Source organism: Nocardia sp. bgisy118 (assembly GCF_057708605.1).
The window spans coordinates 168,549-224,877 of the sequence record NZ_JBYISM010000010.1 but is presented as its reverse complement, the minus strand read 5'-3'; the positions used below and the strand labels follow the sequence as shown (position 1 = coordinate 224,877).

Here is a 56,329-nt window from a genome sequence, read left to right as displayed (position 1 = left end):
CGACGCCCCCGGCTTCGCTCCGGCGGAGAACCCGGACCCGCAGGCCGTCCTCGAGTTCCTCGAGGGCAAGGGCATCCCGTTCACCACCTGGGCGGGTTGGTACCGCCTCGACGCCCACGAGCGCGCACTGGGCGAGCCCGAGGGCCGCGAGCGCGTCAAGGTCGTCGAGCGCGAGGACATGCTCCGCGCCAGCGAGCCGCACAAGGTGTGAGCAGGTGTACCTGCTCATGGTGTGGTTCTCCACATGAGCACCTGCCAACGGATAAGACCAGGTTGCTTGTGTGCCCTCTACGCACATGGGCACCTGCGGCACATGGGCACCTGCGGCACATGGGCACCTGCGGCACATGAGCACCTGCGGCACATGAGCACCTGCGGCACATGAGCACCTGCGGCACATGGGCACCTGCCGGGCGGCACATGGGCACCTGCGGCACATGGGCACCTGCCGCACATGAGCACCTGCCGGGGCAGGTGCTCATGTGCGTAGACGGCGCACGAGCAGCCCCTGTCTTTCCGTTGCAGGTACTCATCCGGAGAACCTCCCTGTGGAAAGGTTCACCTGTCGAACCTCCCTGTGGAAAGGTTCACCTGTCGAACCTCCCTGTGGAAAGGTTCACCTGTCGAACCTCCCCGTGGAAAGGTTCACCTGTCCCTGGCATTCTGTACAAGTGTTCGATGCCCATGTCCACATCATCGATCCGCGGTATCCGCTGATCGAGAACGAGGGCTACCTGCCCGACCCGTACACTATCGCCGACTATCGAAAGCGCATGTCCCGCTTCGACATCGGCGGCGGGGCCGTGGTCAGCGCGTCGTTCCAGGGGACCGATCAGGCCTATCTGAAAGCGGCGCTGGCCGAGCTCGGCGAGGGATGGGTCGGGGTGACCAGACTCGACCTGGATGCCTCCGACGAGGAGATCCTCGAACTCGATCGCGTCGGCGTGCGGGCGCTGCGCTTCAACCTCAAGCGCGCCGCCGCCGACATCACCCAGATGACATTGCAGGCGCTGCGCGCCCACGAGCTCGCCGGCTGGCACGTCGAGCTGTACATGGACGGCCAGATGCTGGCGTCGCTGCAGCCGGTGATCTCCAAGCTGCCCGCCCTCTCGGTCGACCACCTCGGTATGTCCGACGAGGGCCTGCCGTACCTGCTCGACCTCGTCGACCGTGGCGCCCGCGTGAAGGCGACCGGTTTCGGGCGGGTCGAGATGAATGTCGCCAACACGCTGCGCCGCATCCACGCCGTGAACCCGCAGGCGCTGATGTTCGGCACCGACCTGCCCGGCACCAGGGCCGGACGGCCGTTCCGTGACGCGGACGTCGATCTGATCTGCGACGTGGTCGGCGTCGACATGTATGCGGTCCTGGAGGACAACGCCCGCGCCTTCTACCGCCTCCCGGCCAGGGAGCGTCCGACGTACGACCCAGCTCCGACGCTGCCACTGCACCGCACGGAGCAGCCGACCCTCCCGCTGCGCCGCGACGAACTGCCGAGAATCCAACCGGCGGATACGATTCCGTTTCCCGTGATCGAATGAGCTTGTGCTGCGGTTGATCGGCGCGGTTCGGAGTCCGAATCCGCTGCCGCGCAGGTGATGTCCGCCGACGCGGCCGCCACCGTCCGGACGGCGGCGGTTATGGTCGAAGTTGATGAGGCTCGGTAACGAACGTCGCTGCGAAGGCTCCGTAGACACGGAGGACCGTCACGACGCAGGCATCGATCAGTTGCATCGCCACGGCTCGAACAAGGCTGTGCACAGGCGTTTTCCCTCGTCGCGAGCGGCGCGAAGACCGGGCGCCGTGCGCGAATCGGCCTGTGTGAACAGACAGGTCGCGCCGTCCGCCCGGCTCGTCGCCTCGCCGACCAACGCGACGCTGCTCCTTCTGCTCGGCTGCGCGATCGTCGCGGTGACGTTGATCTTCACCACCGTCGATCCCTGGCTGGACAAGGCGGGCATCCTGGTCGGCGGGCTCGACGTGCACGTCTATCGGGACGGCGCCTGGCGCGTCCTGCACGATCAGCCCCTCTACACCGAGCCGACCCTCCGCGGGCTGCTCTACACCTACACCCCGTTCTCGGCGATCGTCTTCCTGCCGACCAATCTCATACCCTGGCAATTCCTCAGCCCGCTCTGGCTGACGCTCAACCTCGCCGTGCTGTTCAGTTGCATCATGCTGAGCTGGCGGCTGCTCGGCTACCGGTTCACCGGGCGGCTGGCGGCGGGCAGCGCCCTGCTCACGCTCACCTGCACCTTCATCGAACCGGTTCGCACCACGCTGTTCTATGGTCAGATCAACCTCGTCCTCATGCTGCTGGTGCTCTGGGATTTCTCGCGCGCGGATCGCAGCAGACTCCGCGGCATCGGCGTCGGCGTCGCGGCGGGCATCAAACTCGTGCCGCTCTATTTCGTCGTCCAATTGCTCGCGTCGCGGCAGTGGCGCGCGGCGGGCACAGCAGCGCTGACCTTCCTCGCCTCCGTCGTGCTGACCTGGTTCGTGCTGCCCGCCGATTCCAGCAGGTACTGGACGACGACCTTCTTCCAGTCCGAGCGCATCGCCCCGGACACTCACCCCGCCAACCAATCCCTGCGTGGCGTCCTCGCCCACCTGACGCACGGCCCCGCGCCGCTGTGGCTGTGGCTGCTCTTGGCGTTGCCCGTGCTGGCCGCGGGCATCGTCGCCGCCACGGCCCTGCATCGGCACGGGGAGCGGCTCCTTTCGGTCACCCTCGCCGGACTGACCGCTTGTGCGGTCTCGCCGTTCTCGTGGGGGCACCACTGGGTGTGGTTCGTACCGCTGCTCGTCTACCTGGTGCACCGGGCGCAGGTGAACCCGCGCTGGTGGATTGCCGCCGCTGTGCTGTACCTGTCGATCGGCGGCTGGACCTACCACTGGAGCGAAACCTGGGTGAGCGTCGGCGTTTTCCTGCTGCCGCCGTCCTGGCCCGTCGCGCCGCTGCTGATGAACGCGTACGTCATCGCGTATCTGGTGACGCTCGGCGCGGTCGCGTTCATGGTCCGCCGCCTGGCCCGGTCCGCGGCGCAGAGCGATCGAGATGAACCAACGAGACCGGGCGGCAAGAACTTCGACTGCTCGTCCGCCGACCGGTGAACGACAGCACCGATTCGCGCCGGGTCGCGCGTCGGCGTTCCGTTCCGCGCCGGTGGTCGCGATGATGGTCGGCATGCGGATCACAGATCGTTTGTGGGACTCGGTCGCCTCGCAGTTGGGGCGGCCGGACGGGGTAGCAGGACGCGTGGTCGGCCGAATTCTCAACCGCGGCAACTACGCCACCGTGGCCGCCGCCGTCGCGGCCACGGAAGCGGGTGCGGGCGCGACGGTGGCCGATATCGGCTTCGGCGGCGGCATCGGCCTCCACGAGTTGCTGGCCACGGTCGGCGAGACGGGCGCTGTGCACGGCGTGGAGATCGCACCGACCATGCTCGATGAGGCGAGCAAGCGGTACCGCGCCGAAATCGCCGCGGGCAGGCTCGTGCTCCACACCGCGGCCATGCACGAAATGCCCTTGGCCACGGCATCACTGGACGCGGCGATCAGCACCAACACCGTCTATTTCATCGACGACTTAGCCCCGGCGTTCGCCGAGCTCGCGCGGGTGCTGCGCCCCTCGGGCCGGGTGGTGCTCGGCATTGGCGATCCCGCCGACATGGCCCGAATGCCGTTCACCGAGAACCGCTTTCGGTTGCGCCCTATCGCCGAGATCGCCGAACGACTGGAAGCCGCTGGTTTGGCGGTCCAGGAAGACCGCCGTATCCGTAACGGCCGCATGGAATTCCACCTGCTGGTCTGCGAAAAACAGTAGATCTCGCCCGGATCGGCACGACGTCGCTGCTGGAGTTCGTCGCGGCGAATCCGCATCGCGAACTGGGCTCCGTCGCGCCTACGCCATGCCGGGAAGCCAGAGTCTTCACGCGCTTCGCAGAGGCCGCAGCCCCTGCGAAGCGTGTAGAAGTTCTGTGAGGCTCAGCCGAGCTTGCGAAGGCGGGGGGCCAGGTCGCGCTGGAAGAGGTCGAGGAAGCGGCGCTGGTCGTGGCCGGGGGCGTGGAAGACCAGGTGGTTGAGGCCCGCGTCGAGGTAGGGCTGGATCTGGGCGACCGCCTCGTCGGGGTCGCTGGCGACGATCCAGCGCTTGGCGATCTGCTCGATGGGCAAGGCGTCGGCGGCGGCTTCCATCTCGATCGGGTCGGTGATGCTGTGCTTCTGCTCGGCGGTCAGCGACAGCGGCGCCCAGAAGCGCGTGTTCTCCTGCGCCAGTTCGGGATCGGTGTCGTAGGAGATCTTGATCTCGATCATCCTGTCGATGTCGTCGACGCTACGGTCCGCCTTGGCGGCGCCCTCGGCGACGGCGGGCATCAGCTTCTCGGTGTAGAGGTCCATGCCCTTGCCGGAGGTGCAGATGAAGCCGTCACCCGCGCGGCCCGCGTAACGCGCGACCAGCGGGCCGCCCGCGGCGATGTAGATCGGGATGCCGCCCTCGGGCACGTCGTAGATGGACGCGCCGACCGTCCGGTAGTACTGGCCGTCGAAATCGACGCGATCGCCGGTCCACAGCGCGCGCATCAGGTCAACCGATTCGCGCAACCGGCCGAAACGTTCCTTGAATTCCGGCCATTCGCCGGTGTAGCCGGTGGCGATCTCGTTGAGCGCCTCGCCGGTGCCGACGCCGAGCATGACGCGGTTCGGGTACAGGCAGCCCATGGTGGCGAAGGCCTGCGCGATCACCGCGGGGTTGTACCGGAAGGTCGGCGTGAGGACCGAGGTGCCGAGCTGGATGCGCTTGGTGCGCTCGCCGACCGCGGCCATCCAGGCCAGCGAGAACGGTGCGTGCCCGCCCTTGTGCCGCCAGGGCTGGAAGTGGTCGCTCACCGTGGCGCTGTCCAGGCCGTGCTCCTCCGCGAGCACCGCGATCTCCACCAGTTCACGCGGTCCGAACTGTTCCGCCGACGCCTTGTATCCGAGCCTCAACTCACCCATGTGCGCCACTCCTGTCGCTTCGCTGTGCGGGTGCGGCCTTCCGCATCCCGTCGGTCGTTCGGACGAGCCGATCGGTGCCGCATCCCGTGGGCCGAGCGAGATCGCTCCGCCGCATCGGACGGACGGGCACGCGCGATCGGGTTCTCGCACGGCCTGCTTCGACCATAGTCAGGGCGGAGTCGGAGTGTGTGACCGGCCGCATCTGTGCCCGGTCCGATGCGCTCACGCGCCTCGATAACCGACAATTGTCTGGTGACCGCAGATGATGAGCCGATCCTGTCCTACCTGACCGATATGGACGGGGTGCTGGTGAGCGAGGAGCACCTGGTGCCGGGCGCCGACGAGTTCCTCGCCGAACTGCGCGCCAAGGAAACGCCGTTCCTCGTGCTCACCAACAACTCGATCCGTACACCGCGCGATCTGCAAGCGCGGCTGCGTCAGACGGGGCTCGACATCCCCGAGGAGGCCATCTGGACCTCCGCACTGGCCACCGCCACCTTCCTCAACGATCAGCGCCCCAACGGAACCGCTTACGTGGTGGGCGAATCCGGGCTCACCACCGCGTTGCACGAGATCGGGTACGTGCTCACCGACAGCGACCCCGACTATGTCGTGCTCGGCGAGACCCGCACCTACTCCTTCGAAGCCATCACCACCGCCATCCGGCTGGTGGAACGCGGCGCCCGTTTCATCGCCACCAATCCGGACGCCACCGGCCCGTCGCGCGAGGGCGTCCTGCCCGCCACCGGCTCGGTCGCCGCGTTGATCACTCGCGCGACCGGGCGCGAACCGTACTACGTCGGCAAGCCCAACCCGCTCATGATGCGTTCGGCGCTGCGGCGCATCGGCGCGCACTCGCAGTCCACCGTGATGATCGGCGACCGCATGGACACCGACGTGATCTCCGGACTGGAGGCGGGCATGCGCACCATTTTGGTGACCACCGGCATTTCGACCCGCGCGTCCGTCGAGCACTACCCGTACCGGCCGACGCGGGTCATCGACTCGGTCGCGGACCTGGTCGGGCGCACCGACAAGCCGTTCGATTGAGCCGATTTTCGCGTGCGCTCACCGCTGATCCGCGTTCGGTGAGCGCGGTGTCCGCCGCTGGCAGGCGCGCCAGTGATTCGGTGGTGCATGCGAGCTCCTGCGCGCCGAGTTCGGCGGCGGGCCGGTCGGTGATCGCGGCGAGAGTCCGGCGACCGCTAGTCTTCGCGCTCGGTGATCGCGTCGACCGCCGCGGACAGCCGGGTCAGCGCCTCGACGACGCGGGCGAAGTCGTCCGCGCCGAGTTCGGCGGCGAGCCGGTCGGCGATCACCGCGTGCCGGGGATCGATCCGCCGGACGGCCGCATGGCCTTCGTCGGTGACGGCCACCAGCTTCGCGCGGCGGTGCGCTGGATTCGAGCGGTATTCGGCGAGTCCTTTGTCCACCAGCAGGTCCGCGATGCGCTGCACGCTCTGCCGGGTGATGCCCATGGCGCGCGCGATGCCCGCCACCGGCAGCGGCTCGCGAAGCACCGCGCCGAGCACCTGCCACCACGCCGCGGTCAGCCCGGCGGGCTTGGCCAGTTCCTCGGCGATGGCGAGGAACTGGCCGTTGAGCCGGAACGAGGTGATCGCGGCGATGCTGAACAGCTCCTGCTCCGGTGTCTCGGTCATGCCTGCGACGCCGCCCTGTCATAGGCGTCGAGCACCGCGTACGCCGCAGGATCGCTGTGCGCGAAGAGCCGGTACCAGGCGTCGAGGATGTGCGGTTCGTAGACGCCCAGCAGTCCGAGTACCTCGCGAGCGAACTCGAACGGCGCGGTCGCCGAGGCCGTGACGACATTGCCGTCGGTCACCGCGGGCTGCTCGACGTAGCGGTCCGCGCCCGCGTAACCGCTGTAGGCCAAGAACTCGGCCACGTTGCTGGTGTGCGCCTTGTCGTCCAGCAGGCCCTCGTTCGCGAGTCCGAAGGTCGCGCCGCAGATGGCCGCGACCGGTACGCCCGCGTCGAGGAATTCGCGCGCCGTGCGAGCGAAAGGTGTGAGTTCGCCGGTCATCCAGGTGTCGGCGCCCGGCAGGATAAGCATCACGCTCTCGGCGGGGGACAGCTCGGCCAGCGTCAGATCGGGCGTGATCCGCATGCCGCCCTTGGTGGTGATCGGGTCGCGGGTGAGCCCGACGGTCTTGACCTCGAACGTGCCGGGCGCGACCTGCCAGGCCGGATTGTTGATGTGCGCGGTGGCGGCTCCCACCTCCCAGTCGGCGAGGGTGTCGTAGATCGCGGTGTGCACTGTCTTCGTCATCATGACAGCATCCTGTCATATTTGACAGCATGCTGTCAATAGATCGGGTATGCGATGGGAGTCGTGCGTGGTCCGTGAGCCGAGCTCAGTGCCCCCGCTCGATCTTCGTCAGGTGCGCGATATTGGCCCGGTCGGCCGCGTCCGTGCTGGGCTCGCCCGCGAACCAGGCGTCGAGAATCTCGGTGAGCTCGGCCGCCGAGGTCGAACGCAGGCTCAGCGCAAGCACATTCGCGTCGTTCCACTTGCGCGCACCCGCGGCGGTCGTCGCGTCACCACACAGCGCGGCACGGATGCCCGCCACCTTGTTGGCCGCGATGGACGCGCCGGTCCCGGTCCAGCAGCAGACGATCGCCTGGTCGGCGCGGCCCTCGGCGACATCGCGCGCCGCGGCCTCGCTGGCCCACGCCCAGTCGTCCCGCTCGCTCTCCGACAGCGCGCCGTGCGTGAGCACCCCGTCGAACCCGCGCCTCCCCAGCTCGTCGACCAGTTCCTTTGCCACGCCAACGCGCTCGTCCGCCGCCACCGAGATTCGCATGTCACCACGATAGGGCGCGACGTGGCTTCGGGGAGCGGGTAACGGATCGTCGTCCTCTTACTGGTGTCGAAGTGTTGGCGAGGACCGGCCAAGGCTGCCTCGATAGGTAACGAATTGATAACCTACGCGCTGAGGTGTGCACGCTGTTGTCGCCTGGACACCTGCTTTGAACTGGGTTTGGACGCCTGGCGCAACCGCGGAAGCTCTGTAACAGTTTCATAACGACGCACCTTCGGCTCCGGCTATCCGAAGGTCGATGGACCGCACCTGATCGCAGCAGGCAGCGGCCGGAATCGAAGATCACCGCCCACAGCCGACACCCTCAGGGCAGGTTCCCTTCTGGGAGTTGTACGCGGCGGTCATCCTGGCGGTCCCCGTCGGCTTTCTGGTCGACTGGCCGACTGCAGTTCAGGTGCTGCTGACCATCTTCGCCGGCCTCATGGCCACCCGGATTCCCCGGCAGTAACGGGCGAAGAAACGCTGACACCGCTGCCCCGGGACATCCGCCCGGGGCAGCATGGCGCGAGCCTCCCGGCTCTGCTCTGCGTTCGTGGCCGGTGGGCGGCGGCGCAGGCTCTCGAGGCGGCGCCGCGTACGCCGACGGCGAAACCACTACGCGCTGAAGCGATTCGCATCGATAATGAGCCGTGACTGCCGATGCTCGAGAGGCCGGAGGGTGAACCGGATGGACGATGTACTGCTGACCCCGCCAGACCTCGACGAGGTGCAGATCCTCGCGCGCGGTGTGGTCACGGCCGCGCAGGGGGAGGACGGTCTGACACCGTTGCAGCAGTTGCTGATTCCCGCGCTGTTCCTGTCCATGACCGGACACCCGGTCGAGTTGGCGACAGTGGAGCCCATCACCGCACCGGAATTCGCGGTCCGATTGGCTCGGCGCAACCGGATCTTCCGTGCACGGATCGTGCAGACCATGCTGCTGTCTGCGCTGGTGGTGCGGCCGCTGCCGCCGGTGGTCGCGACCCGGTTGCGGGAGTTCGCCGACGCATTGGACGTCGACGACGACATGATCGCGGTGGCGCACAAGTACGCCGAAGGCGCCATCGATCTCGCCGCGGTCGATTTCGCACGCAACGGATACCTCGGCGGCCTCGACCCGCGCAGGCTCACCGCGCTGCACACCGAGAGCCTGGACAGTTCCTGGGGTCAGGTCGGCGACGATCCGGCGCTGGCCGCACGCTGGGCGTCGCTGCGTGAGCTGCCGGTAGGGACCCTCGGCCGCGGCGTCGCGGACTTCTACCGCGATCGCGGCTTCGTCACCCCGGGTCTGCCCGGTTCGGCGCCGCCACTGCTGGCCCAGCACGATTGGGTGCATGTGCTCGCCGGATACGGCACCACCTTGGAAAACGAGATCGAGGTCTTCGCTTTCATGGCGCGCGCCAACGACGACCCGCGCGCTTTCAGCCTGCTCGCCATGGTGGTCTCCCTCTTCGAAACCGGCTACCTCCACGCCGGCGCCGGCCTGTTCGAGGCCAACGAGGGCCACCTGCGGACCGCGGGCATGGCCACCCGCCTCGCCGACGCCATGCGCCGCGGCGCCCTCACCAAGGGCAGCCACGATTTCCTCGACCTGGACTGGTTCACCCTCGCGGACCGCCCGATCACCGTGGTGCGCAACGAGATCGACCTGACGCCCAAGTCGTCTGCCGCGGTCGCCGCCGGATCGGTCGGCCCGTGGGACGGCGGCGGCATCACTCCGTTCCAGCTACATTCCGCCGAGCAAGCAGCGGAAGCCGACGGACGACCCTATGTCCCATGGCAACCCGACCCCTCGCGCGATTGATCGGTGGCCGATCGAAATCCCGGCACCGCAAACCCGAGGGCTTGCGCCGGTACTTCAAACCCTCACCGGTGGCCATGCGCGATCTCACCGCGTCGTCGGACCCGGTCCACGCCGGGCAGCTCGCACCGGATCGCCCGTGGGCGGTGGGCCGAGTGGGCGGTGTGCGCTCCGGTTCCGAGCCGACCGCCTGCCGGACCGAGCAGCTCACGGCCAATAGTGCGATGGGCTGATCCGGCGAGACAGGTCGACTCCGGCAGGGACGAGCGGGACCTCGCCGTCCGACCGACTCAGGCGCGAGTCAGCGCGAAGATGCGCAGATCGCGGGTGGTCCGGTCGCGGTAGGCGGCGTACGCGCCGGTCACTTCCACGAACCGCTGGAAGATCGGCTCCTTGGCCTCGCCCTCGACCGAGGTCGCGGTGACGCGGATGCGTTCGCCCGCGATGGCGACCGTCGCGTTCGGGTCGGCGAGCAGGTTGGTGGTCCAGGCCGGGTGGTGCGCTTGGCCGAAGTTGCTGCCGATGACGTACAGGGTGTCGCCGTCGTGCACGTACAGCAGCGGCTGGGTGCGCGGCTGACCCGATTTGCGACCCGTGGTGGTCAGCAGGATGACCGGCGCGCCGATCGGTCCCAGAATCGTGTACTTGGCGTCGGTGCGCTCCAGCACCCGGCGGTCCAGCGGGGTGATCTTGCGAATCACCCAGGACCCCGGTTCGGTCGCCGCGAAACGGTTCGCCACGCGGGACAGGATGCTGGTGCGCGAACCCCACTGCCGGTCCGGGAACTGCGTCGTCATACGCCGGAATATAGGCGAGGTCGCGGCCGAACGTGATTTCCCGAATATTTGCCATCGGTTGGCCGGGCCTCGGCGTGGCGGCTCACTAAGCTCGGGATCATGGTCGAATCCGCTCCGTCCACCGTCTACATCGCCTCGCCGGAGGGGGACACCGGCAAGTCGACGGTCGCGCTCGGCGTGCTGCAGATGCTGTGCGCCACCACCGCGAGGGTCGGGGTGTTCCGTCCGATCACCCGCTCGACCACCGAGCCCGACTACATCCTGGAGCTGCTGCTCGAGCACAGCACCGCCGACATCGACTACGCCCAGGCCGTCGGCGTCACCTACGAACAGGTGCACAGCGATCCGGACGCCGCCATCAGCGAGATCGTGATGCGTTTCCACGACGTGGCCAAGGTCTGCGACGCGGTGGTGGTGATCGGCAGCGACTACACCGACGTGGCCAGCCCGAGCGAGCTGCGTTTCAACGCGAGGATCGCGGTGAATCTCGGCGCGCCGGTGCTGCTCGTGGTGCGCGGTTCCGATCGCACTCCGGCCGAGGTCAGGCAGCTGGTCGAGCTGTGCGCGAGCGAGCTGCACCAGGAGCACGCGGCGCTGGTGGCGATCGTCGCGAACCGTTGTGATCCGGACGATCTGAACGAAATCTGTTCCGTCCTGTGTGATTTCGATGTTCCGTCCTGGTCGCTGCCGGAGGTGCCGTTGCTGATCGCGCCGACCATGGCCGAGCTGTGCGAGGCGGTCGACGGCGAAATGTACAGCGGCGACCATGAATTGCTGCAGCGCGAGGCGCTGAAGGTCATGGTCGGCGGCATGACCGCCGAGCACATCCTCGAACGCCTCGTCGACGGCGTCGTGGTGATCGCGCCGGGCGACCGCTCCGACGTGCTGCTGAGCGTCGTGAACGCCCATGAGGCCGAAGGCTTTCCGTCGCTGTCCGGCATCATCATGAACGGCGGCATGCTGCCGCATCCCGCGGTCGCGCGCCTGATGGCGGGCCTGAAACAGAAGCTGCCGATCCTCACCACGAGCTTGGGCACCTACGACACGGCCAGCGCCGCGTACCGCACCAGGGGCCGGATGTCGGCGGGCAACCCGCGCAAGGTGAACACCGCGCTCGCCCTGATGGAACAGCACGTGGACGCGCCGGAGTTGTTGCGGCGCGTCAGCGTTCCGCGCAGCTCCGTGGTCACCCCGCAGATGTTCGAGTACCAGCTGATCGAGCAGGCCAGGGCCGATCGCAAGCGGATCGTGCTGCCCGAGGGCGACGACGACCGCATCCTGCGCGCGGCGGGGCGCGTGTTGCAGCGCAAGATCGCCGATCTGGTCGTCCTGGGCGACGAGTCCGCCATCCGGGCCCGCGCCGCCGAACTCGGCGTCGACATCTCCGAGGCCGAGGTGCTCGACCCGCGCACCTCCGGCTACCTGGACGAGTTCGCCGCCGAGTACACCGAACTGCGCAAGCACAAGGGCATGACGCTGGAGCGGGCCCGCGAAACCGTCTCCGACATCTCCTATTTCGGCACCATGATGGTCCACAAGGGCATCGCCGACGGGATGGTCTCCGGTGCGGCGCACACCACGGCGCACACCATCCGGCCCTCCTTCGAGATCATCAAGACGGTGCCGGGCGTCTCCACCGTCTCCAGTGTGTTCCTCATGTGTCTGGCCGATCGGGTGCTCGCCTACGGCGACTGCGCTGTCGTCCCCGACCCGAGCTCCGAACAGCTGGCCGATATCGCGATCTCCTCCGCGCAGACGGCCGCGCGGTTCGGCATCGACCCGAAGATCGCCATGCTGTCCTACTCCACGGGCGAATCCGGCAGCGGAGCCGACGTCGACAAAGTGCGGGTGGCGACCAAGCTGGTCCGCGAGCGCGCCCCGGAACTGTTGGTGGAGGGCCCGATTCAGTACGACGCGGCGATCGAGCCGACGGTAGCCGATACGAAGCTGCCCGACTCCGAGGTGGCCGGGCGAGCCACGGTGTTCGTGTTCCCGGATCTCAACACTGGCAACAACACCTACAAGGCGGTGCAGCGCAGCGCGGGCGCCATCGCGATCGGCCCGGTGCTGCAGGGCCTGCGCAAGCCGGTCAACGATCTCTCGCGCGGCGCGCTGGTCGCCGACATCGTCAATACCGTGGCGATCACCGCCATCCAGGCGCAAGGGCAGTGAGGCTGCGTACTCGCGTGGAGACTGGGCACTCGCCCACCAGGAACAAACGCGCGGTGAGCAGGGTTGCCGCGGGTAGGGGCCGCGCGCCGGGACGGTGCGAGGTCGCAAGGAGACGCAGGAGGCATGATGAGCAACGCGGCCGATGACCTTGTGCTGGTGATCAATTCCGGCTCGTCGTCCATCAAGTACCAGCTGCTCGACCCGGAGACGGGCGCCGTGGCGGCCTCCGGTCTGGTGGAACGGATCGGGGAGCGGGAGGGCGCCGTCGAGCATCGCGCAGGGGGCCGCACTATCGAGCGCACCGAGGCGATCGCCGATCACAAGGCCGGGTTGCAGGTGGTGTTCGACCTGTTCGCGGAAACCGGTTACGACCTGAGCGGCGCGGGCGTGCGGGCCGTCGGGCACCGGGTGGTGCACGGCGGGGAAGTGTTCTACGAGCCGACGCTGATCACCGACGCGGTGGTCGAGGAGATCTCGAAGCTGTCCGCCCTCGCCCCGCTGCACAATCCGGCCAATGTCACCGGAATCGAGAGCACCAGGGAGCTGCTGCCCGGTGTGCCGCAGGTCGCGGTGTTCGATACCGCGTTCTTCCACGGTCTGCCCGAGGCGGCCAGGACATACGCGATCGATGCGAAAGTCGCCGCCGCGCACGGCATCCGCAGGTACGGCTTTCACGGCACCTCGCACGAATACGTGTCGGGCCAGGTCGCCCAGGTGCTCGATCGCGACCCGGAAACCTTGCGCCAGATCGTGTTCCACCTCGGCAACGGTGCGTCCGCGTCGGCGATCCGCGGCGGCAAGCCGATCGACACCAGCATGGGTCTGACGCCGCTGGAGGGGCTGGTGATGGGTACCCGGGGCGGCGACATCGACCCTGGCATCATCGGTCACCTGGTGCGCTCGGCGCACTTCGACATCGATCGGATCGAGGAACTTCTCAACCGCAACTCCGGCATCAAGGGCCTGTCCGGTGTCAACGACTTCCGTGAACTGCAACGGTTGATCGACGCGGGCGACGCCGCGGCCCGGCTGGCCTACGACGTCTACATCCACCGGCTGCGCCGCTACCTCGGCGGGTATCTGATCGAGTTGGGCGGCGTCGACGCCATCACGTTCACCGCGGGAGTCGGCGAGAACAGCCCCCAGGTCCGCGCCGACGCGCTGGCCGGTCTGTCCGGTTTCGGCATCGAGGTCGACCCGGCGCGCAACACCGCCGCCAACCGCTCCGCCCGGCTCATCTCCCCGCCGGACGCCCCGGTCGCGGTCCTGGTGGTCCCGACCAACGAGGAACTCGCCATAGCCCGCGCCGCCAGGCAGGTGGTTTCGGAGCGGTAGGACAACAGCTCTAGAAAACCTCACGGATTCCTCATGGTCGCCCCGCCAGCATGGACAGCGGATCGGGGTCCAGGTATCCGAGGAGCCCCGCGAGCCGTAGGGAGCGATGCCCTCGCCTCCCACAGCCGCTCCGGCTGCCCCCGGACCGGCGCGTCCCGCGGGACCTCCCGGCCGCCGACTGCTCCCGCGCCCGGATCCGGCCCGGCCGCTGTTCCGCCGCAGCGGCCGGGTTTCTCGGGTCAGAACCAGGTTTGGGCGCGGATGCTGTTGGCGAGATCCACCAGGGCATAGCGATGTTTGCGCCCGGGCGCGTGGCGAGCGAGGGCGCGCAGCCCCGATTCGGTGCCGTCGCGCAGATCCCGTTCGGTGAACGTCGCGCCGAACAGCTCGGCATCGGGGCGTTTCGGGGTGTTGCCCGCTTGCAGCCAGGTCAGTGCGGCGCCGAGGACCAGCACGCGCATCTGGAGCGCGCGGCTCTCACCGGCGGGCAGCGTCTGCACGCGCGAGGCCGCCACGTGCAGCGTCGACTCGTCGAGCTCGGCCACCGGGGACGCCGTGAGCTGCAAGAGCACTGCGGTCATCCGCGCCGCGGCGTAACACCGTGAGAAGCTGGGGACCTCGTCGAGCGCGTCCACCGCGGCCTCGACCCCTCCCGCCGCCGCGAGCTGCCTGGCCAGCCCGAATGCCGCGCTCACCACCGCCTGGTCGGTGCGCCAGACGGTGCCGTAGAACTTCTCCGCGTAGGCCCGCCACTGCTCCGGGTCCTCCGAATCCCAGTGCTGCAGAATCAGTTCCGCAGTCGCGGCGAGGGCGAGCTTGGGTGCGATCTCGCCGGGCAGCACGTGCAGCACCGCCTCGAAGGCCGCGAACGCCCGCTCGTAGTTCTGCTCTCGCAGCTCGGCGAGCCCGGTGTACCAGTCGATCCGCCAGTCGTGCGCCGGTATTCGGGACAGCAGGTACAGCACCGCGGCCGACTCGTGCATGTCGAGCCGCAGCCTCGCCTCGGCGAGGGAGAGTTCCAGATCCAAAGTCTCCGGGGCGTTCTCGGGGTCGGCGGCGGCGCGTTCGCGAGCCTCGTGCAGCGCCTCGAGCGCCTGCCGTGGCTCCGTGTGCACGGCGACGGCGAGCATGGGAGCGGACGGGTCGGCGGCGTCCATCAGCGGAATCGGCAGCGCCGCCGCGATGTCCGCGGAGCGCAGCAGTCTGCTGCGGCCGATGCCGTCGGCGTAGGCGTCGGTCTGGCTGATCAGTTCCTCGGTGCCGAAGCTGGAGCGCTGTGGACTGAACACTGTGGACAACTGTGGATGCTCGGCGCCGGTGTCCAGCGCGAGGATCTCCCGCAAGACGCCCGACAGCTGGGCGGCCATCGCGCGGGCCGAGCCGAACCGGCGCGCAGGGTCCGGATCGGTCGCGGTGAGCAGCAGGCGGTGGAAGAACTCGTAGCGTTCCAGCACGGGTTGTTGTGCCGGATCGGGAATGCCGTCCAGGTAGCGGCCGTGCTCCATCGGCAGGTTCAGGGTGAGCACGGCGAGCGTCCGCCCGACGGTGCAGATGTCGGAGGCCACCGTCGGACCGGTCCTGGCGATCTCCGGGGCCTGGAATCCCTTGGTGCCGTATAGGTTTCCGTATGCCTCGATGGTGGTGACCGCGCCGAGGTCGATCAGTTTGACCTGGTCCTCGGTGATCATGATGTTGTCGGGCTTGAGATCGTTGTAGGCCAAGCCGATCGAATGCAGGTAATCCAGCGCGGGCAGGATCTCCAGCACGTAGGCGATCGCCTCGGCGACCGGCATCCGCGCCGGCCGCTCGTAGCTGTCGAGCACCGCGCGCAGTGAACGCCCGCCGACGTACTCCATCACGATATAGCCGATCGGGGAGCCGTCCTGGCCCGGGTGCTCGACGAAGTTGTGGATCTTGACGATGCTGGGATGGGCGACCTCGGCGAGGAATTGACGCTCGGCCACCGCGACCGCCTGCGCTTCGGCGTCGCCCGCGTGCAGCAAGCCCTTCAGCACCACCCATCGGTCGCTGACGTTGCGGTCGATCGCGAGGTAGATCCAGCCGAGTCCGCCGTGCGCCAGGCAGCCCTGGACCTCGTACTGGCCGGAGACCATATCGCCGGGGTGCAGCGAAGGACGGAAATCGTAAGGCGCGTCGCAGGTCTCGCAGGCGCCTGCCGTCGTCGCCGGGCGCACCGCGGTCGCTCGGCCGACGGGATTGCCGCAGCGCCAGCAGAAGCGCCTGCCCTCGGAGACCACCGGATTCGTGAGCACCGCCGCCATCGGGTCCGTGGGCGGGACCGTCGGGATCGACACCAAGCCGCCGCCGAGCCTGCGCACCGAGGGCCGGGACCGCGCGGTGCGCACGCTGCGGCCCGAAGTGCGCGATGCCCCACCGGAATCCGGCTCGGAGCGGGGGGTCTCGTCGCTGACTTCGGCGGCCATCGTGCCCGGCGGTTCGGCGAACGCCATGGTGCCGGTCGGTTCGACGGTTCGGTCCTGAGGTCGCGCCGCGGCGGTCGCGGCTGCGCGTGCCGCGGTATCCCCGGACGCCGTCCGGTGGTCCCGTACCGGCCCGGTGGGCCCCTCGTCGTCGGTGTGCGAGGACGAGGGACTCAGCTGGGTGGCCGGTCCTTCGTCCTCGGAATGCGCTGTGCCGCTGGCTGTTCGGCCACCGCCCGGCGCGGGCGTGTCGGACGAGCGGATCGTCGGCGGCGCTTCGGCGTTCTCGGGTTCCGAGCCAGAAGGCCCGGAACCCATCGGCTGGTCGTCGTCCGGTCGCGGGAAGGGGAGGTATCGCGTGGTCATCGCTCCTCAGTCCTGATACGTGGGAGCGGGTGGAGTGGGCGTCGGGTCGAGTGTGGCGAGCCACCGCTCGTGGATCCGCACCCAAGTGCCGTCGGTGCGCAACCGCTCCAGGGTGCCGTTGACGAAACGCACCAGATCGTCGGCTTCCTTGGCGATGCCGATGCCGTACGGTTCGACGCTGAGGCTGCCGCCGACCACCTCGGTATACGGGTCCTGGGCGGCCAGGCCGACCAGGATCGCGTCGTCGGTGCTCACCGCGTCGACTTGCCGTTGTTGCAGCACCACGAGGCAGTCGGCCCAGGTCGGCACGGTCAGCAGGCTGGCGGCGGGCTGTTCGCGCCGGATGCGGTCCAGCGAGGTGGTGCCGAGCACCACGCACACTCGCTTGCCCGCCAGATCGGCGATGCCGGTGATGCCGGAGTTCTTCATGGCCAGCACCCGATGGTCGGCGCGCAGGTAGACGGTGGAGAACGCGACCTTCGTGCGCCGTTCGCAGGTGATGGTCATGGTCTTGGCGACCACGTCCACGGTGTGGTCCTGCAGGGCGCGCTCCCGGTCGGCCGAGCCGAGGATGCGGTATTCGATCAGATCCGGGTTGCCGAGTAGGTCGCGTGCGATCTCGCGGGCGATGTCGACGTCGAAGCCGACGAGGGTGCCGCTGACCGGATCGCGGAAGCTGAACAGGTTGCTTCCGGCGTCGAGGCCGACCAGCAACCGGCCGCGGGCCCGGATGGCGTCGATGGTCGGGCCGCTCGCGGCCGGGCCGGAACCCGTGGGCCGCAGGCTGGCGGTGGGGTCGCCGCACTGCGGCTCGGCGGTGTGCGGCAGCGGCGTATCGGTCTCTACTGGAATGGCTTTCGCGGGCAGCGGCGGCTCGGTGTAAGAGCCGGATTTGGTGGTGCCCACGGTGTCGGTGGACGACGCGCAGCCGCCGAGGAAGGCGGTGGCGGCGAGTGCGGCGGCCAGCAGGCCGCGCGCCGTACGCATCGGGGCCGTCGTGGTCGATGATGCGCTCATCGATACTCCCGTAGTCGAGGCCACAGGCCGATGCCGACATAGGCGGCGGCGACGATGCCGAGCACCATGGCGCCGGTGGCGAGGAGGTCGAGCACGCGAATCGCCCGGGAGATCTCCCAGCGCAAGGTGTTTCGCGTCTCGGTGATGCCGCTGTCGAGCGAGTTGTCGAGCGCGTCGACGTGCGCGGTGGACTGGGCGGCGCCAGGACCGGTGGCCACCGCCGCCGCGCCGTGGTAATCGCCGTGCGCGAGCGCGTCGTTCATCCGCTGATGCGAAGTACGCCAACGCTCCAGTGCGGCACGGGCATTCGCGACCTCGTCGGCGGCGGGCGCGGAACCCGGGTAGCCGGCGAGCAGCTCGTCGAGACGGGCGACGTCGGCGTCGAAGGTGCGGTCGTAGTCGCCGGTCACTTCCCGGCGCACCAGCTTCAGCGTCTCCGCGGCCCTGGCCTGCTGGACAAGGATGCGACCTTCGATCAGCCGGGAGGCGGGCACGGCCGCGTCGTCGCGGCCGCTGATCATCGCGGCGGCCGACAGCGATCCGGCGATCACGGTCCACGCCAAGAGGATCAGCATCGCACCGGAGGCCAGTAGCAGACCGACATTGAAGGTGCGGCGCCACCGCCTCGCCAGTTGCGTCTGTGCCCATACCAGCACGACCAGCGTGAGAATCAGCAATCCGATAGCCGTCCACGGCGGGCGGACATGGGCGCGCTGCGCGGCGTCCACCGCGTCCGAACGGTGCTCCTGGAGTTCCTCGGCCATCGGCAGCAGGCTGGTCTGCATCTGGTTCGACGCTTCGCTCAGATACGCCGCGCCGACGGGGTAACCGCTGCGGTTGTTGGTGCGAGCGGTTTCGACCAAGCCGGAGTAGATCGGCAGGCCGGTCGCGATGCCGGTCCGCAGGCGCACGTCGGCGCCGGTGTCGGCGTACCCCGCGGTATGCCCGGACTGGATGACCAGCTCGGCCGCCGCCTCGCCGACCGCCTGGGAATATCTGTCGCGCACCGCCTCCGGCTCCACACCGCCCGCGATGAAGGCGGTGCTCGCGGCGGCGTCGGCGATGGACAGCGACGTGTAGAGGCGGTGCGCGGAGTGCGCGTCCGGCTCGGTGTCGTCGAGCAGAATGTGCAGTGCCTCTTGGCGATCGCCCACCGTCGACGCGGTCACCGCGCCCGCGGTCAGGCACAGGCCGATGAGCAGCAATCCGAGGGCTATCAGCCGACCCGGCGACGAGTGCGCGAAGGATCGCAGATTGGCGGGATCGAGGTGCTCGCGGACGGCCGCGGCGGACACGCCGCCGAGGTGTTTGCGCGGGTGCTCGGCGGCGACCGACGGCGGCCGCGGGGCCGCAAGCTGCTCGGTCCGAGCCATTGTCCACCTCCGGGTCCGCGCCCCACCTGTGCGCCTGCGTCGCAGTTTATTGTGGTCCTACCGGTGCCGTGGCGTGTGAAACACCCCCTGATGGGGTGCTCGGGATGCGCACACGACCGCGGCTGGATGAGGATGGTTAGCGATGCGCGGTGACGGCGACGGGTGGTCGCGAGGTCCGGACGGACTGAAGCACTGGGGCAAGTTCGGTGCTGCCGGATTGTTGCTACGCGCGCCGCTCGCGGCGGGCGGCTCGGCGGTGCTGCTCCAGCATCGCGCCCCGTGGAGTCATCAGGGCGGGACCTGGGCGCTGCCCGGCGGTGCGCGCGACAGCCACGAGACGCCGGTGCACGCGGCGGTGCGCGAGGCTTGGGAGGAGGCGGGCATCCATCCCGCGGACGTCCACGTGCGCGCGGAACGCGTAACGGCGTCCGCGCTGAGCGGCTGGACCTACACCACGGTGATCGCCGACGCGGTGATGACCTTGCCGACCAGCGCCAATCGGGAGAGCACCGAGCTGGCCTGGGTGCCGGAGGAGGAGGTCGAGGCGCGGCCGCTGCACCCCGGTTTCGCTGTCGCCTGGCCCGCGCTGCGCGCCGTCCCGGCCCGGGCCTGTCTCACCGAACTCGACGATTCGCGGGCCGTCGCCGCGGCCCTTCCGCGCACCGTCGACCTCGCCGACCAGGGATTCATCTGGCTGCACTCGGATCCGGAAGGACCGGGCGGCGTCGCACGAATCGTCGACGCGCCCGTCGAGGAACCGGTTGCCGAGGAGCTGCCGCCCCCGGTCACGGCACTTTCGCTGACCAGGGGACAGGTGCTGTCCTGACTACGGCCTCGCGTTGGCCAGCAGCGCGGACTTGAGTTCGCGGGCGGCGGCCTCCGGGTCGCGGGCCTCGGTGATGGCGCGGACCACCACGATCCGCTCGGCGCCCGCCTCCAGTAGCTCGGGCAGTCGCCGCTGATCGATCCCGCCGATGGCGAACCAGGGCCGGGTCGGATGCGCGTCGGCGGTCGAGCGAATCAGATCGATGCCCGCGGCCTGGCGGCCCGGCTTGGTCGGGGTCGACCACACCGGGCCGGTGCAGAAGTAATCGATGTGCTCGTCGATGGCGGCGAGCCCGGCCTGGGCGCGGTTGTGCGTCGAGCGGCCGATCACCACGTCGGGCCCGAGGATGCGGCGCGCGTACCAGGGCGGCAGGTCGCCCTGGCCCAGGTGCAGCACGTCGGCGCCCGCGGCGAGCGCGATGTCGGCGCGGTCGTTCACCGCGAGCAGCGCGCCGTGCCTGCGGGCGGCGGCCTTGAGCTCGGCGAGCGCGCCGAGTTCGGCCTTGGCCTCCATCGGCCCGAATTCGGCCTCGCCCGGCGATCCTTTGTCTCTGAGCTGGATGATGTCGACCCCGCCCGCGAGCGCGGCTTCGGCGAACTTGGCCAGATCGCCCTTCTCGCGCCGGGCGTCGGTGCACAGATAGAGCCGCGCGGTAGCCAGGCGCTCCCGTGGCGGCAGCGTTCGGTTCGGGAGGGAGGGTTGCACGCCTTCGACGGTAGCCGCGCTACCGTGGGGATGCGAACAGAAGGCGGGACGAGCACGGCGGCCGCGGCGCGCTGAGACGGTGCGCGAGTACCCCCCGCACGGATGAGGTAGGTGGACAGCATGCGGACTCTCGCCGTCGTCGGTGGCGGCGCCATCGGGCTGTCGGTGGCGTGGCGGGCCGCCGAGGCGGGATGGCAGGTCACGCTGTTCGATCCCGCCGTCGGATCGGGCGCCTCGTGGGTGGCCGGCGGGATGCTGGCTCCGCTCTCGGAAGGCTGGCCCGGCGAGGATCGCGTACTCGAATTCGGCGCCGCCGCGCTGGCCCGCTGGCCGGAGTTCGCGGCCAGGCTGGAATCCGTCTCGGGCGCACAGGTCTTCGTCGCCGACGAGACCCTGACCGTCGCGCTGGACGGCGCGGACGCCGCCGACCTGCGCACCGTCGCGGACTGGGTGGGTGGACACGGTCACGAGCTGCGCGTGCTGGATCGCGCGGGCGTGCGCGCACTGGAACCGGCGCTCGCGCGCACCGTGCGCGCCGGTTTGCTGGCCTCCGCCGAACCCGCCATCGACAACCGGCGTCTGCTCGACGGCCTGCGGCACGCCGTGGCCGCGGCGGGCGTCGAGCTGCGCGCCGAGGAGATCACCGACCTCGACGCGCTCGCCCACGACCAGATCGTGCTCGCCGCGGGCGCGGCCTCGGCGCGGCTGTGGCCGGGACTGCCGGTGCGGCCCGTCAAGGGGGAGATCCTGCGGCTGCGGCACCGGCCGGGCGCCGCGCCCGCGCCGCGACGGGTGATCCGCGCCAGGGTGCACGGCAGACCGGTGTATCTGGTGCCACGCCGGGACGGAATCGTCGTCGGCGCAACGCAATACGAGGCCGGCTTCGACACGGCGGTGACCGTGGCCGGTGTCCGCGACCTGATCGCCGACGCCGAGGCCGTGCTGCCCGGCATCGGCGAATACGAACTGGCCGAGGCCGCGGCGGGTTCGCGGCCGGGCAGCCCCGACAACCTGCCGCTGATCGGCAGGCTCGCCGACCGGGTGATCGCCGCCACCGGGCACGGCCGCAACGGCATGCTCACCGTCCCGCTGACCGTCGACGCGGTGCTCGCCCTGCTCGACGGCACGGTGCTTGCCGAGGCGCAAGCCGCTGACCCGCAACGCTTTTCGACGACGCCGGGAGCGCCGTCCCTATCCACCGCAGGAGGAGTTCGATGACCGCGACATCCGTTCCCATCGGCGTCACAGTGAACGGGCAGGATCACGAATTCGCCGAACCGCTCACCGTCCGTGAGCTTTTGGCCCGCTTGGAGCTGCCCTGTCAGGGGGTGGCGCTGGCCGTCGACGGTGCGGTGTTCCCGAAGTCGCGCTGGGACGAGCAGGTCGGTCGCGGTTGGAACATCGAGGTGCTCACGGCGGTCCAAGGTGGTTGAGCCGGCGCCGTTCGACAGTGCTACGGAGGCAATGTGAGTACGCAGACCCCGCTACGGATCGCCGACCGCGAATTCGGGTCCCGGCTGATCATGGGCACCGGCGGCGCGGAGAGCCTCACCGTGCTGGAGGAGGCGCTGGTCGCCTCCGGCACCGAGCTCACCACGGTCGCCATGCGCAGGGTGGACGCCGCGGGCGGCACCGGCGTGCTCGACCTGCTGAAGCGTCTCGACATCATGCCGCTGCCCAATACCGCGGGTTGCCGCACCGCCGCCGAGGCCGTGCTCACCGCGCAGCTGGCCGCCGAGGCGCTCGACACCAACTGGGTGAAGCTCGAGGTGATCGCCGACGAACGCACCCTGCTGCCCGATCCGATCGAATTGCTCAGCGCCGCCGAACAATTGGTTGACGCAGGCTTCGTCGTGCTGCCCTACACCTCCGACGACCCGGTGCTCGCGCGGCGCCTGGAGGACGCGGGATGTGCCGCGGTCATGCCGCTCGGCGCCCCGATCGGCACCGGGCTCGGTATCGGCAACCCGCACAACATCGAGATGATCGTGGCCGCCGCCGGCGTCCCGGTGATCCTGGACGCGGGCATCGGCACCGCGAGCGACGCCGCCCTCGCCATGGAGCTCGGCTGCTCCGCGGTGCTGCTCGCGACCGCAGTCACTCGCGCCAAGCGCCCCGAACTGATGGCCGCGGCAATGGCCGACGCCGTCCGCGCGGGCCATCTCGCGAGGCAGGCGGGCCGCATCCCCAAGCGCTTCTGGGCCCAGGCGTCCTCCCCGGAGCTCTGAACCGGGGTACTCAGGGGCAACGAACCAGGGGCCTCAGGGGCAACTCATCCGCAAGGATGACTGAATCGACAACTTTGTAGTGACGCGCGACGCGCGGTTTTGCGGAATGCTGGACACCATGATCGAACTGAGGGGCCTGACCAAACATTACGGCCAGACCGCCGCGGTTCAGGATCTGTCCTTCACCGTGCGACCCGGCCAGGTGACGGGCTTCCTGGGACCGAACGGCGCCGGTAAGTCCACCACGATGCGGATGATCCTTGGCCTGGACACGCCGACCGCGGGTACCGCGCTAATCAAGGGCAAGCAGTACCACGAGCTGGGCCATCCGCTGCGCACCGTCGGCGCGCTGCTGGACGCCAAGTGGGTACATCCGAACCGTTCGGCGCGCTCGCACCTGCAATGGCTCGCCGCGTCCAACGGCATCGCCAAGTCGCGGGTGGACGAGGTGCTGCGGCTCGTGGGCCTCTCCGAGGTCGCGGGCAAGAACGCGGGCGGCTTCTCGCTCGGCATGTCGCAGCGGCTCGGCCTGGCGGGCGCCCTGCTCGGCGATCCCGAGGTGCTGCTGTTCGACGAGCCGGTGAACGGTCTCGACCCGGAGGGCATCCTGTGGATCCGCCGGTTCATGCAGCGATTGGCAGCCGAGGGCCGCACGGTGCTCGTGTCGAGTCACCTGCTCTCGGAGATGGCGCAGACCGCCGAGCACCTGGTGGTGATCGGTCGCGGTCAGCTGATCGCCGACACCACGACGCAAGAATTCATCGAGCGAGCCTCCGAGCAGTCGGTGCGGGTGCGCAGCCCGCAGCTGGACCAGCTGCGCAGCCTGCTCACCTCCAACGGCATGACCGTGCGCGAGGACGGTGCGGGCCAGGACGGACCTGCGCTGCTGGTCGCCGGCGTACCGAGCGACGCGGTCGGCAAGCTCGCGGGCGCGAACGACATCACGCTGTTCGAGCTCTCGCCGCAGCGGGCCTCGCTGGAGGAGGCGTTCATGCGGATGACGGGCGGTTCGGTGCAGTACCACGGTGAGGGTTTCGACCCGGCGGGAGCGACGGGCCCGGAGGCGGCAGCCGGCGTAACCACGAAGGGACCCGCGGACGCCGCGTCCTACACAGCGATGGGAGGTGCGCTCTGATGGGCGTGTTGGCAGCGGAACGGATCAAACTCACCTCGACCAGGTCGCCCTGGTGGTGCGCCGCTCTCACGGTGGTCTTCGCCCTCGGCATCACGGCCCTGTTCAGCCTGCTGCTGAACGTGTCGATGAACGCTTACCGGGAAGACCCGTCGATCACGCCGGATCCGCCGTACGCGGAGAACGTGATGGCGGGCCTCGGCATCACCGGCGTCTCGTTCATCCCCGGCTTCGGCTACATCCTGATCATGATCCTGGCCGCGTTGGCGGTGACCAGCGAATATCGCTTCGGCACCATCAAGGCCACCTTCCTCGCGGTGCCGCACCGTTCCGTGGTGCTGGCCACCAAGGCGAGCATGATCGCGGTCGGCGCCGCGGTGCTGTCGGGGATCCTGACCTTCCTCAGCTTCCTCATACTCGAGGGGCTGACCGACAGCGATGTCGGCAGCAAGCTCAGCCTGACCGACGGCGACCTGAAGGTCTTCTACGCGGTCCCGATCTTCGCCGCGCTGGTCGTCTTCCTCTCGGTGGGCGTCGGCGCCCTGATCCGCCAGTCGGCGGGCGCGCTGTCGCTGCTGATCGTGTGGCCGGTGCTGATCGAGCCGATCATCGGCGCCTTCGGCAAGTACGGCCGCAACATCCAGGTGTTCCTGCCCTTCCAGAACGCCAACCGCTTCCTCGGCCTCGAGGACACCGCGCTGCCGTGGCACTGGGGCGCCTGGCCCGCGTTGCTCTACTTCGCGGCCTTCGTCGCCCTGGTGTTCGGCGCGGCGCTGGTCGTGGTGAACAAGCGCGACGCCTGAGAAAATCGAAGAGCTGCCCGAGTTGCCCTCCCTCGCTACTCGGGCCCGGGGACGCGACCTTGTCGGGAGGTTCGCGACCCCGGTAGCACTGTCCGCCACTGCCCGGCGGGCTGTGCGGGTCACCGGCCCGGTGCGTGAAGCAATCCCCCTTCACCGCCGGGCCGGTGGTTGTTTTTCGGCGATCATTGGTAACCGGCCGACGCTCCTTCGGCTGAGATACGCTCGGGGCGTGAGCGATACACCGTCCGGCGGTCCCAGACCAGGGTCGCGACCGGAGGACGATGGCGGCGCCGAACCCGAGGTCGTGATTCCGTTGTCGCCCGCCGACGAGGCCAACGGCGCCCGTCGTTCGGGGCGGGCTCTTCGCAAGAAGCAGATCGCGGCGTTGATGAACGCGGCCAATCAGCGTCCGGATCTGATCGACGTGCTGCGCAAGGCGCGCGAACAACTTCCGGGTGATCCGTCCTTCGGCGATCCGCTGTCCGTGAGCGGGCCTGGCGGCGCCCGCGCGGTCGCCAGGGCCGCCGACAAACTCGTCGGCGACAATCCGAGCGCGGCCCGCGAGATCGGTTTCGGCGCGTTGCAGGTCTGGCAGGCCATGCTGGAGCGTGTCGGCCGTGGAAAGGGTGGCGAAGAGATCACCGTCATGTTCACCGACCTGGTGGCCTTCTCCAGCTGGTCGCTGACGGCGGGCGACGAGGCGACCCTCGAACTGCTGCGCGAGGTGGCCAAGGCCATCGAACCGCCCATCGCCGACCGTGGCGGCCGGGTGGTGAAGCGGATGGGCGATGGCGTCATGGCGGTGTTCCCCTCCGCCGATCGCGCCGTGCGCGCCGCCGTGCAGGCCAAGCGCAATCTGAGCCAGATCGACCTGCGCGGCTACCGCCCGCGCATGCGGATGGGCCTGCACACCGGCTCGCCGCGCGAGATCGGCGGCGACTGGCTCGGCGTCGACGTCACCATCGCCGCGCGCGTCATGGAGGCGGGCGGCAACGGCAACACCATGCTCTCCGAGGCCACCCTCCAATCACTGGAACCGGAAACCCTCGCCGAACTCGGCCTGACCGTCAAGCCCTACCGACGCAGCTTCTTCGCGGCCCCCCTCAGCGGCGTCCCGGAAGACCTCCGCATCTTCCGGTTGTCGAAGAACTAGCCCAGTCGCCGCGTGTGGCCCGTTCCGGCCGAATTCGCAGGCGGGACGGTCGGTGCGGGCGGGGGCCGCAGTTTCGCGACAACCGTCCGGACGTGAGGTGTCGCTCAGATGCGGATGAGGCGGCTGGCGGCCGAGACTAGAGGAAGCCCCAGGCGATCGCGCCTGCCGCGGCGAGTACCGCACAGACCGCCAGGGAGATGGAGAGGGGGCGGGAGGTCTTCCACGTGGAGTACGCGCCGCCGATCAGGAAGCCGGCGAGGGCGAGCAGCAGGATCACGGTGACGTCGGTGGACATGGGGCCATTCTGGTGGGTCCCCGCCCCGAACGCCCCTGGCGGGTATGCCGTCATGCCGTTGACCTGCTCGAGCAATTAACAAGCACGCACGCTTGATTTTTTCTTGATCGGATGTGATGCTGAACTCCGGAACGTGAACTCCACCGCAAGGGAGGCCTCCGGCTGATGAGTAGATTGGCCGCCGATCCGGATGTCATCCGCATCGGCAACTGTTCCGGGTTCTACGGCGATCGGCTCAGCGCCATGCGCGAGATGCTCGAGGGCGGGCAGCTCGACGTGCTCACCGGCGACTATCTTGCCGAGCTGACCATGTTGATCCTGGGCAGGGACCGGATGAAGGACCCGAGCCTCGGCTACGCCAAGACCTTCGTCAAGCAGATCGAGGACTGCCTCGGGCTCGCTCTGGAACGGAATGTGCAGATCGTCGCCAACGCGGGCGGCCTGAACCCGGCCGGGCTGGCCGAGAAGCTGCGCAAGGTGGCCGCCGATCTCGGGCTGGACGCCAAGGTCGCGCACGTCGAGGGCGACGATCTGCTCTCGCGCGCAAGCGAACTCGGCCTCGGCAGCCCGCTCACGGCCAACGCCTACCTCGGCGGGTGGGGCATCGTCGAATGCCTGAACGCGGGCGCCGACATCGTGGTCACCGGCCGGGTCACCGACGCCTCGGTGATCGTCGGCCCGGCCGCCGCGCACTTCGGCTGGGGCCGAACCGATTACGACGCGCTCGCGGGCGCGGTGGTCGCTGGCCACGTCATCGAGTGCAGCACCCAGGCCACCGGCGGCAACTACGCCTTCTTCACCGAACTCGCCGATCTCGGCAGGCCGGGCTTCCCGATCGCCGAGATCCGCCGCGACGGCAGCAGCGTGATCACCAAGCACGAGGGCACCGGCGGCGCGGTCACCGTCGACACGGTCGAGGCGCAGCTGATGTACGAGATCCAGGGCGCGCGCTACGCGGGCCCGGACGTCACGACGCGGCTCGACAGCATCCGGCTGAGCCAGGAGGGCCGGGACCGGGTGCTGATCAGCGGCGTCACGGGCGAGGCGCCGCCGCCGCAGCTCAAGGTGTCGCTGAACACCCTCGGCGGCTTCCGCAACGAGATGGAATTCGTGTTGACCGGCCTGGACATCGCGGCGAAAGCCGCGCTGGCGCAACGCCAGCTGGAATCCTGGCTGCCGGTGCGCCCGGCCGAGCTGGAGTGGACGCTGGCCCGGCTCGACCGGCCGGACGCCGACACCGAGGAGCAGGCCAGCGCGCTGCTGCGCTGCGTGGTCCGCGACCAGGACCCGAACAAGGTCGGCCGCGCCTTCTCCAACGTCGCGGTGGAACTGGCCCTGGCCAGCTACCCGGGATGCACCTTCACCACCCTGCCCGGCAACGGCTCGCCGTACGGCGTGTTCACGCCCGGCTTCGTCGACGCGGGCGAGGTTCCGCACGCCGCGGTGCTGCCGGACGGCAGCCGCGTCGAGGTCGCGGCCGCGACGGAAACAACTGCACTGGAGAGTGTTTCGGAACCCGAGCTGCCGGAGCCGTTGGCCGCGAGCGAGACTCGCCGCGCCCCGCTCGGCACGGTCGCGCTGGCGCGCAGCGGTGACAAGGGCGGTGACGCGAACATCGGCGTCTGGGTGCGAACCGACGAACAGTGGCGTTGGCTGGTGCACACGCTCACCGTGGACCGCATCAAGGAACTGCTGCCCGAGGCCGCGTCGCTGTCGGTCACCAGGCATGTGCTGCCGAACCTGCGCGCCGTGAACTTCATCATCTCCGGCCTGCTCGGCAAGGGCGTGGCCTACCAGGCCCGCTTCGATCCGCAGGCCAAGGGGCTCGGCGAATGGCTGCGGTCCCGTCACCTCGATATCCCCGTGGAGCTGCTCTCATGACCAGTGCCGTAGTCAGTCCGTGGAACACGCCGGAGCGGCGCGAATTGCGCTCCACCGTGCGCGGTTTCGTGGAGCGCGAGATCCTGCCGTACCTCGAGGACTGGGAGCGCGCGGGCGAGATACCCCGCGAGCTGCACAAGAAGGCGGGCGCGCTGGGTCTGCTCGGCGCGCAGTTCCCCGAGTCGGCGGGCGGTTCCGGCGGCGACGGCGTGGACGCCATGATCGTCTGCGAGGAGATGCACCAGGCGGGCGCCTCCGGCGGGCTGTTCGCCTCGCTGTTCACCTGCGGCATCTCGGTGCCGCACATCATCGCCTCCGGCAACGAGGACTTGATCGAGCGCTTCGCCCGTCCGACCCTGGCCGGCGAGAAGATCGGTTCGCTGGCCATCACCGAACCGGGCGGCGGCTCCGACGTCGGCCACCTCACCACCACCGCGCGCCGCGACGGCGACCACTACATCGTCAACGGCGCGAAGACCTACATCACCTCCGGCTGCCGCGCCGACTTCGTGGTCACCGCGGTGCGCACCGGGGGCCCCGGCTCGGGCGGCATCTCGCTGCTGGTCGTGGAGAAGGGCACGCCCGGTTTCACCGTCAGCCGCAAGCTGGACAAGATGGGCTGGCGCGCCTCCGACACCGCGGAACTGTCCTACGTCGACGTGCGCGTGCCGGTGGAAAACCTGGTGGGCCAGGAGAATTCCGGCTTCTATCAGATCGCGGGCGCGTTCGTCAGCGAGCGGGTCGGCCTCGCGGTGCAGGCGTATTCGCAGGCGCAGCGCTGCCTCGAGCTGACGCTCGAATGGGTGCGCAACCGTGAGACTTTCGGCCGTCCGCTGATCAGCAGGCAGGCCGTGCAGAACACGGTGACCGAGATGGCGCGGCGCATCGACGTCGCCCGCGTCTACACCCGAGATGTGGTGCAGCGCAGCGCCAATGGCGAGACGGACCTGATCGCCGAGGTGTGCTTCGCGAAGAACACCGCCGTCGAGGCGGGCGAGTGGGTGGCCAACCAGGCCGTCCAGCTCTTCGGCGGGCTCGGCTACATGAGCGAATCCGAGGTGGAGCGCCAGTACCGCGACATCCGCATCCTCGGCATCGGCGGTGGTACCACCGAGATCCTGACCGCACTCGCCGCCAAACGATTGGGGTACCAGTCATGACGATCTTGCGCAGCACGCTCGACAGCGGTTCGGCGGAGTACAGCGCCGCCGCCGAGGCGATGAACGCCAAGCTCACCGAGATCGGCGCCGAGTTCGCCAAGAATGTCGCGGGCGGTGGTCCGGACAAGATGGCGCGGCACCGCAAGCGCGGCAAGCTGACCGCGCGCGAACGCATCGAACTGCTCATCGACGAGGACTCGCCGTTTCTCGAGCTGTGCCCGCTTGCCGCGTGGGGTAGCGATTTCCATGTGGGCGGCAGCGTGATCGCGGGCATCGGCATCGTCGAAGGCGTCGAATGCATGATCGTCGCGCCGGATCCCACGGTGCGCGGCGGCACCTCGAACCCGTGGACGCTGCGCAAGAACCTGCGCATGAACGACATCGCCATGGAGAACCGGCTGCCGGTGATCGGCCTCGTCGAGTCGGGCGGCGCCGACTTGCCCACGCAGAAAGAGGTTTTCGTCCCCGGCGGCCGGATGTTCCGCGATCTGACGAAGCTCTCCGCGATGGGCGTCCCGACCATCGCGCTGGTGTTCGGCAACTCCACGGCGGGCGGCGCCTACATCCCTGGCATGTCCGACTACACGGTGATGATCAAGGAGCGCTCCAAGGTGTTCCTCGGCGGCCCGCCGCTGGTGAAGATGGCCACCGGTGAGGAGTCCGACGACGAATCCCTCGGCGGCGCCGAAATGCACGCCAGGACATCGGGTCTGGCCGACTACCTGGCCGCCGACGAGCAGGACGCGATTCGCATCGGCCGCTCCATCGTCAAACGCCTGAACTGGAAGAAGCAGGGTCCCGCGCCGCGCGCGGAAGTGATCGAGCCGCTGCTCGATCAGGAGGAGCTGCTCGGCATCGTTCCTTCCGATCTGAAGATCCCGTTCGATCCGCGCGAGGTGATCGCGCGCGTCGTGGACGGCTCCGATTTCGACGAGTTCAAGCCGCTGTACGGCAGCAGCCTGGTCACCGGTTGGGCCGAGCTGCACGGCTATCCGGTCGGTATCCTCGCCAACGCGCGCGGTGTGCTTTTCTCCGAGGAGGCGCAGAAGGCGGCACAGTTCATCCAGCTGGCCAACCAGTCGGATACGCCACTGTTGTTCCTGCACAACACCACCGGCTACATGGTCGGCAAGGAGTTCGAGCAGAAGGGCATCATCAAGCACGGCGCGATGATGATCAACGCGGTCTCCAACTCCAAGGTGCCGCATATCTCGCTGCTGATGGGCGCCTCCTACGGCGCCGGGCACTACGGGATGTGCGGTCGCGCGTACGATCCGCGCTTCGTCTTCGCTTGGCCCAGTGCGAAATCCGCGGTCATGGGCGGAGCGCAGCTGGCCGGTGTCATCTCGATCGTGGGCCGTGCTGCCGCCGAGGCGAAGGGCATGCCGTTCGACGAGGAGGCCGACGCGGGCATGCGCGCCATGATCGAGGCGCAGATCGAGGCCGAGTCGCTGCCGATGTTCATGTCGGGCAGGCTCTACGACGACGGCGTCATCGACCCCCGCGACACCCGCACGGTATTGGGTATGGCGCTCTCGGCCATCCACAATGCCCCGATCAAGGGCGCCGAGGGCTTCGGCGTCTTCCGGATGTGAGGCAGCCGTGAATTCAATTTCGACCGTTCTGGTCGCCAACCGCGGGGAGATCGCCCGTCGCGTCTTCGCCACCTGTCGGCGTATGGGCCTCGGGACCGTCGCCGTGTACTCCGACGCGGACGCCGCGGCCCCGCACGTCGGCGAGGCCGACGCCGCGGTCCGGCTCCCCGGCAATACGCCCGGCGAGACCTACCTGCGCGGCGAGCTGATCGTGGCGGCCGCGCTCTCCGCGGGCGCCGATGCCATCCACCCCGGCTACGGATTCCTTTCGGAGAACGCGGAATTCGCGCGTGCGGTGCAGGCGGCCGGTCTGGTGTGGATCGGACCGCCGATCGAGGCCATCGAGCAGATGGGCTCGAAGGTCGCGTCCAAGAAGATGATGGACGCCGCGGGCGTGCCGGTACTCGCCGAGCTGGATCCCACCGAGGTCACCGAGGCGCACCTGCCGGTGCTGATCAAGGCGTCCGCCGGTGGCGGTGGGCGCGGCATGCGGGTGGTGCGCGATCTCGCCGACCTGGAACCGCAGATCGCGGCGGCCCGGCGCGAGGCCGAGTCCGCGTTCGGCGATCCGACCGTGTTCTGCGAGCGGTACCTGGAGACCGGCAGGCACATCGAGGTCCAGGTGATGGCCGATACGCACGGCACGATCTGGTCGGTCGGCGAGCGCGAGTGCTCCATTCAGCGTCGCCACCAGAAGGTCGTCGAAGAGGCGCCTTCGCCGCTGGTGGAGCGCATCGACGCCATGCGCGCTTCAGGCCCGGAGGCGGTAGCGGAGCGTGGCCACGGAGGGTCCGCGGGCATGGCCAATGGGCAGAGCATGCGTGAGCGGCTGTTCGAGGCGGCCCGGCTGGCCGCTGGCGCGATCGACTACACCGGCGCGGGCACCGTCGAGTTCCTGGCCGACGAGCAGGGCGATTTCTTCTTCCTGGAGATGAACACCCGTCTCCAGGTGGAACATCCGGTCACCGAGTGCACCACGGGACTGGATCTCGTACGCCTGCAACTGGAGGTGGCCGCGGGCGGCAGGCTGCCCGCGGAACCACCCGCCATGCGCGGGCATTCGATCGAGGTCCGGCTCTACGCCGAGGACCCCGCGCACGACTGGCAGCCGCAGAGCGGCACCGTGCACCGGCTCGACATCCCCTCGGTCACGGCGGAATTCGATCTGCTCGACCGTGCGGGCGTGCGCCTGGACACCGGCGTCGTCGACGGTTCGGTCGTCGGCGTGCACTACGACCCGATGCTGTCGAAGGTCATCTCCTACGCGGAGACGAGGACCGAGGCGGCGCGACTGCTGGCCTCGGCCTTGCAGCGGGCCCGCATTCACGGTCTGGTGACCAACCGCGACCTGCTGGTGCGGGTGCTGCGGCACCCCGCCTTCCTGGCGGGCGACACCGACACGGCGTTCTTCGAGACGCACGGATTGTCTACGCTTGCAGCGCCTTTGGTGTCCGAGGCCGACGAGGCGCTGTCCATCGTCGCGGCCGCGCTCGCGGACGCCGCGGCCAACCGTGCGGCGGCGCGGACCAGCGGCGGGCTGCCGAGCGGCTGGCGCAACCTGCCCTCGCAGTCGCAGCGCAAGTCCTACGAGAGCCGCATCAGCGGCGTGCACGAGGTCGGCTACCGGTTCACCCGCTCCGGCGTGACGGTGGACGGCCATGAGGGTGTCGAGCTGGTGGAGCTGAACCCGGAGCGCGTGGTGCTGAGCGTGCCCGGCGAACACGGACCGGTGCGGCGGGTGTTCACCGTCGCGCGCTACGGCGATCTGGTCTGCGTCGACTCGCCGCTCGGACCGGTGAGCGCACGGAGGCTGCCGCGCTTCAGCGATCCGGCCGACCAGGTGGCCACCGGTTCGCTGCTAGCACCCATGCCGGGCAGCGTGATCCGGCTCGGCGCGGAGGCAGGCAGCCGGGTGGACGCCGGGCAGCCGATCCTGTGGCTGGAAGCGATGAAGATGGAACACACCATCGCCGCGCCCACCTCCGGTGTGCTGAGCGCACTCAATGTCACCGTCGGCCAGCAGGTCGACATCGGCGCAGTCCTTGCCGTCGTGGATCCCGACGACGCGGTCAACGAGAACCAGGAGCAGTAACCCCATGAGTTTCATCGAATCCGACGAGTGCAAGCAGCTGCGGGCCGCGGTGGCCGCGCTCGCCGCGAAGTACAGCTACCGCGACTACGTGTTGCCCAAGGCGCGCAAGAGCGAGCCGCTCACCGAATTGTGGGACGAGGCGGGCAAACTCGGCTTCCTCGGGGTGAACCTGCCCGAGGAGTACGGCGGCGGTGGCGCCGGCATGTACGAGCTGGCGCTGGTGATGGAGGAGCTGTCGGCGCAGGGCGCGGGCCTGCTGCTCATGGTGGTCTCGCCCGCCATCTGCGGCACCATCATCACCAAGTACGGCACCGACGAGCAGAAGCAGCACTGGCTGCCCAAGCTCGCCGACGGCTCGGGCAAGATGGTCTTCGGCATCACCGAGCCGGACGCCGGATCGAACTCGCACCAGATCACCACCACGGCCCGCCGCGACGGTGACGACTGGATCCTCAACGGCCGCAAGATCTTCATCTCCGGCGTGGACCAGGCCGAGGCGGTGCTGATCGTCTCGCGCACCGAGGACCACAAGACCGGCAAGCTCAAGCCCGCCCTGTTCATCGTCCCGACCGACGCTCCCGGCTTCACCAAGACGGCGCAGGAGATGGACATCATCGAGCCGGACCACCAGTTCAACCTGTTCCTCGACGACGTCCGCCTGCCGTCCAGCGCCCTGGTCGGCAAGGAGGACGCGGCGCTGATGCAGCTGTTCGCCGGTCTGAACCCGGAGCGCATCATGGGCGCCGCGATGGCCGTCGGCCTCGGCCGCTACGCCATCGATCGCGCGGTGGAATACGCCAAGGAGCGCACCGTCTGGAAGACGCCGATCGGTGCGCACCAGGGCATTTCGCATCCGCTGGCGCAGGTGAAGATCGAGCTGGAGATGGCCAAGCTGATGATGCAGAAGGCCGCCACGCTCTACGACGCCGGCGAGGAGATGGGCGCCGCCGAGGCCGCGAACATGGCCAAGTACGCGGCGGCCGAGGCCAGCATCAAGGCGCTGGACCAGGCGATCCAGACGCACGGCGGCGCGGGTCTCACCGCGGACTACGGACTCGCGGCCATGCTCGCGGCGTCCCGTATCGGCCGTATCGCCCCGGTCAGCCGTGAGATGGTGCTCAACTTCGTCGCCCAGTTCTCGCTGGGTCTGCCGAAGTCCTACTGACGCAGTCGATCCCGCTCCGTCCGGAACCTCGAGCGCGGTTTCGCGACGATCCGAAAGACGGAGCGGGATCCCCCGATCGACGAATCACAGGAGACCCGATGACCGACACTTCCACCGCGCCGCTCGTTCGCTACGAGATCCGCGACGGCTTCGCGGTCCTCACCTTCGACTCGCCGCACAACCGCAACGCGCTGTCCTCGCGCCTGGTCGCCGACCTGCTCCGCGGCCTGGACGACGCGGCCGCCGATCCCGCGGTGCGCGGCATCGTGCTCGCGCACACCGGCAACACCTTCTGCGCGGGCGCCGACCTCAGCGAGGCCAGCGACGCCGACCCCGCGGTGGCCGCCGACCAGCGCACCCGCGTGATGATCGACGTGTTGCGCAGGCTCGTGGAGATCCCGAAGCCGGTGATCGCGCAGATCGACGGCAACGTGCGCGCGGGCGGCATGGGCATCGTCGCGGCCTGCGATCTGGTGGTGGCCGGGCCCGGCAGCTCCTTCGCGCTCACCGAGGTGCGAATCGGCCTCGCGCCTTTCATGATCTCGCTCACCCTGCTGCCGCGGCTGACCCCGCGCGCGGCGAGCCGCTACTACCTGACCGGCGAGAAGTTCGGCGCCGAGGCGGCCACCGAGATCGGGCTGGTCACGATTACCGCAGACGACCCGGCGGCCGAGGTCGCACGGCTGATCGGTGAGCTGCGCAAGGGTTCCCCGCAGGGCCTGGCCGAGGCCAAGCGCCTGGTCAACGCGGACATCCTGGCCGGGTTCGACGCCTCCGCCGAAGAACTCGCGCGGCGTTCGGCGAGCTTCTTCGGCACCCCCGAGGTGCACGAGGGGATGCTGGCCTTCCTGCAGCGGCGCGCACCGAGCTGGGCAGAATAGCGCCATGGCGACACCCCACGAACCCAAGCAGGACCGCAGCCGAGCGACACGGCAGCGGCTGCTAGAGGCGACCATCGACTGCCTGGCCGAGATGGGCTGGGCCGCCGCCACGGTCGCGGTGGTCGCCGAACGGGCGGGGGTGTCGCGCGGTGCCGCCCAGCACCACTTCCCGACCAGGGAGGATCTGATCACCGGCGCGCTGGAGTACATGTTCGACACCCGCATGGACCAGGCCAAGACGGAGGCGCGGACGATCGCGGGGGTGGCCGAGGGCGTGGGCCGGACGGAGGCCGTCGTGGCCGGACTGGTCGAGTCCTACACCTCGCCGCTGTTCAAGGCGGCGTTGCAGGTGTGGACGCACGCCGCCGCCGATCCGGTGCTCCGCGAGCGCATCGTGCCCTTGGAGGCGAAGTTCGGTCGCGTCGCGCACCGCAGGGCCGTCGAGGCGCTCGGCGTCGACGACTCCGATCCCGTCGCGCACCACTTGGTGCAGGCGACCCTCGACCTGGCTCGCGGGCTCGGTCTCGCCGACGTCCTCACCGACGACTCGGCCCGTCGCAAGGAGATCGTCCAGCAGTGGTCGGCGACACTGCATTCTGCCCTCACCACGCCACGCTGAGGTCTGCACTGCGCGGCTGCTGAACCATGCTCCTGCGCTGTGCGGCTCTCGCATGGCGCGGCTTCCGCGTTGTGCGGCTCTCGGGTTGTGCGGTTCTTACGCAGTGCGGCTCCCGAATAGTGCTGCTCCGCGCTGAGTAGCTCCTGACCTGCATGTTCTGCGCGATGTCACACTCGTCGGCCCCGTGTCGTCCTCCCTGTGAACGCGGAACACCGCCGCAGCGGAACACAAGGAGCAGGACATGAACGCCAGCAAGAAGATCGCCGTCGCCGGAGCCACCGGACGTCTTGGCCGTCACGTCGTCGACGTGCTGAACGAGCAGGGACACGAGGTGGTGGCCTTCTCCCGCGCCAACGGCGTGGACATCGAGACCGGCGCGGGCCTCGTCGAGGCGCTGGCCGGGGTGGACGTGGTGATCGACGCCTCGAGTACGCCCTCCGCCGACAAGGACGTCGCCACCGCGTTCTTCACCGCCGCCGCGCGCAACCTGCACGAGGCGGGCAGCGAGGCGGGGGTCGAGCGGTTGGTCGTGGTGTCCATCATCGGCATCGACAGCACGGTCGCGGGCTACAACGCCGCGAAGCTGGCGCACGAGCAGGAGCTGGCGAAAGGCCCGCTGCCGGTGCAGATCTTGCGGGCCGCGCAGTTCCACGAGCTGGTCGAGGTGATGATGCAGTGGGGCACCCAGGGTGAGGTCGCCTACCTGCCGAACATGCGCACCCAGCTGGTGGCCGCCCGCGCCGTCGCCGAGAAACTCGTCGAGTTGGCCGTGAACCCGGCCCCGGAGACCACCGACGGACCGTTCCCTGAGATCGCCGGACCCCAGCCGGAGACCATGGCGGGCGCGGCCGCGCTGCTCGCCGCCCGGCGCGGTGACGCGGTCCGGGTGCAGGAGATGAGCGACCCGGCCAACCCCGACCGCGAGCGGTTCGAGGACGGCACACTGCTGGCCGGTCCGCACGCCACCCTGGCGGGTCCGACGTTCGCGGAGTGGGTCGAAGCGACGTACTCGGCCGCCAACTGAATGCTCGACGCCGCCGCGCTGAATGTTCGACACCGCTGTGCGGTGTGCGAGCTGCTGCGCAGTATTCGATGACGCCGCGTGCTGTTCGATGACGCCGCGCATTGCCCAACGCCGCTGCGCACCGGATCTCGAAAGAGCCGGTGCGCAGCGGTTTTTCAGCGTGCGGTCAGGTCGTAGACGGTGACGCCGTCCACCTCTTGGGCGGTGAAGTTGGCCCGCACCCACGCGGTGATCTTCGCGCCCTCCGACGACTCGCCGCCGTTCGGGCGGTTGTCCTCGCCGCCGAGGAAGTAGTGAATCTTGCCCTCGGCCACGTACTGCTGGAACTGGGCCAGCGTCGGCGACGGATCGGTGCCGTTGAAGCCGCCTATCGGCATCACGGGCAGCTCGGTGGCGAGCTGATAGCCCGCCGCCTGATTGGAGCTGACCGTCGCCGCCACCCAGGTGTAGGCGTCGCCGTCGTCTTCGAGCAACGCGACGAGTCGATCGCCGGGCATGCTTGCGCTCATGAACCCGCCGCCCGGGCCGCCGAAACCGGCTGGGCCGCCCATAGTTCCGTCACCCGACTGCGACGGCGCCGTGCCGTTCGGACCTGTGGCCGTACCGCCCGGAATCGCGGGGGCGCCGCCCCCCGGAGTCATGCCGGGCGCTCCTGGCGCGCCGCGCAGTGCCCCGTCGCTTCCGTTGCGCCCTGGCATCATCGGTCCACCACGCATACCGCCACCGTCGCCCGGTCCGCCGGGGCGACCGCCGAAGCCGAAGCCGACACTCGGACCCGCCGACGGGATCGGACCGGAATGCGGTGTGGCCAACGTGTGCGCGGTGTACGCGACCGGCCCGGCCAGGCCGACGAACGCGACGGTCAACGCGGCCGCGAGAGAACGCTTGCGCCCCAAGGGAAACAGCAGCGCCACCGTCGCGGCGACACCCACCGCCAGTACGGCCCACCGCAGCCACGGCACGAAGTCGACACTGCGCGAGAGCAATATCCAGGCGGTCGCGGTCGTCACGCCGGTAGCGAGGGCCAGCGCCACCCGAGCCAGGACCCGGTCCCGTTCGCGCCAGAGCAGGACCGCACCGGATCCGGTCAACGCCGCGATCGCGGGCGCCAGCGCGACGGTGTAGTACTGGTGGAAGATCCCCGCCATGAAGCTGAAGACCAGGCCGGTCACCAGCAGCCATCCGCCCCACAGCACCAGCGCGGCTCGTCTGCCGTCGATTCGAGGACCTCTGCCGCACAGAACGATCCCGGCGATCAGCGCTACCAGAGCCGCGGGGATCAGCCAGGCGATCTGCCCGCCCTGCGCGGGTTCGAACAGCCGGGTGATGCCGGTGTCTCCCCACATCATGCCGCGGCCGCCTTCCGCGCTGGGGCCGACGCTGCCGGTCTCGTTGCCGTTGAGGCGGCCGAGTCCGTTGTAGCCGAGCGTCAGCTCCAGGATCGAATTGTTCTGGGAGCCACCGATCCACGGCCGCGAGGACGCGGGCCAGAGCTCCACCGCCAGCAGCCACCAGCCCGCCGCCACCACCATCGCGGCGCCCGCCGCGCACAGCTGCGCGATCCGCTTGCCCAGCGCGGGCGGACCCGCGATCAGATAGGTCAGCGCCAGCGCGGGCACCACGAGCAGCACCTGCAACTGTTTGGCCAGGAATCCGAAACCGATGAAAGCGCCTGCGAGCACGAGCCAGCGCCAGCGTCCGTCCGCCACCGCGCGCAGCATGGCCCAGGCCGCGGCGACCATCAGGAACACCAGCAGCGCGTCGGGGTTGTTGAACCGGAACATCAGCGCGGCAACGGGAGTCACAGCGAGGACGAGCCCGGAGAGCAGGCCCGCGGCGGGCCCGAACGAACGCCGCACCGTCGCCCACAGCAATGCCACCGTGCCGACGCCGAGCAGCACCTGCGGCACCAGAATGCTCCAGCTGCTCAGGCCGAACAGGCGCACCGCGAGTTCCATCAGCCACAGCGAGGCGGGCGGTTTGTCGACGGTGATCGAGTTCCCCGCATCGGAGGAGCCGAAGAAGAAGGCGATCCACGACCGCGAACCCGCTTGTACGGCGGCCGAATAGAAGGCGTTCGCCCAGCCGTTCACGCCGAGGTTGTAGAGGTAGGCCACGCCGGTCCCGATGAGCAGCGCGGCGAGCGCCGGGTACTCCCAGCGATTGCGCTTCGTCAGGCTCGAGTTCTGCTGAAGCGAAATGGATTTCGGCGGGGTCAGCGTCGCGGTGCTCATCGGCGGCCCTCGTCCACCACGGTCGTCCGGTACTGCCGGCCGCCCGCGTGCCGGAAGACCCAGCGCAATCCGACGAACCGCGCCAGGGTCGCCACGAGATTGGCGACCACCAGCACCAGCAGTTCCCAGTGCACGGGCGCGTCCGGCGCCCAGCGATGCAGCGCGAACAGCGAACCGCTCGTGACCAGCAGGCCGAACCCGAAGAGCAGCAGTCCCTGGAATTGGTGTGCGACAACGCCGTTCGTGCCGCGCACACCGAAGGTGAAGGCGCGGTTGGCCGCGGTGTTGCCGACGGCCGTCATCAGTAGCGCGAGGAAATTCGCCGCCTGCGGCCCGGTCAGCGGTTGCCACAACAAGTAGAGCAGCAGGTACCCGACCGTCGAGGCGACGCCGATGAGCGCGAACCGTACCACCTGACCCACCATGCCCAGCGGCACGCCTGGTACCAGCGGTTCCCGCCCGATGGCCCGCCGCACGTCGTCCAGCGGCAGCGCGCCGGTGGCCATGGCCCGGCCGAGCCGCCAGATGCCTTGAAGATCTTTGCGCGCGGTGTCGACGATGTCGACGCGGCTGTCGGGATCGTCGATCCAGTCCACCGGCACCTCGTGGATGCGCAGACCCGCGCGTTCGGCGAGCACCAGCAGTTCGGTGTCGAAGAACCATTCGCCGTCCTGCACCAGCGGCAGCAGCCGCCGAGCGACATCGGTGCGCGTCGCCTTGAAACCGCACTGCGCGTCGGAGAACCCGGTGCGCAGCGCGGCCTTCAGGATCAGGTTGTAGCTGCGGGAGATGAACTCGCGCTTCGGTCCGCGCACCACCCGCGAGCCCGCGGTCAGGCGGGTGCCGATGGCCAGGTCGGAGTGGCCGGAGACCAGCGGAGCCACCAGGGGCAGCAGTGCGTCGAGGTCGGTGGACATGTCGACGTCCAAATAGGCGACGACCTGCGCGTCGGAGTGCTCCCACACGGCGCGCAGCGCCCGGCCGCGGCCCTTGGCGTCCAGGTGCACCACGCGCACGTCGTCGTATTCGGCCGCGAGCAGCCGGGCGACCTGGAGAGTCGCGTCGGTGCTCGCGTTGTCGGCGATGGTGATACGCGCCGGGAAGGGGAAGCCGCCGCCCAGGTACGCGTGCAGTCGCTGCACGCAGATGCCCAGGTCGGTCTCCTCGTTGTAGACGGGAATCACCACGTCGAGCACGGGCGGTCGGCCCGTGGCTCGATTCTGCTGCGCCGCACTGGCGACGGCCACGGTTTCGGTCATGCTCCCACCGTCGGCGGTGTAGCTGCCGTGACGCTGGGACCGGGCTGTGAGGTTGCTGGGTACGTTAACGCCCACGCGCCGGACGTCCCCAGCGCCGCGACATGGCGGAAGCGAAGGTGGAGGTACGCCCACTGCCGCAGTCCATCCTCAGCCCTGCGCGTGGCCGGATGTACGCCTAGCGCAGTCGTCGGATGCGCAGCACCGTGTCCTCCCTGCGGCCGTCCTGCCCCTCGGGACCGGGCCATTCGCGACCGACGACCTCCTCGGTCTCGACCCGCCATTCCCCTGGCTTCGGATCGAGGGCGGCGAGCGTGCCGGGGATGGTCGGGAATTCGAAGAACGGCGGCTCGGTCATCCAGGTCGGCCAGCCCGCGTGCGCCACGACGATCAGCACACCGCCGGGCGCGACGGCCTCGGCGGCGAGCCGCAAGATCTTGTCGCGTTCGCCGTCCGCGGCGACCGGCGAATGCAGGAACTGGGCCGACACCAGATCGAACGAGCCCTCGGGGAAGGAATGCGCGAGATCGTGCCGCTCCCAAGTGATTCGGTCCCCGACGCCCGCCGCGGCAGCGCGCTCGGCCGCCCGTTCCAACGCGGTGGCCGACACATCGGCCGCCAGCACCCGCCAGCCACGCTCGGCCAGCCAGATGGCGTCGCCGCCCTCGCCGCAGCCCAGGTCGAGCGCGGCGCCAGGCGCGAGATCGGCGGCTTCGCGGACCAGCAACACATTCGGTTTCCCGGTCCACACCTGCTCGCGCTCACGGTAGAAGTCTTCCCAGTACTCCTGAGCGGTGGTTTCGGTCATCGAACGCCTCTCCTGACCTGCGTATGCCGGTGATGGACCGCGGGGGAACCCGCAAGAGCATGGTGCACGCAGGTCGAGAAGCCGTGCCAGATTCTTTGCCGTTTCGGCAATCGACTACTGATCGAAGTCGATGTGGACGCGGTCGGAGACAGGCACGGACTGGCACGCGAGGGTCAGGCCGAGTGCGAGATCGGCGTCGACCAGCGTCTCGTTGCGCAGCATCCGCACCTCGCCCGCGCGGACCGTGCACGCGCACGCACTGCACTCGCCCGCTCGGCAGGAGAACGGCGGGTCGTAGCCGTTGGCCAGCAGCACCTCGAGCAGCGTGCGGGTGCGCGGCCACGGCAGTTCCAGCGTGCGTCCGTCGAGTGTGACGGTGGCGGTTGCCGCGCCGGATTCGGTGGGCGCGCCGGGCAGTTCGATGTCGGCGAACGGATCGCCGGTCAACGACTGGAACTTCTCGTGGTGGATGTGCGACTCCGGCATGCCGATCGCGCGCAGCGCAGCGGTGCACGCTGCCATGAAAGGCGCTGGGCCGCAGAGGAACGCGTCGTAGCGTGGGTAGGGGAGCAGCAGGTCACGCAGCGCGGGCGTCGTCGGCAGGCCGCGCTCGTCGACCAGCCAGTGCACCACCGTGAACCGATCCGGGAATTCGACCGCGATGTCCTCCAGTTCCGCGCCGAAGATCACCGCGCCCGCGTCGTCGTTCGCGTAGATCATCAGCACCGTGCCCGAACCTGCGATCAGCGCCGACTTCGCGATGGACATGATCGGGGTGATGCCGCTGCCCGCCGCCAGCAGCAGCAGATCGGCGTCCAGCGATTTCGGCACGAACACCCCGGACGGCGCGAGCACCCGCAGCCGCATGCCAACGGACACGTTGTCGCACAGCCAATTCGAGGCGTAGCCGCCGGGCGTGCGCTTCACCGTGACGATCGCGTCGTCGTCCAAGTGCGGTGAGCTGGACAGCGAATAGCAGCGGGCCACCGATCCGGTGCGGTCGCTCGGCACCTCGAGGGTGAGGAATTGCCCCGGGTGGTAACGGAATCGAGAGACGAGCGCGTCGGGAATCTCGAACACCAGCGAAACCGCCGCATCCGTCTCCTCGATCACCTCCACCACTTCCAGGGTGTGCACATGGGAATTGGCCCGCGTCATCGGTCCCGCCTACAGCTCGATGCCGAACCGGCTCGCGGCCCGCTTGCCCAGCCGGTACAGCGGCACGCCGAGATCCTCGTAGTGCGGCCCGAGCAGCCGCGGGATCAGGTCGAAGCCGCGGGCGTCCGGCCCGATGAGCACGCGCGCCTTGTTCTTGCGCACGCCGCGCAGGATGATCTTCGCGGCCGTTTCCGGGCTGGTCATGGTGATCAGCTCGAAGCCGCGGCGCACCGTCTCCCGATCGACGTTGTCCGGTATGCCGCGCGCGTTCACCGCGATCTCGGTCGACACGCCGCCGGGATGAACGCAGGTCACCCCGACCGGATATCCGGCGATGCGCATTTCCTGCCGCAACGCCTCGGTGAAGCCGCGCACCGCGAATTTGGCGGCGTTGTACGCGCTTTGGGACGGTATTCCCATCAGGCCGAAGACCGAGGAGATGTTGACGATGTGCCCGTCGCCGGAGGCGATCACATCGGGCAGGAAGGCCTTCGTGCCGTGCGCGACGCCCCAGAAGTCGATGTTCATCACCCAGTCGAAATCGTCCCAGTCCATGTCGAGGACGTCGGCGCTGAGCGCCACCCCGGCGTTGTTCACCACCAGGTCGACGCCGCCGAACTCGGTGCGGACGTCCTCGGCGTGCGCGTAGACCGCGGCCCGCTGCGCGACGTCGAGCTGATAGGGAATCGCGGTGGCGCCGAGCTTTTCGCAGCGACCCGCGGTGTCGGCGACCGCGCCGGTGTCGATATCGGACAGCGCGAGGCGGCTGCCGTGGCGGGCCAGCTCCAGCGCGAGCGCCCGGCCGATGCCGGAGCCCGCGCCGGTGATGACGGCGACCTTGTTGTCGAAGTGGCGCATGAGATATCCCCCTTCAGCTACCGGTGATCGTGGTCGGGAAGGTTTGGGCGGGATGGTTTTCCAGCACGACGGTCGGTCGCGCCGGGACGCTCGGCGCGGGTCCGATGAACTCGTACTCGTCCGGCCGCAGCCGCCTGGTCTGTAGCCAGTACTGCCAGGTGAAGCCGGACCACAGCGTGCGGTTGTTGCCGTGCTCGTCCAGATACCAGCTGCGGCAGCCGCCGGTGTTCCACACCGAGCGGCCCAGCTTCCGCTGGAGTTCGGCGTTGAAGTGGTCCTGCGCCGTCCGCCGGGGCACCAGCGCCGCCGCGCCGCGCGCCCGCACCTGCAGGATCGCGTCCAACACGTAGTGGATCTGCGACTCGATCATGAAGATGACCGAGTTGTGGCCGAGCCCCGTGTTCGGGCCGAGCAGGAAGAAGGCATTCGGCATGTCCGCCACGGTGATCCCGCGGTGTGCCTGCACGCCCTCCACGGTCCAGCGCGCGGCCAGGTCGACGCCGTCGCGGCCGGTGATGGACAGGGTGGTGAACGAATCGATGACATGGAATCCGGTGCCGTAGACGATCACGTCGGCCGGGTGCTCGACGCCGTCCGCGGTGACGATGCCCCCGGCGGTGAAGTGGTCGATGCGGTCGGTGACCACCGTCGTCTTGGGATCGGCCAGCGCCGGATAATAGGTGTCCGAGCCGAGCAATCGCTTGCAGCCCGCGCGGTAGTCGGGCGTCACCGCGGCGCGCAGCGCGGGATCGGCGATCTGGCGCGCGATGTGCCGCTTGCCGAACCATTCCAGCGTCTTCAGCAGGTCGGGCCTGCGGGTCATCGCGTAGGCGGCGACCTCCGCGCCCCAGTAGATGCCGTTGCGCAGCGCGAAGCGCAGTCCGGGCACCCGTCGCAGCGCGGTGCGGAACCGATCGGAGAAGACGACGTCGGCGCGCGGCAGCACCCACGGTGCGGTGCGCTGGAACACCGTCAGCGCGCCCACTTCGTCCACGATCTCCGGCACGAACTGGATCGCGCTCGCCCCGGTCCCGATCACCGCCACCCGCTTGCCGCGCAGGTCGGCCCCGTGGTCCCACTGCGCCGAATGGAAGGCGGCGCCGCCGAATTCGGAACTGCCCGGGAACTGCGGGATGCTCGGAATGTGCAGCGCTCCGATGGCCGAGACGACGAAACGCGCGACGTACTCCTGGCCGTCGGCGCCGAACGCGTGCCAGCGCCGTTCGTCCTCGGCCCAGTACCCGCGAACCATGTGCTCGCCGAATCGGATACGGTGGCGCAACCGATACTTGTCCGCGACTTCCTGGAGATAGTCGAAGATCTCCGGCTGCTCGGAGAACAGCCGTCGCCAATTCGAGCGTGGCTCGAAGGAATACGAGTACAGGTGGGTCGGCACATCGCAGGCGCAGCCCGGATACGTGTTGTCTCGCCAGGTGCCGCCGATGTCGTCGGCCTTCTCCACGATCAGGTAGTCGCCGAGTCCCGCCTTGTCCAGCGCGATCCCCATGCCGAGGCCGGAGAATCCACTGCCGATGATCAGTACCCCGGTGCGCACCGGAGCCGAATGCCGCGCCGACATAGCATCACTTCCCTCGGGTCATGCCGCCGCGCGGCGGTCGAGGTCGTCGAGAATGTCCTGCGGCACACTGCGCGACATGCGGTAGAGCCGCCGCGTCACCGCGCCGTCGAGCATGCCCACCTCGTGGGCGAAACGCAGCAGCGGCTCGCCCGCGAAGGTCGCGTTCACCTGGAAGTTCGGTGAGGTGAAGGCGGCGAGGAAGCCGCGTAGCGGATCGATGCCCACCGACCGGTACACGCGCGGATTGATCAGCACGGGATACACGCCGAGCACCATCACCGCGAAGACCACGCGGTGGAAGGCGTTGGACACCTTGCCGCGCGCCTCGATGGCGCGCACCAATTCCTCACGGGCGTAGGTGATGTGGCGCGCCTCCTCCAGCACGTGGATCTTCATCAGCTGGCGCACATGGGGTTGCAGGTCCGGATCGTTCATGGCCTCACGCTGCAACCGGTCCAAGATCTCCTCGATCAACAGGGTGCCCGCGTAAGCAGAAGGGCCGAGCGGGATGAAGGTGGCGAGGCGGCCGAGCTTGCGCCCGGTCTTCGGCAGCAGATACGGCCGCAGTCCGGTGAGATTCACCAGGCGGCTGAACATCGTGGAATGCCTCGTCTCCTCGCCGATCTCGGCGAGCGCGTAGCGGGCGTGATCGTCCACCAGCTGCTCGCTCTCCAGCACGGTGCGCAAGAGCATCGTGCTCAGCCCCGCCTCCGCGATGATGCCGAAGCTGAGCACGCTGACCAGCTCGTGCAGTCCGAGTTCGGTGCGCTGCTCCGGGGTGAGTCGTTCCCACAGCGCGGTGCCGTACAGCGACTGCCGGTGTTCCGGCATCCAGTGCTTGCCCGGCTCGATCGGCGCGTCCCAATCGATGTCGACCTCGCCGTCGTAGGCGCGCTCGGCGGAGGAGCGCAGCAGGCGCTGGGCTGTCTTCTGCCGGTCGCCGACGGTCTTGCGACGTACCGTCGAGGCGCCCGCGGTGGTGACGATGGGTTCGGCTTCGGTGGTCATCGCACCGCTCTCCCGTTCGTGATCGAGCGAACGTCCGACATGCCCTGGGGCCGGTGCGTTTCGCGGAGGAAATCGCGCACGGTCGCCGTCGCGGCGCGTGCGTTGCGTCGATAGGCGCCGGTGGTAACCGCGGCCGCGGCGCCGGCGAGTGGATGGATGCCGACGGCGCGATACACCGCCGGGTGCACGAGCGTCGCGTAGGCGACGGCCACCACGGCGCTGAGCATCCAACGATGCAATGCGGCGCGAATCGGGCCGCGAGAGTCGATGGTGCGCAACAACTCCGCGCGCGTCACCTCGATGTGGCGCGCGCTGGAGGCGGCGTGCAGCACGGCCAGCTGGCGCAGGTGGGGCTGGATGTCCGGATCGGCGGTGAGCTCGCGCAGCAGCTGAGCCGCCATCTCCTCGACGAGCAGGCGGAAGCCGAGCGCGGTGGGGCCGTCCGGGATCCACAGCGTGAGCTTGGTCAGCGCGCGCAGCGGCGCGGGCAGCCGGTAGGGCGGCAGGCCGGTCGCGTTGATCAGCCTGCTGTACATGGTGGAGTTGCGGCTCTCGTCGTGAATCGCCGCGAGCGTGAATCGCGTGTGATCGTCGACGGGATCGCGGCTTTCGATGACGTCGCGGAACATCAGCATGGACAGCATCGACTGCGCGTAGATGCCGATGCCGAGCATGCTGACCAGCTCGTGCTTGCCGAGTTCGCGCCGCTGCTCGGGGGTCAGCCGCTCCCAGAGCCTGCTGCCGTACAGCGAAACACGTTCCGGCGGAAGCCAATGCTTCGCGGGATCGGGCGCCGCGTCCCAGTCGATGTCGAGATCGGGATCGTAGGCGGCCGCGGCGGCGCCCGCGAACAGCAGCCGCCGCGCGGTGGTCTGCCGATCGCCGATATGACGGCGCCGCCGCACGGCCGCACCGGACGGCGTGGTGGCGGGCCGGAAGCCGTAGTCGTGGCTGGACGTCATTGTCCCCACCAGCTCTCTGTGCTGGGTTTCAATCCGCTGTGCCGGAACGGCGGAGGAACGAGGTTCCCGCGAATGCGGAACTCCTAGTACCCAGTACCGCTAGTTCCGTGTACATTGACGAGTGTGTCCTACGTCTCACTCGATGTCAACGGTCGAGGTCGAGTGGGGTGTTACGAGCGAACGCAGGAGCCGGGATGAACAGCGCCTTCGCCGACAGTCCGCACGCGGGATCCGATTACCTGGGCGCGGCGACCCTCGTCGTGCATGGCCGCGAGATCCCGGTGCAGGTCGAACTACGCGGCTATCGGGAACCGATCGACGGCATCTACCGGTGGTTCGGCCGGATTCGCCCGAACGACGACCTCTCCGCCGCGCTCGGTGACGAGCCGCGCACCAGGGTCACCATCCGCACCGAACACAGCGCCCGCGAGGGCTATGTCGGCGATCCCGATCCGTGGCGGCGCTTTCGTATCACGGGCAAGAGCACCCCGCCTTTTCCGGTTCCGACCGAGTTGCCCGAGGTCGAGTAAGGAATTGGTACGGTCGGAGCCGTGATGCACAGCCGCCGGGAAATCGACAAGGCGCGGCCCAAGCGGGTCGACGCCCGCACCGAGCGGTGGCGTGCGCATCGGGTGAAGGTGCGTGACGAGTTCGTCGACGCGGCGTTCCGTGCGCTGGACAAGTTCGGCCCCGACGTCAGCATGGGCGATATCGCCAAGGAAGCGGGCGCCGCGAAGCCCAAGCTGTACCGGCACTTCGAGGACAAGACCGACCTCTACAACGCCATCGTCGACCGGGTGCGCGACATGCTGTGGGAGCGCATCATCTCGAGCATCGACCTCACCGACGACTCGGCTCGCGAACTGGTGCGCCGCGGCGCGGCGGAGTACGCCCTGGTGGTCACCGAGCACCCGAACGTCTTCCGTTTCATGCTGCACAGTCACTTCACCCAGCAGGCCGACGAGTCCGAGCGGGCGTTGCAATCGGCCAGGCAGTCGGCGCGCCGGGCCGCCGAGCTGTTCGCCGGTCTGGTCGAGGACGAGTCGATCGACGTGGCGAGTGTCGAGCTCGTCAACTATTCGATATTCGGTGCGGTCGCCTCGGCCACCGACTGGTGGCTCGGCGCGAATCGACTCCAGGCCAACACGATGCCGATCGAGAAGTTCGTCGCCTACATCGCCGAGATCGTCTCGGCGCTCGCCGAGGCCAACGCCCGTCTCAACGGCATCGTCATCGACGCCGATCTACCCCTGCACCGGGCCTTTTCGGCCGAATCGTCCTGACCCCGGAGTGCCGCCGCGGACGGCACAGGGGCCTTGCCGCGTCCACTGTGAACGCCGTTGTTCCTGGCCGAGCCGCGCCGTTGAGGCCGGCCGTGTTCGCGACAACCTCAGTATGGACCCGCCCACCGACAAGTTTTCGCGGCCGGACTGCCGGACGAACGAGGCGTGGACGTCAGGAGTGACGCAGCCGCCACAGCGGCGAGACCGGGCCGTGGCCCGCGCCGAGATCGTAGGAGGCGGCCAGGCATCGGCGGGTCCATTCCTTGGCGAACTCGACCGCCTCCGGCACCGGATAACCGTGCGCGAGGGCGCAGGCGATGGCCGCCGCGAGGGTGTCGCCGCCGCCGTGGTCGTTACCGGTGGTGAGGCGCGGCGCGGTGAACTCGTGGAAGTTCTCGCCGTCGAAGAGCAGGTCGGTGCTCGTCTCGGAGGGGCGAAGGTGTCCGCCCTTCACGATCGCCCAGCGCGCGCCGAGCGCGTGCAGCGCCTCGGCCGCGCGTCGCGCCTCGGCCTGGTCGGTGACCGTGATTCCGGTGAGCAGCCGGACCTCGTCGAGGTTCGGCGTCACGACCGTGGCGAGCGGAATCAGCGTGTGGCGCAACGCATCCAGTGCCTCCATGTGCAGCAGCGGGTCGCCGTGCATGGACGCCGCCACCGGATCGACCACCAGCGGAATCGTGCCGTCGCGGCCGATGCCCACTTCGCGGCAGACCTCGGCGACCGCCTCGATGATGGCCGTCGAGGCGAGCATGCCCGTCTTGGCCGCGCCGACGCCGATATCGCCGACCACCGAACGCACCTGGTCGGCGACGATCTGCGGCGGAATTTCGTGGAAGCCGCTCACGCCCACCGAGTTCTGCACCGTCACCGCCGCGACCGCGACGCACGCGTGCACCCCGCACATCGCCATCGTGCGCGAGTCGGCCTGGATCCCGGCGCCGCCGCCGGAGTCGGTGCCTGCGATGGTGAGGACGCGGACCGGAGTCTGTCCGTCGGCGGGAAGGGGCAGCAGTTTCACAGTCCCGACCCTAACGCCTGGTGGGCGGTGCCCACCCGCCCGCTACGAAGCAAATGAAAACCATTACCATTAATCCGTGACCACTTCCACGCGCTCCGATCTGCTGCCCGTCACCGTGCTGTCCGGTTTCCTCGGGGCGGGCAAGACGACGCTGCTCAACCACATCCTGGCCAACCGCGAGGGCCGCCGGGTCGCGGTCATCGTCAACGACATGAGCGAGGTGAACATCGACGCGGCCCTGGTGGCGGGCCAGGGGCACCTGGACCGCACCGAGGAGAAGCTGGTCGAGCTCACCAACGGCTGCATCTGCTGCACGCTGCGCGAGGACCTCATCGAGGCGGTGGGCAGGCTGGCCAGGGAGGGGCGCTTCGATCAGCTGGTCATCGAATCGACGGGGATCTCCGAGCCGATGCCGGTGGCGGCGACCTTCGACTGGGAATTCGAGGACGGCTTCACACTCGGCGACATCGCGAGGCTGGACACCATGGTGACGGTCGTGGACGCCTCGACCTTCCTCGGCGAGCTGGTCCGCGGCCAGGCGCTGGCGGAACGGAATCTGGAGGCGGGCGAGGGTGACGAGCGCAGTATCGCCGATCTGCTGGTCGACCAGGTGGAATTCGCCGACGTGCTGTTGATCAACAAGACCGACCTGGTGAGCGCGAACGCCGCGGGGACGGTGGAAGCCACGGTGCGACGGCTGAATCCGCGCGCTCGCGTGCTGCGCATCGAGCGCGGCGTGGTCGAGCTGGGCGAGGTGCTCGGCACCGGACGGTACAACCCGGTGGTCGCGTCCGAGACGGCAGGTTGGGCGGAAGAGCTTGCGGGCGGCCATGTTCCGGAGACGGAGGAGTACGGCATCCGCAGCATCACCTACACCGCCGAACGTCCGTTCCATCCGGGTCGATTGGCATCGGCTCTCGACCAGCTGCGAGCCATTCTGCGCAGCAAGGGATTCTGCTGGATCGCCAGCAGGGCGAGTCTGGCGGCGATCTGGTCGCAGGCCGGACCGAACCTGACCTTCGAGCCCGCCGCGTGGTGGTCCTCGCTGGAAGTGCCCGCGGGACAGGAGATCGTCTTCATCGGCGTGAAGCTGGACGGCGACCGGGTGCGCGCACTCTTGGACGCCGCATTGCTCACCGACGCCGAATTCACTGCGGGACCGGAGGTCTGGGCAGATTTCGACGACCCGTTCCCGGCGTGGGGCGAGCTGCACGAGCACGCCTGAATCGTGGTGGCCGCGCCGCTGAACTGCCGTCGATCGCTTTCGATGCGCGGCATCAGTGCGAGATGCCTGGCGTCCGGCGCAGATAAGTCGAATCGGTGAGCTGTTCGAGCAGGAATTCGGCGATGTCGGCCCGTGCGATCTTGAGCGTGAGGCCGCGCTCGGAGCCCGGGAAAGCGCGGCGGTAGCTGCCGGTGCGCGGGCCGTCGGTGAACGCGCTCGGCCGCACGATGGTCCAGTCCAGGTCGCTGGCCCGCACGTACGCCTCCTGCTCGACGTGGTCGTTGTAGGCGCGGCGCAGCAGCATGCCGAAGAACACGTGCTTCCACAGGAAGTTGAGGTTGTCGCGGCTGTCGCCGACGCCGAGGGTGCTCTGGCAGATCAGCCGCTTCACCCCGGTCCGGTGCATCGCCTCCACGACCGACTTGGTTCCGGCGTAGCGCACCAGGCCCTTGCGGCCGTCGCCGAGCGCGATCAGCACCGCGTCCTGACCGGCGACCGCCCGCTCGGCCTGGTGCGTGTCGAAGACGTCGCCCTCCACCACGCGCAGGCGCGGGTGTCGCTGGGTGACGCCCGCCGCGTTGCGGGTGAAGGCGGTGACCTCGTGGCCCTGCTCGAGCGCCTGCTCGACGACCAGGCGGCCGACGCTGCCGGTGGCTCCGAAGACTGCGATTTTCATGGTGTTCTCCCTTGCGGTGAAAGCTGGTGTGCCGTTGGTGAATCCAGTACATCAACGCGAAGCGAGACGAACCATGGCCGTGACTCTCGATGACATAAGCGAACGTCCACACGCCCCCGGTGCACATCCGGGACGGATGTGCACCGTTTCGGGGTGCGGGGTTACCGGTACGTCGCGAAGAACGAGCTGATCTCACCCGCGATCAACTCGGGCGCCGAGTGGTGCAGGTAGTGGGTCGCCACCTCGTGGGTCCGCCAGGACGCGATGGCCTTGTGGTCGCGCTCGGCGAAGCGGCGGATGCCGTGGAAATCGCCGGTGGAGCCGCAGAGCCCCAACGGCACGGTGGTCGGCTCGGACGGATGCTGCGCCTTGGCGTTCTCGAAGTACTGCCGGATCGCCGTGCCCGCGGTGCCGGTGAACCAGTGGATCGCGATGTTGGTGAGCACGAATTCGTCGTCCAGCTCGGGGCCGAGCAGCTGGGCGTTCCAGCCGACGAGCCCGGTCGGCGAATCCGTGATCGCGTGCGCCAAGGTCTGGGGCTGCTGCGCCTGGAGGATGTTGAAGCTCATCTTGTTCTGCGCGAACCACTCCAGCGTCGCCAGCGACTGCTGCTCCCCCTCGGTCAGATCGGTCAGCTCGGCCGGATCGCCGGACGGGAACGAGTACACCTGCGAGACATGCACGCCCGCAACGTGTTCGGGATCGATCCGGCCGACCTCCGCGGAGATCTGCGCACCGCCGTCGTTGCCGACCGCGCCGTAGCGGGAGTACCCGAGCCTGCTCATCAGCTCCGCCCACGCCTTGGCGATCCGGGCGTTGTCCCAGCCGGATTCCTTTGTCGGGCCGGAGAATCCGTACCCCGGGACGGACGGGATCACCAGGTCGAAGCCCGCGGCGGAGAGCGGCTCGATGATGTCGAGGAACTCGACGAAGGTGCCCGGCCAGCCGTGGCTGAGGATCAGCGGGAAGGCGTTGTCCCGAGACGATTTCACGTGCAGGAAGTGCACGGTCTGGCCGTCGATCTCGGTGGTGAACTGAGGGTGGGCGTTGAGCTTCGCCTCGATCGCGCGCCAGTCGAAGCCGGTGCGCCAGTAGTCGACCAGGTGGCGGACGCGATCGACGCTCACGCCATAGGCATCGCCGGAGCCGGGGATCTGATCGGCCCACCGGGTGCGGGCCAGCCTCGACTGGAGATCGTCGAGCTCGGCCTGCGGGATGTCGATGCGGAAGGGGGTGATGGCGACCATCGGATGCTCCTCGTTTTTGAAACGGAATGCTTCGTTCTGTTCAAACAGTAACAGAACGGATCATTCCGTTTCAAGTGCTAGGCTGAAGTCATGCCGAAGACGCAAGAAGTCCCAGCTCGCAAGGGCCTGCCCGGCCGCAAGGCGCAGGCCGCCCGCAACGACGGGCTGATTCTGGACGCGGCGCGAGCCGTGTTCCTCGCCGACGCCAACGCCCCGATCGCCGCCGTCGCCGAGCGCGCGGGCGTCGGCATCAGCGCGCTGTACCGCCGCTATCCGAGCAAGGAAGTGCTGCTGCGCACCCTCTGCCACGAAGGGCTGCGCCGCTACAACGCGGAAGCGGATGCGGCACTGGAGGATTCGGACGGCTGGCGCGGGCTGGTCGGGTTCCTAGAGCGGGTGGTCGACGCCGACGTGCACTCGTTGACCGTGCACCTGGCGGGCACCTTCACACCCGACGACGCGATGTGGCCCGACGTGCTGCACTCGGGCGAGGTCAACGCCGAATTGATCCGTCGCGCGCACGCCTCCGGGCGGCTACGGGCGGAAGTGAATCCGCAGGACCTGGGGCTGATCCTGGAGGCTTGCTCGGCGATCGCCATGCCGGACGCGGAACGCACCGCCGAGCTGCGCAGGCGGACGCTGGCGCTGCTCGTCGCGGGTCTCGAGGCGGAGGGTGACCTGCCGGGGCCGCCGCCGGAGCCGGGTGAATTCGCTTGGCGCTGGCAGCCGCGCGTTTGAATGCGCGCCCGCGACTCCGTCTGTGGCAGCTGCGGCACGAGTGCCAGGCACACCACCGTCCGTGGCATGCCTACGGTGGTTGACAAAACATTGCCGCACCAGAGCAATCGATCGACGCTCGCTCACCAAGCGATGGCGGCCGCGTGTCGGAATGCGGCGCGGCGCCCGGCGGGCTGGTAGGAACGAAGCATTCGTCGGACGCAAAGGGGGTTCGCCATGAATTGGACGCTCGAGGTGGTCGTGGTTCCGGTCTCGGACATCGACCGGGCCAAGGACTTCTACGCGCGGCAGTTGGGCTTCACCGTCGACCACGACACCGAGATCGGTGACGACATCCGCATCGTGCAGCTCACTCCGCCGGGTTCCGGCTGCTCGATCGTGATCGGCAAAGGTGCGGTGCCCTCGATGACGCCCGGTTCGTTGCAGGGCTTGCAGCTGGTTGTCCCCGACCTCCACAAGGCGCGCGCCGAATTGGTCGAGCGCGGTGTGGAGGTCGGCGAGATCCAGGTGCTCGGTGAGAGCCCGACGACAATGCCGGACCCACTCGACAACGTCGGGTTCGTCTTCTTCGCGGACCCCGACGGCAACGGCTGGGCAATCCAGCAGATCTCGACTCGGGCCTAACTCACCGAGTGCCGAGGTAGAGCGTCTGGGTGCTGCGCCCGAGCGGGCCCTTCTCGTCGAACAGCGCCGACTCGGCCAGGCCGATGCCGTGCGGCTGGGGATAGGTGACCGCGTCGAGGCAGACCCATTCGCCCACCGGCTGGCGGTGCAGGGTGACGGTGAGATCGGTGTTGATGAACAAGTAGCGCGACCAGTCGAGCACCGAGCTCACGCCGTTGCCCGAATCGGCGGCGGCCAGCGTCCTCTCCAGCGGACTCGGATCGGTGCCTGCGACGATCGGATACTTCAGGCGGATCCAGCAGATCGCGGGCCCGGGTTCTTCGAAAGCGCCGGTGACGAAACGGTATTCGATGGCGGTGTGGAAGCCGACCTCGTGCGCGGCGGGGAAGGGAGCGGGAGCGGGCGCGTGCTCCGGACCGGGACGCACGCCCGTCGGGTGGATCTTCTCGGGCAGCGACAGCTCGGGTTCGGCCAGCTTGAATCGCCACGCATTGGCCTTCATCACCGGACCGCGCTCGGTGGACAGCGTCGCCTCCAGCAACTCCACACTGCGCCCCGGCCGGGTGACGCGGGCCTCGGCGATCAGCGGCTCCAGCGGCACGGGTCCCAGGATCTCCACCGCGACCCGCCCGATCTGGAATCCCTCGCGCGGCTCGCACCGCTCGATGACGTGGCCGAGCAGCGCCGACGGCGGGCCCGCGTGCTGCGCGTCGGGCGACCACGGCCCGCGCGTGAGTTCGGTCGAGAGAAACCGCTGCGGGTCGTCCGGATCCGGGAGGTAGAAGGCGTCACTCACGACTCCGCCTCGCTGACGCTCGGCTGCGTCGTGCGTGACAGCACACTGTGTCGATGGTTCGCTCGCTGACGCTCGCTCACGTTGTCGTCCGTCCCTCGGACCGGCGCCGCTGCCGGTCATCGAATAGTTCGTCCGGTTAACGATTCTGCCACGCAGGCCGAGTGGTCGGGTCTGCCGTATACCGCGCTCGGCGGCGCGACGCTCGAGTCGCGGCCCGTGCGACATCCCGTGCGTGCCGCACAGAGCCGGCAGCTCTGTGGGCGCGGGTGGGGCGAGTTCTGTCCTGGGCAGGGGGTCAGGCGCGGCCGAAGGTCAGCGCGACGTTGTGGCCGCCGAAGCCGAAGGAGTTGTTCACCGCGTAGTCGATCCGCTGCCGTCGGGGCGCGCCCGCGACGATGTCGAGATCGATGTCGGGAGCCTGGTTGTCGAGGTTGAGGGTGGGCGGGACGACCTGGTCGCGCAGGGTGAGCATCGTCAGGATGGATTCGAGCGCACCGACCGCGCCGATGGAATGCCCGAGCGCGGATTTCGGTGCGTAGACCGAGGCGTGCGGGGTGACGGCGGCGATGGCGTTGGCTTCCGAGACGTCGCCGATCGGTGTCGAGGTGGCGTGCGCGTTGACGTGGGCGATGTCGGAAGCGTTCAGTCCGGCCGTCTCGATGGCCTTGCGCATGGCGCGGGCCGCGCCGATGCCCTCCGGGTCGGAGGCGACGATGTGGAAGGCGTCGGAGGTGATGCCCGCGCCTAGCACCCGCGCGTGGATCTCGGCGCCGCGCGCCCTGGCGTGCCGCTCGGACTCCAGCACCATGAGCGCGCCCGCTTCGCCGAAGATGAACCCGTCGCGATCCCGGTCGAAGGGGCGCGAGGCGCGTTCGGGTTCCTCGTTGCGGGTGCTCATGGCGCGCATCATCGCGAAGCTCGCGATCGGCACGGCGTGGATGTGCCCCTCGACGCCGCCGGTGACCACCACGTCGGCCTCGCCGGAACGGATCAGCCGCCACGCGTGCGCGACGGCCTCCGAGGAGCACGCCGATACGGGCGCGAAAATGCCTGCCTTGGCGCCGATTTCGAGACCGACCGTGGCGGCGGGACCGTTCGGCATCACCATCGGCACCGACATCGGAGACACCTTTCGGTAGCCGCCCGCGCGCATGGCGTCGACGGCATCGATCAGTGCGTCGCCGCCGCCGAGGCCGGTGCCGATGGCCACCGCCAGCCGCTCACCCTCGACCTCCGGTGCGCCCGCGGCCTGCCAGACCCGCCTGCCGAGGACCAAGGCCAACTGCTCGACGTAGGAGTGCCTGCGCTGCTCGATCCTGCTCAGCTGCGCGGACGGATGCGCCTTCAGCTTGCCTCCGATGCGGACCGGCAGGTCGTACTCGGCGACGAAATCGTCGTCGAGCACGCCGATGCCCGTCTGTCCTCGCAACAGCTCCGACCAGGTCGTATCCATGTCGTCGGCGAGCGAAGTGGTGGCCGCGTAGGCGGTGACGACGACGGAGTCCGCAGTTTCTGAAGCGAGTGTTACAGTCACGATGTCATGAATACCTGTAGCACTCGCTACAGTCAACTCATGGCCCGCCCACTCGACCACGCCAAACGCGCCGAACTCCTCTCCGGCGTCGTCGACTACATCGCCGCGCACGGCCTCGCCGAACTCTCGCTGCGCCCGCTCGCCGCCGAACTCGGCACCAGCTCGCGCATGCTCATCTACTACTTCGACACCAAGGAAGAACTGCTGGTCCAAGCCCTGGCCACCCAGCGCCCGAACATCAGAGCCCTGTTCGCCGACATCGCCGACGCCCCCGCCCTGCGCGCCCGCCTGTGGGATTTCTGGCGCGCCAACACCACCGGCGCCGGCGCGACCAGCGTCAAGGTGATGCTCCAAGTGCTCGGCGCGGCCTGCGCCTCCAACGGCCCCTACGCCGACTATGCCACCGACGCCATCGGCACCTTCGTCGCCGCGCTCGCCGACGGGTTGCGCAGGTTCAACGTAGATGACGCGGAAGTTATTGCGACTCTCCTGGTTTCAGGCTTACGCGGCATACTTCAAGATCGCATCATCACGGGAGACGTCAGCCGGACCGACAAGGCCGCGCACCGTCTGATCGAGAGCACCGTGCGCTAGGTTCGCTGTTCCGGCGTTCCCACACAGCGCGTGCACCCCTCGCATAGGCA

Annotated in this window: 52 protein-coding genes and 1 pseudogene (1 of these 53 running past the window's edge); 30 read left to right on the top strand and 23 right to left on the bottom strand. The window is 69.0% G+C overall.

Annotated features, from left to right (window positions below; translation table 11 throughout):
- The 4 genes and pseudogenes from AC3EO7_RS15560 to AC3EO7_RS15545 all read left to right on the top strand — a co-directional run.
- Positions 1-211, top strand: a pseudogene (locus AC3EO7_RS15560) (pyridine nucleotide-disulfide oxidoreductase); its annotated part reaches 204 nt to the left of the window's first position; the annotation flags it as partial.
- 460 nt (positions 212-671) lie between these two features.
- Positions 672-1,541 carry an amidohydrolase family protein gene (locus tag AC3EO7_RS15555; protein ID WP_435591550.1) on the top strand — a complete coding sequence of 290 codons (870 nt, stop codon included), beginning with the start codon at positions 672-674 and terminating at the stop codon, positions 1,539-1,541.
- A 280-nt stretch (positions 1,542-1,821) separates the two neighbouring features.
- A complete protein-coding gene (locus tag AC3EO7_RS15550; protein ID WP_431971146.1) occupies positions 1,822-3,114 on the top strand; it encodes a glycosyltransferase 87 family protein in 1,293 nt (430 codons plus the stop codon).
- Between the two features lie 73 nt (positions 3,115-3,187).
- Positions 3,188-3,826 (top strand): class I SAM-dependent methyltransferase, encoded by a 639-nt coding sequence (locus AC3EO7_RS15545; RefSeq protein ID WP_435591549.1) that lies wholly within the window; start codon positions 3,188-3,190, stop codon positions 3,824-3,826.
- A gap of 161 nt (positions 3,827-3,987) precedes the next feature.
- Here the strand turns inward: AC3EO7_RS15545 and fgd are convergent, their stop codons facing one another.
- Complete coding sequence (gene fgd, locus AC3EO7_RS15540; RefSeq protein ID WP_431971148.1) at positions 3,988-4,998, bottom strand: glucose-6-phosphate dehydrogenase (coenzyme-F420); 1,011 nt, start codon at positions 4,996-4,998, stop codon at positions 3,988-3,990.
- A gap of 294 nt (positions 4,999-5,292) precedes the next feature.
- Here fgd and AC3EO7_RS15535 point away from each other — a divergent pair, with 294 nt between their 5' ends.
- On the top strand, positions 5,293-6,048 hold the full coding sequence (locus AC3EO7_RS15535) for an HAD-IIA family hydrolase (RefSeq protein ID WP_431971313.1): 756 nt from the start codon (positions 5,293-5,295) through the stop codon (positions 6,046-6,048).
- A 155-nt stretch (positions 6,049-6,203) separates the two neighbouring features.
- Here the strand turns inward: AC3EO7_RS15535 and AC3EO7_RS15530 are convergent, their stop codons facing one another.
- The 3 genes from AC3EO7_RS15530 to AC3EO7_RS15520 form a co-directional block, all read right to left on the bottom strand.
- The gene (locus AC3EO7_RS15530; RefSeq protein ID WP_435591548.1) at positions 6,204-6,659 is read right to left on the bottom strand and encodes a MarR family winged helix-turn-helix transcriptional regulator; all 456 of its coding nucleotides are present in this window, start codon (positions 6,657-6,659) and stop codon (positions 6,204-6,206) included.
- Positions 6,656-7,288: a DJ-1/PfpI family protein gene (locus AC3EO7_RS15525; protein WP_435591557.1), complete on the bottom strand. Its 633-nt coding sequence runs from the start codon at positions 7,286-7,288 to the stop codon at positions 6,656-6,658. The genes AC3EO7_RS15530 and AC3EO7_RS15525 overlap by 4 nt, the downstream gene beginning before the upstream one ends.
- An 85-nt stretch (positions 7,289-7,373) precedes the next feature.
- Positions 7,374-7,823 (bottom strand): RpiB/LacA/LacB family sugar-phosphate isomerase, encoded by a 450-nt coding sequence (locus AC3EO7_RS15520; protein ID WP_435591547.1) that lies wholly within the window; start codon positions 7,821-7,823, stop codon positions 7,374-7,376.
- 685 nt (positions 7,824-8,508) lie between these two features.
- On the opposite strand from AC3EO7_RS15520, the gene AC3EO7_RS15515 reads away from it, so the two are divergent.
- Positions 8,509-9,624, top strand: coding sequence for a hypothetical protein (locus tag AC3EO7_RS15515; protein ID WP_435591546.1), 1,116 nt, complete (start codon positions 8,509-8,511; stop codon positions 9,622-9,624).
- Entirely contained in the window at positions 9,597-9,854 is a 258-nt protein-coding gene (locus AC3EO7_RS15510; protein ID WP_435591545.1) for a hypothetical protein, read from the top strand. The genes AC3EO7_RS15515 and AC3EO7_RS15510 overlap by 28 nt, the downstream gene beginning before the upstream one ends.
- A 57-nt stretch (positions 9,855-9,911) precedes the next feature.
- Here the strand turns inward: AC3EO7_RS15510 and AC3EO7_RS15505 are convergent, their stop codons facing one another.
- A complete protein-coding gene (locus AC3EO7_RS15505) occupies positions 9,912-10,418 on the bottom strand; it encodes a nitroreductase/quinone reductase family protein (RefSeq protein WP_431971153.1) in 507 nt (168 codons plus the stop codon).
- 99 nt (positions 10,419-10,517) lie between these two features.
- Here AC3EO7_RS15505 and pta point away from each other — a divergent pair, with 99 nt between their 5' ends.
- A complete protein-coding gene (gene pta, locus AC3EO7_RS15500) occupies positions 10,518-12,590 on the top strand; it encodes a phosphate acetyltransferase (RefSeq protein WP_435591544.1) in 2,073 nt (690 codons plus the stop codon).
- 126 nt (positions 12,591-12,716) lie between these two features.
- Positions 12,717-13,925, top strand: a complete 1,209-nt coding sequence (locus AC3EO7_RS15495) for an acetate/propionate family kinase (RefSeq protein WP_435591556.1) — start codon at positions 12,717-12,719, stop codon at positions 13,923-13,925.
- A 239-nt stretch (positions 13,926-14,164) separates the two neighbouring features.
- Here AC3EO7_RS15495 and AC3EO7_RS15490 read toward each other — a convergent pair whose 3' ends face one another.
- Genes AC3EO7_RS15490 through AC3EO7_RS15480 form a run of 3 tightly spaced genes read right to left on the bottom strand, consistent with a single transcriptional unit; the run spans position 14,165 to position 19,122 of the window.
- Positions 14,165-16,732 (bottom strand): serine/threonine-protein kinase PknG, encoded by a 2,568-nt coding sequence (locus AC3EO7_RS15490; protein WP_435591543.1) that lies wholly within the window; start codon positions 16,730-16,732, stop codon positions 14,165-14,167.
- 6 nt (positions 16,733-16,738) lie between these two features.
- Complete coding sequence (locus AC3EO7_RS15485) at positions 16,739-17,719, bottom strand: glutamate ABC transporter substrate-binding protein (protein ID WP_435591555.1); 981 nt, start codon at positions 17,717-17,719, stop codon at positions 16,739-16,741.
- A 26-nt stretch (positions 17,720-17,745) separates the two neighbouring features.
- Complete coding sequence (locus tag AC3EO7_RS15480) at positions 17,746-19,122, bottom strand: hypothetical protein (protein WP_435591542.1); 1,377 nt, start codon at positions 19,120-19,122, stop codon at positions 17,746-17,748.
- A gap of 142 nt (positions 19,123-19,264) precedes the next feature.
- On the opposite strand from AC3EO7_RS15480, the gene AC3EO7_RS15475 reads away from it, so the two are divergent.
- Positions 19,265-19,948, top strand: coding sequence for an NUDIX hydrolase (locus AC3EO7_RS15475; protein ID WP_435591541.1), 684 nt, complete (start codon positions 19,265-19,267; stop codon positions 19,946-19,948).
- Here AC3EO7_RS15475 and thiE read toward each other — a convergent pair whose 3' ends face one another.
- A complete protein-coding gene (gene thiE / locus AC3EO7_RS15470; protein WP_431971158.1) occupies positions 19,949-20,653 on the bottom strand; it encodes a thiamine phosphate synthase in 705 nt (234 codons plus the stop codon). It lies immediately after the preceding gene.
- Positions 20,654-20,773: 120 nt separating this feature from the next.
- On the opposite strand from thiE, the gene thiO reads away from it, so the two are divergent.
- From thiO to AC3EO7_RS15440, 6 genes are all read left to right on the top strand, one after another.
- Complete coding sequence (gene thiO / locus AC3EO7_RS15465; RefSeq protein ID WP_435591540.1) at positions 20,774-21,871, top strand: glycine oxidase ThiO; 1,098 nt, start codon at positions 20,774-20,776, stop codon at positions 21,869-21,871.
- Positions 21,868-22,086 carry a sulfur carrier protein ThiS gene (gene thiS, locus AC3EO7_RS15460; RefSeq protein ID WP_431971160.1) on the top strand — a complete coding sequence of 73 codons (219 nt, stop codon included), beginning with the start codon at positions 21,868-21,870 and terminating at the stop codon, positions 22,084-22,086. The genes thiO and thiS overlap by 4 nt, the downstream gene beginning before the upstream one ends.
- Positions 22,087-22,119: 33 nt before the next feature.
- Entirely contained in the window at positions 22,120-22,881 is a 762-nt protein-coding gene (gene thiG / locus AC3EO7_RS15455) for a thiazole synthase (protein WP_431971161.1), read from the top strand.
- Between the two features lie 118 nt (positions 22,882-22,999).
- Entirely contained in the window at positions 23,000-24,016 is a 1,017-nt protein-coding gene (locus AC3EO7_RS15450; protein WP_431971162.1) for an ABC transporter ATP-binding protein, read from the top strand.
- Positions 24,016-24,816 (top strand): ABC transporter permease, encoded by an 801-nt coding sequence (locus AC3EO7_RS15445; protein WP_431971163.1) that lies wholly within the window; start codon positions 24,016-24,018, stop codon positions 24,814-24,816. Before AC3EO7_RS15450 ends, AC3EO7_RS15445 begins: the two co-directional genes overlap by 1 nt.
- Positions 24,817-25,123: 307 nt before the next feature.
- Positions 25,124-25,969: an adenylate/guanylate cyclase domain-containing protein gene (locus AC3EO7_RS15440; RefSeq protein ID WP_435591554.1), complete on the top strand. Its 846-nt coding sequence runs from the start codon at positions 25,124-25,126 to the stop codon at positions 25,967-25,969.
- A 136-nt stretch (positions 25,970-26,105) separates the two neighbouring features.
- Here AC3EO7_RS15440 and AC3EO7_RS15435 read toward each other — a convergent pair whose 3' ends face one another.
- Positions 26,106-26,264, bottom strand: a complete 159-nt coding sequence (locus AC3EO7_RS15435) for a hypothetical protein (protein WP_431971164.1) — start codon at positions 26,262-26,264, stop codon at positions 26,106-26,108.
- 165 nt (positions 26,265-26,429) lie between these two features.
- Between AC3EO7_RS15435 and AC3EO7_RS15430 the strand changes: the two genes are divergently transcribed.
- From AC3EO7_RS15430 to AC3EO7_RS15395, 8 genes are all read left to right on the top strand, one after another.
- The gene (locus AC3EO7_RS15430) at positions 26,430-28,145 is read left to right on the top strand and encodes an acyclic terpene utilization AtuA family protein (RefSeq protein ID WP_431971165.1); all 1,716 of its coding nucleotides are present in this window, start codon (positions 26,430-26,432) and stop codon (positions 28,143-28,145) included.
- Entirely contained in the window at positions 28,142-29,305 is a 1,164-nt protein-coding gene (locus tag AC3EO7_RS15425; RefSeq protein WP_431971166.1) for an acyl-CoA dehydrogenase family protein, read from the top strand. The genes AC3EO7_RS15430 and AC3EO7_RS15425 overlap by 4 nt, the downstream gene beginning before the upstream one ends.
- Complete coding sequence (locus AC3EO7_RS15420; protein WP_431971167.1) at positions 29,302-30,900, top strand: acyl-CoA carboxylase subunit beta; 1,599 nt, start codon at positions 29,302-29,304, stop codon at positions 30,898-30,900. Before AC3EO7_RS15425 ends, AC3EO7_RS15420 begins: the two co-directional genes overlap by 4 nt.
- Positions 30,901-30,907: 7 nt before the next feature.
- Positions 30,908-32,992, top strand: a complete 2,085-nt coding sequence (locus tag AC3EO7_RS15415; protein ID WP_435591539.1) for an ATP-binding protein — start codon at positions 30,908-30,910, stop codon at positions 32,990-32,992.
- Positions 32,993-32,996: 4 nt separating this feature from the next.
- Positions 32,997-34,157, top strand: a complete 1,161-nt coding sequence (locus tag AC3EO7_RS15410) for an acyl-CoA dehydrogenase family protein (RefSeq protein ID WP_435591538.1) — start codon at positions 32,997-32,999, stop codon at positions 34,155-34,157.
- Positions 34,158-34,255: 98 nt separating this feature from the next.
- Positions 34,256-35,038 (top strand): enoyl-CoA hydratase family protein, encoded by a 783-nt coding sequence (locus tag AC3EO7_RS15405; RefSeq protein WP_431971170.1) that lies wholly within the window; start codon positions 34,256-34,258, stop codon positions 35,036-35,038.
- A 4-nt stretch (positions 35,039-35,042) separates the two neighbouring features.
- Complete coding sequence (locus AC3EO7_RS15400) at positions 35,043-35,657, top strand: TetR/AcrR family transcriptional regulator (RefSeq protein WP_431971171.1); 615 nt, start codon at positions 35,043-35,045, stop codon at positions 35,655-35,657.
- 241 nt (positions 35,658-35,898) lie between these two features.
- On the top strand, positions 35,899-36,681 hold the full coding sequence (locus AC3EO7_RS15395; protein WP_431971172.1) for an SDR family oxidoreductase: 783 nt from the start codon (positions 35,899-35,901) through the stop codon (positions 36,679-36,681).
- A 155-nt stretch (positions 36,682-36,836) separates the two neighbouring features.
- Here the strand turns inward: AC3EO7_RS15395 and AC3EO7_RS15390 are convergent, their stop codons facing one another.
- The 8 genes from AC3EO7_RS15390 to AC3EO7_RS15355 form a co-directional block, all read right to left on the bottom strand.
- Positions 36,837-38,915, bottom strand: a complete 2,079-nt coding sequence (locus tag AC3EO7_RS15390) for a glycosyltransferase family 39 protein (protein ID WP_435591537.1) — start codon at positions 38,913-38,915, stop codon at positions 36,837-36,839.
- Positions 38,912-40,174, bottom strand: coding sequence for a glycosyltransferase (locus AC3EO7_RS15385; RefSeq protein WP_435591536.1), 1,263 nt, complete (start codon positions 40,172-40,174; stop codon positions 38,912-38,914). The genes AC3EO7_RS15390 and AC3EO7_RS15385 overlap by 4 nt, the downstream gene beginning before the upstream one ends.
- A 175-nt stretch (positions 40,175-40,349) precedes the next feature.
- Positions 40,350-40,979, bottom strand: a complete 630-nt coding sequence (locus AC3EO7_RS15380; RefSeq protein ID WP_435591535.1) for an SAM-dependent methyltransferase — start codon at positions 40,977-40,979, stop codon at positions 40,350-40,352.
- 114 nt (positions 40,980-41,093) lie between these two features.
- Complete coding sequence (locus tag AC3EO7_RS15375; RefSeq protein ID WP_435591534.1) at positions 41,094-42,137, bottom strand: 2Fe-2S iron-sulfur cluster-binding protein; 1,044 nt, start codon at positions 42,135-42,137, stop codon at positions 41,094-41,096.
- Between the two features lie 9 nt (positions 42,138-42,146).
- The gene (locus AC3EO7_RS15370; RefSeq protein WP_435591533.1) at positions 42,147-42,995 is read right to left on the bottom strand and encodes an SDR family NAD(P)-dependent oxidoreductase; all 849 of its coding nucleotides are present in this window, start codon (positions 42,993-42,995) and stop codon (positions 42,147-42,149) included.
- A gap of 13 nt (positions 42,996-43,008) precedes the next feature.
- A complete protein-coding gene (locus tag AC3EO7_RS15365; RefSeq protein ID WP_435591532.1) occupies positions 43,009-44,574 on the bottom strand; it encodes a flavin-containing monooxygenase in 1,566 nt (521 codons plus the stop codon).
- A gap of 18 nt (positions 44,575-44,592) precedes the next feature.
- A complete protein-coding gene (locus AC3EO7_RS15360) occupies positions 44,593-45,582 on the bottom strand; it encodes an AurF N-oxygenase family protein (RefSeq protein ID WP_435591531.1) in 990 nt (329 codons plus the stop codon).
- A complete protein-coding gene (locus tag AC3EO7_RS15355) occupies positions 45,579-46,544 on the bottom strand; it encodes a diiron oxygenase (RefSeq protein WP_435591530.1) in 966 nt (321 codons plus the stop codon). The genes AC3EO7_RS15360 and AC3EO7_RS15355 overlap by 4 nt, the downstream gene beginning before the upstream one ends.
- A gap of 194 nt (positions 46,545-46,738) precedes the next feature.
- Here AC3EO7_RS15355 and AC3EO7_RS15350 point away from each other — a divergent pair, with 194 nt between their 5' ends.
- Entirely contained in the window at positions 46,739-47,074 is a 336-nt protein-coding gene (locus AC3EO7_RS15350; RefSeq protein ID WP_435591529.1) for a DUF4873 domain-containing protein, read from the top strand.
- A 24-nt stretch (positions 47,075-47,098) separates the two neighbouring features.
- A complete protein-coding gene (locus tag AC3EO7_RS15345) occupies positions 47,099-47,827 on the top strand; it encodes a TetR/AcrR family transcriptional regulator (protein WP_431971319.1) in 729 nt (242 codons plus the stop codon).
- Positions 47,828-47,999: 172 nt separating this feature from the next.
- Here AC3EO7_RS15345 and thiD read toward each other — a convergent pair whose 3' ends face one another.
- Positions 48,000-48,845 (bottom strand): bifunctional hydroxymethylpyrimidine kinase/phosphomethylpyrimidine kinase, encoded by an 846-nt coding sequence (thiD, locus tag AC3EO7_RS15340; RefSeq protein ID WP_435591528.1) that lies wholly within the window; start codon positions 48,843-48,845, stop codon positions 48,000-48,002.
- A 76-nt stretch (positions 48,846-48,921) separates the two neighbouring features.
- Here thiD and AC3EO7_RS15335 point away from each other — a divergent pair, with 76 nt between their 5' ends.
- Positions 48,922-50,070 carry a GTP-binding protein gene (locus AC3EO7_RS15335; RefSeq protein ID WP_435591527.1) on the top strand — a complete coding sequence of 383 codons (1,149 nt, stop codon included), beginning with the start codon at positions 48,922-48,924 and terminating at the stop codon, positions 50,068-50,070.
- 52 nt (positions 50,071-50,122) lie between these two features.
- On the opposite strand, the gene AC3EO7_RS15330 is transcribed toward AC3EO7_RS15335, so the two are convergent.
- Positions 50,123-50,746: an NAD(P)-dependent oxidoreductase gene (locus tag AC3EO7_RS15330; RefSeq protein ID WP_431971184.1), complete on the bottom strand. Its 624-nt coding sequence runs from the start codon at positions 50,744-50,746 to the stop codon at positions 50,123-50,125.
- Positions 50,747-50,907: 161 nt separating this feature from the next.
- On the bottom strand, positions 50,908-51,993 hold the full coding sequence (locus tag AC3EO7_RS15325) for an epoxide hydrolase family protein (RefSeq protein WP_435591526.1): 1,086 nt from the start codon (positions 51,991-51,993) through the stop codon (positions 50,908-50,910).
- A gap of 90 nt (positions 51,994-52,083) precedes the next feature.
- On the opposite strand from AC3EO7_RS15325, the gene AC3EO7_RS15320 reads away from it, so the two are divergent.
- Both AC3EO7_RS15320 and AC3EO7_RS15315 read left to right on the top strand, forming a co-directional pair.
- Positions 52,084-52,731, top strand: coding sequence for a TetR/AcrR family transcriptional regulator (locus tag AC3EO7_RS15320; protein ID WP_435591525.1), 648 nt, complete (start codon positions 52,084-52,086; stop codon positions 52,729-52,731).
- A gap of 216 nt (positions 52,732-52,947) precedes the next feature.
- Entirely contained in the window at positions 52,948-53,355 is a 408-nt protein-coding gene (locus AC3EO7_RS15315; RefSeq protein ID WP_435591524.1) for a VOC family protein, read from the top strand.
- Between the two features lies 1 nt (position 53,356).
- On the opposite strand, the gene AC3EO7_RS15310 is transcribed toward AC3EO7_RS15315, so the two are convergent.
- Together AC3EO7_RS15310 and AC3EO7_RS15305 are read right to left on the bottom strand one after the other, a co-directional pair.
- On the bottom strand, positions 53,357-54,151 hold the full coding sequence (locus tag AC3EO7_RS15310; RefSeq protein WP_435591523.1) for a thioesterase family protein: 795 nt from the start codon (positions 54,149-54,151) through the stop codon (positions 53,357-53,359).
- A 295-nt stretch (positions 54,152-54,446) separates the two neighbouring features.
- Positions 54,447-55,685 (bottom strand): KasA/KasB family beta-ketoacyl-ACP synthase, encoded by a 1,239-nt coding sequence (locus AC3EO7_RS15305; RefSeq protein ID WP_435591522.1) that lies wholly within the window; start codon positions 55,683-55,685, stop codon positions 54,447-54,449.
- A 39-nt stretch (positions 55,686-55,724) separates the two neighbouring features.
- Here AC3EO7_RS15305 and AC3EO7_RS15300 point away from each other — a divergent pair, with 39 nt between their 5' ends.
- The gene (locus AC3EO7_RS15300; protein WP_431971190.1) at positions 55,725-56,279 is read left to right on the top strand and encodes a TetR family transcriptional regulator; all 555 of its coding nucleotides are present in this window, start codon (positions 55,725-55,727) and stop codon (positions 56,277-56,279) included.
- Positions 56,280-56,329: the final 50 nt, after the last annotated feature.

Excerpts from the sequence above, each read along its gene's own strand:
- AC3EO7_RS15405 (WP_431971170.1), top strand. The coding sequence starts at position 34,256 with ATGACCGACACTTCCACCGCGCCGCTCGTTCGCTACGAGATCCGCGAC.
- AC3EO7_RS15320 (WP_435591525.1), top strand. The coding sequence starts at position 52,084 with ATGCCGAAGACGCAAGAAGTCCCAGCTCGCAAGGGCCTGCCCGGCCGC.
- AC3EO7_RS15445 (WP_431971163.1), top strand. The coding sequence starts at position 24,016 with ATGGGCGTGTTGGCAGCGGAACGGATCAAACTCACCTCGACCAGGTCG.
- AC3EO7_RS15505 (WP_431971153.1), bottom strand. The coding sequence starts at position 10,418 with ATGACGACGCAGTTCCCGGACCGGCAGTGGGGTTCGCGCACCAGCATC.
- thiS (WP_431971160.1), top strand. The coding sequence starts at position 21,868 with ATGACCGCGACATCCGTTCCCATCGGCGTCACAGTGAACGGGCAGGAT.
- AC3EO7_RS15390 (WP_435591537.1), bottom strand. The coding sequence starts at position 38,915 with ATGAGCACCGCGACGCTGACCCCGCCGAAATCCATTTCGCTTCAGCAG.
- AC3EO7_RS15450 (WP_431971162.1), top strand. The coding sequence starts at position 23,000 with ATGATCGAACTGAGGGGCCTGACCAAACATTACGGCCAGACCGCCGCG.
- AC3EO7_RS15345 (WP_431971319.1), top strand. The coding sequence starts at position 47,099 with ATGCACAGCCGCCGGGAAATCGACAAGGCGCGGCCCAAGCGGGTCGAC.
- AC3EO7_RS15525 (WP_435591557.1), bottom strand. The coding sequence starts at position 7,288 with ATGACGAAGACAGTGCACACCGCGATCTACGACACCCTCGCCGACTGG.
- AC3EO7_RS15400 (WP_431971171.1), top strand. The coding sequence starts at position 35,043 with ATGGCGACACCCCACGAACCCAAGCAGGACCGCAGCCGAGCGACACGG.
- AC3EO7_RS15350 (WP_435591529.1), top strand. The coding sequence starts at position 46,739 with ATGAACAGCGCCTTCGCCGACAGTCCGCACGCGGGATCCGATTACCTG.
- AC3EO7_RS15485 (WP_435591555.1), bottom strand. The coding sequence starts at position 17,719 with ATGCGTACGGCGCGCGGCCTGCTGGCCGCCGCACTCGCCGCCACCGCC.
- AC3EO7_RS15430 (WP_431971165.1), top strand. The coding sequence starts at position 26,430 with ATGAGTAGATTGGCCGCCGATCCGGATGTCATCCGCATCGGCAACTGT.
- AC3EO7_RS15425 (WP_431971166.1), top strand. The coding sequence starts at position 28,142 with ATGACCAGTGCCGTAGTCAGTCCGTGGAACACGCCGGAGCGGCGCGAA.
- AC3EO7_RS15355 (WP_435591530.1), bottom strand. The coding sequence starts at position 46,544 with ATGACGTCCAGCCACGACTACGGCTTCCGGCCCGCCACCACGCCGTCC.
- pta (WP_435591544.1), top strand. The coding sequence starts at position 10,518 with ATGGTCGAATCCGCTCCGTCCACCGTCTACATCGCCTCGCCGGAGGGG.
- AC3EO7_RS15375 (WP_435591534.1), bottom strand. The coding sequence starts at position 42,137 with ATGACGCGGGCCAATTCCCATGTGCACACCCTGGAAGTGGTGGAGGTG.
- AC3EO7_RS15385 (WP_435591536.1), bottom strand. The coding sequence starts at position 40,174 with ATGACCGAAACCGTGGCCGTCGCCAGTGCGGCGCAGCAGAATCGAGCC.
- AC3EO7_RS15370 (WP_435591533.1), bottom strand. The coding sequence starts at position 42,995 with ATGCGCCACTTCGACAACAAGGTCGCCGTCATCACCGGCGCGGGCTCC.
- AC3EO7_RS15510 (WP_435591545.1), top strand. The coding sequence starts at position 9,597 with ATGGCAACCCGACCCCTCGCGCGATTGATCGGTGGCCGATCGAAATCC.
- AC3EO7_RS15380 (WP_435591535.1), bottom strand. The coding sequence starts at position 40,979 with ATGACCGAAACCACCGCTCAGGAGTACTGGGAAGACTTCTACCGTGAG.
- AC3EO7_RS15530 (WP_435591548.1), bottom strand. The coding sequence starts at position 6,659 with ATGACCGAGACACCGGAGCAGGAGCTGTTCAGCATCGCCGCGATCACC.
- AC3EO7_RS15410 (WP_435591538.1), top strand. The coding sequence starts at position 32,997 with ATGAGTTTCATCGAATCCGACGAGTGCAAGCAGCTGCGGGCCGCGGTG.
- AC3EO7_RS15300 (WP_431971190.1), top strand. The coding sequence starts at position 55,725 with ATGGCCCGCCCACTCGACCACGCCAAACGCGCCGAACTCCTCTCCGGC.
- AC3EO7_RS15535 (WP_431971313.1), top strand. The coding sequence starts at position 5,293 with ATGGACGGGGTGCTGGTGAGCGAGGAGCACCTGGTGCCGGGCGCCGAC.
- AC3EO7_RS15435 (WP_431971164.1), bottom strand. The coding sequence starts at position 26,264 with ATGTCCACCGACGTCACCGTGATCCTGCTGCTCGCCCTCGCCGGCTTC.
- AC3EO7_RS15490 (WP_435591543.1), bottom strand. The coding sequence starts at position 16,732 with ATGACCACGCGATACCTCCCCTTCCCGCGACCGGACGACGACCAGCCG.
- AC3EO7_RS15495 (WP_435591556.1), top strand. The coding sequence starts at position 12,717 with ATGAGCAACGCGGCCGATGACCTTGTGCTGGTGATCAATTCCGGCTCG.
- AC3EO7_RS15315 (WP_435591524.1), top strand. The coding sequence starts at position 52,948 with ATGAATTGGACGCTCGAGGTGGTCGTGGTTCCGGTCTCGGACATCGAC.
- AC3EO7_RS15420 (WP_431971167.1), top strand. The coding sequence starts at position 29,302 with ATGACGATCTTGCGCAGCACGCTCGACAGCGGTTCGGCGGAGTACAGC.
- AC3EO7_RS15545 (WP_435591549.1), top strand. The coding sequence starts at position 3,188 with ATGCGGATCACAGATCGTTTGTGGGACTCGGTCGCCTCGCAGTTGGGG.
- AC3EO7_RS15395 (WP_431971172.1), top strand. The coding sequence starts at position 35,899 with ATGAACGCCAGCAAGAAGATCGCCGTCGCCGGAGCCACCGGACGTCTT.
- thiO (WP_435591540.1), top strand. The coding sequence starts at position 20,774 with ATGCGGACTCTCGCCGTCGTCGGTGGCGGCGCCATCGGGCTGTCGGTG.
- AC3EO7_RS15360 (WP_435591531.1), bottom strand. The coding sequence starts at position 45,582 with ATGACCACCGAAGCCGAACCCATCGTCACCACCGCGGGCGCCTCGACG.
- AC3EO7_RS15480 (WP_435591542.1), bottom strand. The coding sequence starts at position 19,122 with ATGGCTCGGACCGAGCAGCTTGCGGCCCCGCGGCCGCCGTCGGTCGCC.
- AC3EO7_RS15520 (WP_435591547.1), bottom strand. The coding sequence starts at position 7,823 with ATGCGAATCTCGGTGGCGGCGGACGAGCGCGTTGGCGTGGCAAAGGAA.
- AC3EO7_RS15475 (WP_435591541.1), top strand. The coding sequence starts at position 19,265 with ATGCGCGGTGACGGCGACGGGTGGTCGCGAGGTCCGGACGGACTGAAG.
- AC3EO7_RS15325 (WP_435591526.1), bottom strand. The coding sequence starts at position 51,993 with ATGGTCGCCATCACCCCCTTCCGCATCGACATCCCGCAGGCCGAGCTC.
- AC3EO7_RS15330 (WP_431971184.1), bottom strand. The coding sequence starts at position 50,746 with ATGAAAATCGCAGTCTTCGGAGCCACCGGCAGCGTCGGCCGCCTGGTC.
- fgd (WP_431971148.1), bottom strand. The coding sequence starts at position 4,998 with ATGGGTGAGTTGAGGCTCGGATACAAGGCGTCGGCGGAACAGTTCGGA.
- AC3EO7_RS15365 (WP_435591532.1), bottom strand. The coding sequence starts at position 44,574 with ATGTCGGCGCGGCATTCGGCTCCGGTGCGCACCGGGGTACTGATCATC.
- AC3EO7_RS15515 (WP_435591546.1), top strand. The coding sequence starts at position 8,509 with ATGGACGATGTACTGCTGACCCCGCCAGACCTCGACGAGGTGCAGATC.